Raw genomic sequence first — 57,057 nt, forward strand, 5'->3', positions numbered from 1 at the left:
GTTGCCGCGCGTGCCTAACTCCAGCGGCGCCTTGCCCATCGGGCCGTCCTTGCCCGTAAACGGCCAGACGATCGCCGCCGGCGCGCCCGAGCTCGCCAGCCATTTGCCCTTGGGCGCCCATGACAGGCTTTTGACCTTTGCCGGATAGCCACTCATGCGCATGTGCTTGCCGTCGGCGAGCTTCCAGCCATGCAGCGCGTTCTCCTGCATGGTGGTGACGAGGAAGGCGCCGTCCGGCGAGAAAGTGATGCCGGTATGGGCGCCGGCCCATTCGAGTTCCACCGGCTTGCCCTCGGCGGCCGGGAAATGCAGCGTCGCGCCATTGTAGCGGGCGACGCCGAAGCGCATGCCCTTGGGCGAGAAGGCCAGCCCCTCGACCGAACGCTGATGGGCGAATTCCTTGGTCTTGCCGTCGGCAAAGCGCACGAAAGCCGTCTTGCCGGAAGCAAAGGCGATGGCGCCCTGCGGGCCGGCGGCAACGCTGGTGATCCACTTTTTTCCGGCGCTCGCGAGTTCCGTCGGTTCGGCCCCGGCGGTTACGGCGAACACTTTGCCGTCCTCGCCGCCGGTGATCAGCCGGTCGTTGGCGGTATCGTGGACAGCCGCGAGCAGCCCGTCATTGGCCTGCGCCGTCTTGTGGCCGTGATCCAGCCGGTGGACGGCGCCGTCGGCCATGGCGAAATGCGGGATGTCGCCGAGGAAGACGGCGGCGACGCAATGGCCTTCGAGATCAAGTGGGGCAACAGTGGGCACAGGAGATCATTCCATTCGAGATTGTTAGCCCTGGGCGAGCGGCCAGGTGCGGCCCGGCCTTCTCCCCCTGTGGGAGAAGGTGGATTGGCGCGCAGCGCCAAGACGGATGAGGGGTGGGTGACGGATCGCCGTCATTACCAAGCTGGAGCACCCCTCATCCGACGGAGCTTCGCTCGGCCACCTTCTCCCACAAGGGGAGAAGGAAGAGGAGGCAGCGCTAGCGCCATAGAGTCGGGAAATCAAGCCGCCTGGCAGGCCTCGAAGCTCTTCCGCAGCCGCTCGGCGTCGAGCTCGCGGCCGATGAAGACCAGCCGGCTCTCGTGCTTCTCGCCTTCCTTCCAGGCGCGCTGGTGGTCGCCCTCGATGATCATGTGCACGCCTTGGATGACATAGCGCTCGTCGTCGCCCTTGAGCGCAATGATGCCTTTCAGTCGCAGGATGTTCGGGCCTTCCATCTGGGTGATCTTCTCGATCCACGGGAAGAATTTCTTCGGGTCCATCTCGCCGCCACGCAGCGACACCGACTGCACCGTCACGTCATGGATATCGGAAGGGTGCGCGTGGTCGTGATGATGGTGGTCATGGCCGTCATGATCATGATGGTCATGGTCGTGGTGGTCGTGATCGTGATCATGGTCGTGCGCTTCGAGGAAATGCGGGTCGTTCTCCAGCGCCCGGGCGAGGTCGAAGGCGCCGCGGTCGAGCACCTCGGTCAGTGCCACCCCGGCGCGCTGGGTGCGATGGATCCTGGCGGCCGGGTTGATGGCGCGGATCGTCGCCTCGACCTTGGCGAGTTCATCCGGCGTGACGAGGTCGGTCTTGTTGAGCACGACGACATCGGCGAAGGCGATCTGGTCCTCAGCCTCCTTGGAATCCTTCAGCCTGAGCGGCAGGTGCTTGGCGTCGACCAGCGCCACCACGGCGTCGAGCTTGGTCTTGGAGCGCACGTCGTCGTCCATGAAGAAGGTCTGCGCCACCGGCACCGGGTCGGCCAGGCCTGTGGTCTCGACGACGATGGCGTCGAAGCGGCCGGGCCGGCGCATCAGGCCTTCGACGACGCGGATAAGGTCGCCGCGCACCGTGCAGCAGACGCAGCCATTGTTCATCTCGTAGATTTCCTCGTCGGATTCCACGATCAGGTCGTTGTCGATGCCGATCTCGCCGAATTCGTTGACGATGACGGCGTAGCGCTTGCCGTGGTTCTCCGACAGGATGCGGTTGAGCAGCGTCGTCTTGCCGGCGCCAAGGTAGCCGGTCAGCACGGTTACGGGGATTTGCGTCTGCGCTTGGCTCATATCTTGCCTCGAAAACTGTGGCCCTGGAAAATTCGGCTCGCGAAAAATCCGGGCTTCGAAAAGGGGAGTGTCGGCTCCATATAGGGTGTGTGCCGCGCTTTTGCACGCGGCAAACCGATAGGCCAGGCAGGCAGATCAGAAAGGCGCAAGATGTCCGAAAAGCCAGCTTCCCTGCCGTTCTCCCGGCGCCGGGCGCTCGGCCTGATCGCCGTCACCGCCGGCGGCGGCATCTTCCTGCCCTCCACCGCGCCTGCCGCTGAGGTTTCGCCCTATGCCGGCCTTGCCCTGTTCGATGCCGGCGCCGGCGTCTGCGCCATCACGCCCGAGGTGACCGAAGGGCCATTCTATTTCGATCCGAAGCTCGAGCGCTCCGACATCACCGAGGGGAAGAGCGGCGTCGGCCTCACCGTGCGGATGCAGGTGGTCGATACCGGCTGCCGGCCTCTCGCCGGCGCGCGCGTCGACATCTGGCATTGCGACGCGCAAGGCCACTATTCCGGCTATCCGGGCCAGGGCGACGGCCAGGATGTCGACACGTCCGGCCAGACCTTCCTGCGCGGCTGGCAAAAGACGGACGAAAGCGGCGTCGCGTCCTTCGCCACCATCTATCCCGGGTGGTATCGCGGCCGCACCACCCATATCCACTTCAAGGTCTTCCCGAACGACCGCTCGGTGATGACCGGCCAGATGTTCTTCCCCGATGCGCTCAGCGACCAGATCTTTGCGACCGTTTCGCCCTATACCGAGCGCACCGGCAAGCGCGACACGTCGAATGCGCAGGACGGCATCGCGAAGAAGGCGGGGCCGCTGTCGCAGGCGGCCTTGCGCGAGGCCGCGGATGCCTACCAGGCGCTTCTGGTGGTGGCGGTGAAGGCCGACTGACACCTCGCCGCTTAGCCGCCTGACGTCCGCGGGAAAAGTCTTCCAGTGGGTAAAAGTCGTTTGTCATCTAACTGAAATAAACATCTGGCATCACCCACGGCGGACACCGCAATGCTTGCCGGCAAAGCTGTTTTGCAAGCCGGATTCTTTTTGATCGTCGATTGCCAACCCGCAGGCAGCCTCTATGCTGTCGGCACCGGTTCGGCCGAAGAGGGATGACCATGGCCAAGGCGGACAAGACAGCGACAATGAGCCGGCTGCATTCGGCGGCGCGACTGGCGCGCACGGCGCTCGCCGCGCGGCTTCTGGCGCATGGTTTCTATGCCGGACAGGACCAGATCATGCTGGCGCTCGACCGCGAGGACGGGCAGACTCCCGGCAACCTCGCCGGCCGCCTCGGCGTGCGTCCACCGACCATCACCAAGACCATCAACCGGCTGCAGGCGCAGGGTTTTCTGGAGAAGCGCGCTTCGGTCAACGACGCCCGCCAGGCGCATATCTTCCTCACCGAGAGTGGCCGCGAAACCATCCGCGCCATCGAGAAGTCGGTGAAGAAGACCGAAAAGCAGGCGCTGAAGGGTCTCGACAAGAAGGACCAGAAGGCGCTGTTCAAGCTGCTCGCCCGGGTCGAAGCCAACCTCTCCAACGAAGAGCTGGTGCTGATCGACGACGACGCCGAACTCGATGATTGACGAGCGACGCGTCAGCGTCGTCTCGTAGCGACGCACCGGCGTCGTCGCTCAACGCACCGCCTTAGCATTGTCCGGGAAGCGCGACGCCCAGCGTCGTAGCCCAAAAGGCCAAGTCAGGCCGCCGCCGGGCCACGAACCAAGCTTGACCAGCGTCCAGGTGTCAGCCCGAACGCCTTCTTGAAATGCCGGTTGAAATGGCTCTGGTCGCTGAATCCGGCAGCAACGGCGATTTCGGCCAGCGCCTCACCTGCCTCGATCATCCGCCGTGCCCGTTGCAGCCGGCGCATCACCAAGAAACGATGCGGGCTGGTGGAATAAGTCGCGCGGAAATGGCGCGAGAGCGCATAACGGTCGAGACCCGTGACGGCTTCCAGTTCACCCGACCGCACCGGCCGCCCGGCATTCTCCTCGAGATAGTCGCGGGCAAGTGCGGCGGCGCGCCATGCCGTCTTGCCCATCGGCTTTGCCGGCTGTCCGGCATGACGACCGAGGTTGCGCGCCAGTTGCGCGATGAAATCGGCTACGAACAGCTCGTCCAGTTCCTCCTCCAGCGGCGCCAGTGCCGAAAGCAGCGTGCCGCGCAACGCCGGGTCGCTGACCACGGCTTCGGCGACGAAAGGCAGCGGCGCGCCGTCCAGGCTATCGAGGAGCAGCGACGGTTCCAGATACAGGATGCGATAGCGCAGTCCGTCTTCCGTACCGGCGCCGCCGTCGTGCAATTCGTCGGGATGCAGCACGATCACCTGGCCGGGCAGGCTGTGCCGCACCGCGCCGCGATAGTGGAAGCGCTGGACGCCGTGCAGCGTCACACCGATGGCATAGGTGTCGTGGCGATGCAGATCGAAGGCATTGCCGTGGAAGCGCGCCTCGATGCGCTCAATGCCGGTTCCGCCCGGCGCCGACAAGATACGGTCCCCAGACGTGGCCGACTCCGAGCACGAACGTTCAAGACCATGCAGCGCCGCTTCGCCTAGATTGTGCGCCATCGTTTCATCCAGGCCCGTCATGGGCCGCCTCCCGGAGACTCAATCTTGGTGTTCGATACGAAATTTGCAATCGTGCTCAGGGACGATCTCGCCGTCTGGCAGAAGCTCAACGTCACTGCATTCCTGACCAGCGGCATCGTCGCGCAGTTTCCCGAAATCATCGGCGATCCCTATCGCGACCGCGCCGGCAACATCTACAACCCGCTCTCGATCCAGCCGGTGATCGTGCTTTCGGCGGACGGGTCGATGCTGAATGCGATCCATCGTCGCGCGCTGGAACGCGGCGTGACGACCTCGGCCTATATCGAGGAGATGTTCTCGACCGGGCACGACGCCGCCAACCGCGCCGTCTTCGCCGAATTCGCGCCCGACGATGCCAAGGTCGCCGGGATCGCGGTGCGCGCCGAAAAGAAACTCGTCGACAAGATCACCAAGGGTGCCCGCATGCAGGCTTGATCGAGGGCCGGCAGCGCTGGTCCACGGCAGCCCCTTGGCTGAGCCTGTCCGGGGGCGCTTGTTGGGCCAGTCGCTTTTGGCTTGCTGGCCAGCGGCGATTGCCGCAAAAGGGTGGCGTCTACCTTTCCCTGGCCCGACCTTGAGCGTTCCCAAAAATCAAGACGACAGCGCCACGCCGCCGGCGGCGATGCTGCTGATGCTGTGCGTGTACGTCTGCTTCACCTTTCTCGACACCAGCAGCAAATATCTGGTGCTGGCGGGCGTGTCGGCGCTGATCGTCGCCTGGGTGCGTTTTGCCGTCCATGTCGTGCTTGTCGGCGTCTTCCTGCGCGGCTGGCGCAAGCCGTCGCGTTTTCGCGCCAACAACTTGCCGGCGCACATATTGCGCGGCGCCTTCCTGTTCGGCTCGACCATGTGCAACATCATGGCGTTGCGAACCCTGCAGCTGGCCGAGACGACATCGATCTACTTCTTCGGCCCGATGGTGATCACCGCGCTTGCCGGTCCGCTGCTCGGCGAATGGGCGGGCTGGCGGCGCTGGCTGGCGATCCTTTCCGGTTTCGTCGGCGTGCTGATCATCACCCGGCCCGGCGTCGGCGTGTTCGGCATCGGCCATCTCTTCGCGCTCGGCTCGATGCTGTCGAACAGCTTCTATGTCATCATGACCCGCCGCATGTCGGCGAACGAGACTTCCGAAAGCCTGATCCTGTTTTCGGCGCTGGCGCCAGCAGTGCTGCTCCTGCCCACGCTGCCGTTCTCGCATGCGCTGCCGCAGGACGGCTGGCACTGGCTCATCCTGCTGATGCTCGGCGTGTTCGGCGCCACCGGCCATTGGCTGCTGGTGCAGGCCTATCGCCTGGCCACCACCACCGCGCTCGCCCCCTACCCCTATTCGCAGATGGTGTGGATGATCATCTCCGGCTGGGTCATCTTCAACCAGTTCCCTGACCGCTGGACGCTGCTGGGCGCAGCCATCATCGTCGCCAGCGGCCTCTACATCATCCATCGCGAACATCGGCTTCGCCTGCGCAACAGCGCGACGCTGGATGCAGAGGCGGAAGCCCTGGCAAAAAAACTTTGATTTGCCCCCGATCGATGGCATAAGGGCCGCCTTTAAACAGTTTAAATCGGTTCGGGGAGCGAAGGGCTGGCACAGAAGATCAAGCTTTCGACGATCGCGGATGCGCTCGGTGTGTCCACGGCCACGGTCTCGCTGGCGCTGCGCGACAGCCCGCTGGTGGCGGGCAGCACGCGCGACCGCATCAAGGAACATGCCCGCGCCATCGGCTATATCTACAACCGCCGCGCTGCCAGCCTGCGCACCTCGCGCTCGGGCATCGTCGGCGTCGTCGTGCACGACATCATGAACCCGTTCTTCGCCGAGATCCTGCGCTCGATCGAAAGCGAGCTCGACCGCAGCCGGCAGACCTTCATCCTGTCCAACCACTACGACCAGCTCGAAAAGCAGCGCACCTTCATCGACACGCTGCTGCAGCTCGGCGCCGACGGCGTCATCATGTCGCCGGCCATCGGCACGCCGGCCGAGGACATCATCATGGCCGAGGAAAACGGCCTGCCGGCGGTGCTGATCGCGCGCACCGTCACCGGCGCCGACGTGCCCGTCTTCCGCGGCGACGACGCCTATGGCACGGCGCTTGCCACCAACCACCTGATCTCGCTCGGCCACAAGCGCATCGCCATGATCGGCGGCACCGACCAGACCTCGACCGGCCGCGACCGCTATCAGGGCTATCTCAACGCCATGGAGGCCGCGGGGTTGGAGGTCAGGCCGTCCTGGCGCATCGCCGGCCCGCGCACCAAGCAGGCCGGATTCGAGGCCGCTGGACAGTTTTTGGCGCTGAAAGACAAGCCAACCGCCGCCTGCTGCTGGAACGATCTCGTTGCCATCGGACTGATGAACGGCATCGCCCGCGCCGGCCTGGTGCCGGGCGTCGACATCTCGGTGACCGGCTATGACGACCTCGAGGAGGCGGCAATCGCGACACCGGCATTGACCACGGTCTGGAACGGCCAGCGCGAGGTTGGCCGGCGCGCCGCCAGCGCGCTGCTCGACAAGCTGAACGGACAGACGGTGCGGCCGTCGCAGGAACTGATCAAGCCGGAACTGCATGTGCGCCAGTCGACCGGCAAGCCGGTGGAGCGTGAATGACCAAGGCCGAACAGTTGCAGACCGTCGCCGTTCTGGTGCCGGGGCATTTCAACGACCATGCGGTTGAGCGTATCGACCGGACTTTCAAGCGGGTCAGGATCGAACGCGCCGATGCGGCGCTGGTCACCGACGAAATGCGCCGTACGGTGCGCGCCATTGCTTCCTTCGCCGGCATCGATGCGGCGATGATGGATGCACTGCCCAACCTCGAACTGATCGCCTCTTTCGGCGTCGGCTATGATTCCGTCGATGCCGGCCATGCGGCGACGAAGAACATCATGGTCACAAACACGCCTGACGTGCTGACCGAGGAGGTCGCCGACACCACGATCGGCCTTTTGATCAACACCGTGCGCGAACTGTATGCCGCCGAGAAATGGCTGCGCGACGGCAGCTGGGTGAAGAAGGGCAACTACCCGCTGAGCCGGCTGACCTTGCGCGGCCGCAGCGTCGGCATCTTCGGCATGGGCCGCATCGGGCTGGCTATTGCCCGGCGCCTGGAAGCCTTTGGATTGCCGGTCGCCTATCACAACCGGCGCCGCGTCGAAGGTCTTTCCTACCAGTACCATCCGACGCTGAAGGGCCTTGCAGAAGCGGTCGATACGCTGATTTGCGTGGTGCCGGGCGGCGCCTCGACCGAGAAGGCGATCAATGCCGAGATCCTGTCGGCGCTCGGCCCGAACGGCGTCTTCGTCAACATCGGCCGCGGCAGCACCGTCGATGAGCCGGCTCTTGCGGCGGCGCTCGCCAGCGGGACTATCGCCGCCGCCGGGCTCGATGTCTTTGCCGACGAGCCGAACGTGCCCAAGGCGTTGCTGGAAGCGCCCAACACTTCACTGCTGCCGCATGTCGGCTCGGCCTCGCACCACACGCGCCGCGCCATGGCCGATCTCTGCGTCGACAATCTGGTATCCTGGTTCAGCGAGCGCCGGCCGCTGACGCCGGTGCCGGAGACGGCGCAGGTCCGGCCGCGCGGCTGACCCGGCCCGCCACACTTGTTAACGACCGATTTACCATATGAAAGCATTCTGCATACTTCGTTATGCATAGGCAGAAGCCGGGCCGCGGTTCGGGCCTTGCGCATGAAGGCAAGCTTTGAAGCGCTTCGGCGCGTTCAAATGCATGGAGAGATCGGGTGAAGGTTCTTCCTGCGTTGATGGCGGCGGCAGCGGTGGCCGGTGGCATCCAGCTCTTTCACGGCGGCAGCGGCGAAAGCATCGCCAGCGAAACGGCCCCATCCAGCACCTACCGGCTGACCGCCAATGGCGACGAGGCGGCCTGCGCCATCCGGCGCGGCGCCGATATGTCGGACGGCTTGTCGCTGCTGACCGTCGCGCCGAACTGCCGCAAGCTGCTGCCCGGCATCGAGCGCGCGAAATTCTGGCGGGAAGAGGCCGACGGCACGGTTGCCTTCAGCGCGAACGGCATCGATCCGATCGTCACCTTCAGCGTGGCCGATGGCGACGGCTACGAATCCTACGCGCCGGCCACCCCGCTGCTGTCGCTGAACATCGACTGAGGCTGGTCGGCTGCGGCCTATTCGGCCGCGGCCCGGGCGCCAACCTTCGCCGCCGCATGCAGGCGGACGGCATCGCCGAAGGCGCGGAAAATCTTGGCCGAGTTGTCGTCCGACTTGACCCAATATTCGGGATGCCACTGAACGCCGACCGCGAAGGCGCGGGCGTCGCGGACAGACACCGCTTCGACCGTTCCGTCGGCGGCGAGCGCTTCGACCTGCAGCTTCGACCCGAGCCGGTCGATCCCCTGGCGATGCAGTGAATTGACCTTGATTTCGCCTGCGCCGAAGACGCCGGCGAGACAACTGCCGGGCTTGATCGAAATCGTCTGGTGGATGGCGAAGCGTTCGTCCTGGTTGTCGCTCACCGCCGCGCGGTGGTCGAGCGATCCTTCGCGCTCCTGGATCTCGGTGCCAAGCGTGCCGCCGAGCGCCACGTTCAGTTCCTGGATGCCGCGGCAGATGGCAAGCAGCGGCACGCCGCGCTCGATCGCCTTGCGGATCAGCGGCAACGTGGTGGAATCGCGCGCCGGATCATAGGGGCCGTTCCGCTCGCTGGCGTCGCCGCCGTAGAGCGAAGGATGCACATTGGACTTCGAGCCGGTGACCATGACGCCGTCGACCGACGACAGCAGCTCGTCGAAGTCGAGCCGGTCGCCGAAGGACGGCACCAGGAGCGGGAACACGCCGGCGCCGACGAGCGCAGCTTCGAGATATTGCTGCGGGGCGGCATGCCAGGTGTAGTTGTCGAACTGGCGGACGTCGGTCGAGATTGCGACGAGCGGCTGCTGCATTTTGGATCCGGTTTCCGTTGAGGGCTAAGGAATTATTCTGCCTACAAAATAGGCGATCCCAAGGCGCTTTTCCATGACAAGTTTCGGGGCGTCGTATGGGCCACGCGGCAGGCCGTTAGACTATAGTTGCAGGTCGTGCGCCGAGGCCGCGGATTTCCCGTCAATGCCGCCGTCAAGCGGCGCCGCCGCGCTGGACTCGACCTGTTGCCCGTGTATTGTTTCGCCCAGGCTGAGCCGGGATATCGAGGATTTTCCCGAATGCTGGCCTGTTGATCCAAAAGGGAGGAACTGCATGGATCGTCGTTCATTCATCCGCAAGGCCGGCGTAACCGGCGTTGGCGCCGCGGCGGCGGCCGCGACGCTTGCCGCTCCGGCAATCGCCCAATCCAATCCGAAAGTGACGTGGCGGCTTGCGTCGTCCTTCCCGAAGTCGCTCGACACGATCTATGGCGGCGCCGAGGTGTTCTCCAAGATGCTGTCGGAAGCGACCGACGGCAACTTCCAGGTGCAGGTCTTCGCCGCAGGCGAGCTGGTGCCCGGCCTGCAGGCGGCTGATGCCACCGCCGCCGGCACCGTCGAGGCCTGCCACACGGTGGCATACTACTACTGGGGCAAGGACCCGACCTGGGCGCTGGGCGCTGCGGTGCCGTTCTCGCTCAACGCGCGCGGCATGAATGCCTGGCACTATCATGGCGGCGGCATCGACCTGTTCAACGAGTTCCTGGCCACACAGGGGCTTTTCGGCCTGCCGGGCGGCAATACCGGCGTGCAGATGGGCGGCTGGTTCCGCAAGCAGATCAACACGGTCGCCGACCTCTCGGGCCTCAAGATGCGCATCGGCGGCTTTGCCGGCAAGGTCGTCGCCAAGCTCGGCGTGGTGCCGCAGCAGATCGCCGGCGGCGATATCTATCCGGCGCTGGAAAAAGGCACGATCGACGCCGCCGAATGGGTCGGCCCCTATGACGACGAGAAGCTCGGCTTCTACAAGGTCGCGCCCTATTACTACTATCCCGGCTGGTGGGAAGGCGGCCCGACCGTCCACCTGATGTTCAACAAGGCCAAGTACGAAGAGCTGCCGGCGGCCTACAAGTCGCTGCTGCGGACCGCCGCGCAGGCGACCGACGCCAACATGCTGCAGAAATACGACTATCTCAATCCGGCGGCTGTCAAGCGGCTGGTGGCCGGCGGCGCCAAACTCAGTCCGTTCAGCCAGGAGATCATGGCCGCCTGCTTCGAGAAGGCGAACGAGGTCTATGCCGAGATGGAAGCCTCGAACGCGCCGTTCAAGAAGATCTGGGACTCGATCAAGGGCTTCCGCAAGGAGCACTATCTCTGGGCCCAGGTGGCCGAGTACAACTACGACACCTTCATGATGGTCCAGCAGCGGCAGGGCAAGCTGTAGGCGCTCCATCAAGCGATCTTCAAAAGGCCCCGGGGTTCCTGCCCCGGGGCCTTTTCGTCAAGCGACTGGCTGTCGACATGGTTCGAGGCGCTCAGCCTCGGCCTGGCACCACCAGCACCTTGACCTCGCCGGGCGCCGGCGGATTGGCGATCACCGCGGGGGCCTCTTCCAGCGTCACCTGTCTCGAGATCAGCCTGTCGACCTCGATCGCGCCCGAGGCGATGAGCTCGGCGGCGCGGCCATGGGTGTAGGGATTGAGGAACGAGCCTAGGACCTTCAGCTCCCGAAACAGCAGGTCGAACGGCTCGAACGCCACCTGCATGCCTTGCGGCACCACGCCGACGATGACGACCGTGCCGCCGGCTCTCGCCACCCGCATCGACTGCTCCACCGTGTCGCGCACGCCGGCGCATTCGAACACCACATCGACGCCGCCCGGCACCAACCCTTTTGGCCCGGCAATGGCGTCGATGACATCGCCGGCGCCGGGATCGACCGACGCCGTCGCGCCGAGTTCCTCGGCCAAAGCACGGCGCGAGGCCTGACGTGTCGAGAGCACGATGGTCGTCGCTCCGGCGAGCTTCGCCAATTGCACGGTGAGCAGGCCGATGACGCCGCCGCCCAGAACGAGCACGGAAGCGCCCGGTTTGATCGCGGCGAGATCGACGCCGTGCAGGCAGCAGGCGAGAGGCTCACAGAACGCGCCATGCGTGGGCTTCAGGCTGGCGGGTAGCAGGAAGGCCTGCTTCTGCGGCATCACGACATAGTCGGCGAAGCCGCCGTCGCGATGGATGCCGATGGCATTGAGGTTGCGGCAGAGATTGACCCGCCCGGCATGGCAATACGGGCATCGCCCGCAGGCGATGTTGGGGTCGCCTGTGACGCGGTCGCCGACGGAGAAGCCGGTCACCGACGACCCGATCGCCTCGACGATGCCCGAAAACTCATGCCCGGGCGTCACCGGCGGCTTGCAGGGAAACTCACCATGGAAGAGATGACGATCGGTGCCGCAAACGCCGCAGGCCTCGATCCGTACCAGGAGATCGTCGGGACCGGCGGACGGCTTGTCGACCTCGCGCAGCGCGATGCTGCCGACGGATTCCAGTCGAACCGCTTTCATGGCGCCTCCGGCATCAGTTGAATTTCGGCGGCTGCGAAAGATCGGTAGCGGGTGCGGCCGGCTTGGCGGGCGGCGTGTCGCCGAAGCTCGGCGGTTGCGACAGGTCGGTGGCCGGCGCCGCAGGTGCCGCGCCGCTATTGGCCGGGGCCGCGCCGCCATCCGCCGGCGGCGTGCCGAGCGGCGCCAGGCCCGGCATTTCCGGCACCTGAATGTCGATGGTGCCGGGATCGACCACCGCGCCCTTGTAATGCATCACCATCTGCGGGAAGGCGATGGTGAGCCCGATCATGATCACCTGGATGCAAACGAAGGGCACGGCACCCCAATAGATCTGGCCGGTGGTGACCGGCGCGATCTGCTTGCCGGTGATGCGATCGAGATAGGGCACGCGGGCGGCGACCGAGCGCAGGTAGAACAGCGCGAAGCCGAACGGCGGATGCATGAAGCTGGTCTGCATGTTGACGCCGAGCAGCACGCCGAACCAGATCAGATCGATGCCGAGCTTGTCGGCGGCGGGCGCCAGCAGCGGCACGATGATGAAGGCGAGCTCGAAGAAGTCGAGGAAAAAGGCAAGCACGAAGACCAGCGCGTTGACGCCGATCAGGAAGCCGACCTCGCCACCCGGCAGTGACGTCAGCAGATGCTCGACCCAGATGTGGCCGTTGACGCCGTAGAAAGTGAGCGAGAAGACGCGCGCGCCGATCAGGATGAACAGCACGAAGGAGGACAGCCTGGTCGTCGAGGTCAGCGCCTGCTTGATCACATCCAGCGACAGCCGCCCTTTTGCCGCCGCCATGATCAATGCGCCGACGGAGCCCATGGCGCCGCCCTCGGTCGGGGTGGCGATGCCGAGGAAGATGGTGCCGAGCACCAGGAAGATCAGCGCCAGCGGCGGGATCAGCACGATGATCACCTGCTGCGCCAGCCGGGACATCATGTTGATGTTGAGGCCCTTGTCGGCAATCGCCACGATATAGATCAGGATCACGCCGACGCAGGCGCCGAGGATGTCGGCATTGTCGCCATGCGCAGGCGCGAAATAGCGATACGCCACGTAGGAAACCGCGATCGCGACCAGCAGCGCCACGATGAGCGACAGCACGCCATGGCCGAGCTTACGTGCCTCCAGCGGCAGCGCCGGCACGGACTTAGGCCGGACGATCGACATGATCAGGATGTAAAGGGCATAGATACCCGTAAGCACGAGGCCGGGGATCAGCGCGCCGGCATACATGTCGCCGACGGAGCGGCCGAGCTGGTCGGCGAGCACGATCAGCACCAGCGACGGCGGAATGATCTGGGCGAGCGTGCCTGACGCCGCTATGACACCGGCGGCGAGGCGGCGGTCATAGCCGTAGCGCAGCATGATCGGCAGCGAGATCAGGCCCATGGCGATGACGGACGCGGCCACCACGCCGGTGGTGGCGGCAAGCAGCGCGCCGACGAAGATGACGGCATAGGCGAGGCCGCCGCGGATCGGCCCGAACAGCTGTCCGATCGTGTCGAGCAGGTCCTCGGCCATGCCGGATCGCTCGAGCACTATGCCCATGAAGGTGAAGAACGGAATCGCCAGCAGCGTGTCGTTCGACATCACCCGGCTGCCGTAAAAATTGTCGGGCAGCGCATGCAGCAGCGGCCAGGCGAGATTGATCGATCCGCCCGAATAGGGCGACAGCACGACGCCGATGAAGAAGAACATGAGGCCGTTGGCGGCGAGCGAGAAGGCGACGGGATAGCCGATCAGGAGGAAGATGATGAGCGAGGCGAACATGATCGGCGCCATGTTCTGGGCGATGAACTCGATCATGGGCGCACCTCCTGGGCGAGCGCCTTGGCTTCTTCGGCGAGCGCCTTCGCCTCGAGTTCGGCCTGCTCATGCGCCGATATGAACGGGTTGGGATCGTCCATGTCGCCGCGCATGATGGCGATCTTCTTGATGATCTCGGAGATGCCCTGCAGCGCCAGCAGGAAGAAGCCGACGAGCAGGATCGCCTTCGCCGGCCAGACGATCAGCCCGCCGGCATTGTTCGACATCTCGCCGTTGCGAAACGACAGCGACGCGTAGGGAACGAAATAGATCACCATCAGCGTCACGAACGGCATCAGGAAGAAGACGTGGCCGAGCAGGTCGATCCAGTGCTGCACGCGGCGCGAGAACATGCCGTAGACGATGTCGATGCGGATATGGTCGTTCTGCTTCAGCGTGTAGGCGGCGGCCAGCATGAAAGCGGCGCCGAACAGATACCATTGCAGCTCCAGCCAGGCATTGGAGGAGATATCGAACACCTTGCGGATGACGGCGTTGCCGGCGCTGACCAGGATCGCCAGCAGGATCAGCCACGACACCCATCTGCCGATGAACTCGTTCACACGGTCGATCGTTCTGGATAGAGCGAGCAGCCCTGCCATGCATTCCTCCCTCCTCGCATCGGCCCGAAAATCGGTTTCGATTTACGGAAAGCACGATGCGTAATTCAAAATATCGGAGGCGCGCCGGCTCCCCTTATTTTCCGTCGCGCCGCAGTGGCCCAACGGTATGCCGTGCGTGGCACGGCGGGTCAACACGGCAAAGGCGCGGTCAACACGGTTGTGAGACGGGGACGCCAGCAAACCGCCGGCAAGCGGGGCACAATGCAACCAAAGTCTGATAGGGTCAGGCGATCTTCTGCTGGTCGCGGCCGGCGCCGATCAGCACCAGCATGGCGACGAGGAACAGATACATCCAGGCATCGCGCCATTCGAGCGGGAAGTAGCCGGCCCACAGCGATTCGGCCATGCCGAAGGCGGCGGCGCCGAGGGCGGCGCGCGGCGGCGAGAGGTAGCCGCCGACCGCCGTCACGAACAGGACCTTCAAGCCGTAGACGAGGCCGGTGCCGAAGCTGATGTTGCCGTAGTAGATGCCGGCCAGCACACCGGCGAGCGCTGCGCAGAAGCCGCCGAACAGCACTGCGTGGCGGAACACCGCGCGCACGTCGACGCCGCACATCGCCGCCGCCCTGGGATCGTCGGAGACGGCGCGCCAGCGCCGGCCGAAATTCGAGCGGGCGAAAGCCCAGGCGGCAAGGACGATGGCGGCCAGCACGGCGGCGCAGTCGAGCAATTGGATCAGCGTCAGCGTCGCCTTGAAGCCGTCGTGCTCGGCGAAGATCACCGGCACGGCCAGCATCGGCGGCAGCCAGAGATCATGGGTGTCGGCGGCGATGCGGCTGGCCTCGGACAGGACCAGCAATATGCCGAGCGTCGTCACCACGATAGCGTTGGGCGAGCGGTCGGCCAGCGGCTCGAAGACGCTGCGCGATAGGACATGGCTGAGCAGCGCCGCGTAAAGGAAGGCGGCCAGAACGCCGAGCGCGACAGCGGCATAGAGTGTCAGCCACAGCGCCTGATAGCCGAAGGCGGCGGTCAGGATCATGGTGTGACCGCAAAAGGCGAACACGGCGCCATAGGCCAGGTTGGTGCGATGCAGGATGCCGTTGGTCAGCACGTAGCCGAAGGCGAGAAGCGCGTAGAGCGCACCCGAATGCAGCCCGTTCAGAACCTGCTGGAAGAAATAGAGCATGCACAAACCTCGGAGCATGTCGCCAAAGTGCAAAGCGGTTTGGGGCGGCGGCGTGCTCGAAACAGGGGCTGCGACAACTCGCGACCCTGTGCGGAAGGTTGCATTCGGAATCTAACTTGTCAAACGCGATTTATCGGTTAGATTTCTGGCATGACGGTATCCTGGACCCCGCACCGCTTCACCGGCGGCATTCTCGCGCTCGACACCGCGAACACCGTCGTGCTGCGCAACGATCCGGAAAAGACCTTCGACCGTTTCGACAATCCGGCGGAGATCGCGCGCTTCGCCGAGGCGGCGAGCGGCTTCCGCGCCACCGAGCTTGGCGGCCGTAAGCTGGAGGCGCCGGCACCGGCGGCAATCGCGCCGGTGGTGCTGTCGATCCGCGAGACGACCGACCGCCTGTTCCGCAACGCGGTGGCCAAGGGCGCTATCACCACCAGCGACCTGCCCGGTTTCCTGGCAGCCTGCGCCGACGGCCTGGCAGAGGGCCGTACCGAAATCGGCGGGCCGGGCCGGCCGTTCGGCGATCCGGCGACGCCGATCGCCTTTGAGGCGGCCCTTGCCGTCTCGGCGCTGTCGCTGCTGCGCGGCGATACGGTCGCGCGGCTCAGGATCTGTCCCAACTGCAGCTGGCTGTTCGTCGACCGCAGCCGCAATTCCAGCCGCCTCTGGTGCGACATGGCGGTGTGCGGCAACCGGCAGAAGGCAAACCGTTACTATCGCCGCCGCACGGCGGCCAGGGAGGCTATCGATGTCTAAGAATTCGCGCTCGATCGTTCTCGGCGCCGTACTGCTGGCGGCGGCGGTGCTTGGCGCCTGCCGCGATTCCGGCAAGGAGCAGTTGTTCGCCATTTCCGGCAAGCTGTTCGAGTTCAACTATCGGCTGGGCATCGCCACCTATGTCGTCACCCTCAATCCGCTGCGACCGATGGGAGAGGGCCAGGTCGCGGTTGTCAGCTTCCAGAACCCGGCCGGGGGCGATCCGATCATCGTCAACCAGAAGATCTGGCCAAAGCTGCCGCACATAACGCTGACCAGCCCGCCACTCACCTGTGTGGTCAAGGACAAGCCTTATTCAATCTCGATCCGCATCGAGGACGCCAAAGGCACGCTGCTGCAAAGCTTCGAGACGACGCTGACCTCGTCGATGGACCAGTCGGTGCTGCCGGACCGCCCGCTGGTGGTCGGCCCGGTCTACGAGCTCAACAAGGACATGGTCGGTCATGTCGACGGCAAGCTGCCGGGCGAGCCGAAGCCCGACTGCTCGAAGGCTACCTGACGTTCAAGTCGCTGGAATTTTCGTGCTCGGCTGAACCGCCCTTCGTGCCGTTGCATGCGTCAACGGCCGCCGATTTTCCGGTTTGTTGCGCGTCGTCTGGCACCTGCGATTTCGTTTGACCTCTCCGGCAAGGGAAGAAAGACTGCGGCGTCCCACTCCGACGTAGGCCGTGCGATTCCGTGCGCCTCCGCGAAGGAAATGCCTGATGACGCTGCATGACGTCGCGCTCGACGACAAGTTCGACCTTGGCAAGGAGCGCATCTTCCTTTCCGGCGCGCAGGCCGTCATCCGCATGCTTTTGATGCAGCGCGAGCGTGACCGCCGCGCGGGCCTGAACACCGCCGGCTTCGTCTCCGGTTATCGCGGATCGCCGCTCGGCGGCCTCGACATGCAGCTGTGGAGAGCCAAGAAGCAGCTGGCGCAGTCCGACATCGTCTTCCAACCCGGCCTCAACGAAGAGCTCGCCGCCACCGCCTGCTGGGGCACGCAGCAGGCCGAATTGCTGGGCGAAGGCACGCATGACGGCGTCTTTTCGGTCTGGTACGGCAAGGGGCCGGGCGTCGACCGCTCCGGCGACGTGTTCCGCCATGCCAACCTCGCCGGCTCGTCGAAGCATGGCGGCGTGCTTGCCCTGATGGGCGACGACCACATGGCCGAATCCTCGACCAACGCGCATGCCACCGAATTCCTGTTCGTCGACACGATGGTGCCGATCCTCAACCCGGCCGGCGTGCAGGAGATCATCGACTACGGTCTCTACGGCTTTGCCATGTCGCGTTTCGCCGGCACATGGGCGGCGATCAAATGCGTCAAGGACAACATCGAATCGACGGCGTCGGTCGATGCCTCGATCGAACGGCTGAACATCGTCCTCCCGGAACTCGACATGCCGCCCGGCGGCCTCAACATCCGCCACGAGATCGACATGCTCGGCCAGGAAGAACGGCTGCATGAGTACAAGCGCGCCGCGGCTTCAGCCTTCATCCATGCCAACGGGCTGAACCGCATCGTCTACTCCGGCGGCCGCAGCCCGAAGCTCGGCGTCATCACCATCGGCAAGAGCTATCTCGACGTGCGCCAGGCGCTGGAGGATATCGGCATCGACGAGGCGGCCGCCAATCGCATCGGCATCCGCCTGTTCAAGGTCGGCTGCCCGTGGCCGCTCGACCTGCAGCATGTCGCCGAATTCGCCCGCGGCCTGGACACCATCGTCGTCGTCGAGGAGAAGCGCTCGCTTATCGAGCTGCAGCTGCGCGAAAACCTCTACGGCACCGCCAGCCAGCCGGTCATCGTCGGCAAGAAGGACGAGCGCGGCGACTGGCTGTTCCCGGCCAAGGGCGCGCTCGACCCGAACGAGATCGCGATCGCGCTCGGCGATCGGATCCTGCGCACCATCGGCCCATCGGAGGAGATCGCGGCGCGGGTGGCGAAATTGCGCCAGTTCCAGGCCATGCTCGCCGACACCGTCGATATCGGCTCGCGCACGCCCTTCTTCTGCTCCGGCTGCCCGCACAATTCCTCGACCAAGGTGCCGGACGGATCGCTCGCCGCGGCCGGCATCGGCTGCCATTTCATGGCGCTGTGGATGGACCGCAACACGGTCGGCTTCACCGCGATGGGCGGCGAGGGTGCGCAATGGGTCGGCCAGGCGCCGTTCTCGAAACGCGACCACATCTTCCAGAACCTCGGCGACGGCACCTACAATCACTCCGGCGCGCTGGCTATCCGCTTCGCGCTGTCGAGCGACGCCAACATCACCTACAAGATCCTCTACAACGACGCCGTGGCAATGACCGGCGGCCAGCCGCATGAAGGCGGATTGACCGTCGACATGATCGCCAGGCAGGTGCGGGCCGAAGGCGTCGCGCGCATCGCCATCGTCACCGACGAGCCGGACAAATACGCCGGCAAGGCCGAGTTCCCGGCCGGCGCCACCATCCATCATCGCGACGACCTCGACCTCGTCCAGCGCGAATTGCGCGGGGTCAAGGGCATCTCCGTGCTCCTCTACGACCAGACCTGCGCCGCCGAGAAGCGCCGCCGCCGCAAGCGCGGCACGTTCCCCGATCCGGACAAGCGCGTCTTCATCAACGAGTTGGTCTGCGAGGGATGCGGCGATTGCGGCGTGCAGTCCAACTGCGTCTCGATCCAGCCGGTCGAGACCGAATTCGGCCGCAAGCGTCGGATCGACCAGTCGAGCTGCAACAAGGATTTCTCCTGCGTCAACGGCTTCTGTCCGTCTTTCGTCACCGTGCACGGCGCGAGGATCAGGAAGGCCGAAGGCATCGCCGGCAGGACCGACCCGCTCGACGGCGTGCCCGCGCCGGCCGAATTTTCGCTCGGCGCGCAAGGCTGGGCCGGGGTCATCGACGGCGTCGGCGGCACCGGTGTGGTCACCATCGGCGCGGTGCTCGGCATGGCGGCGCATCTCGAAGGCAAGGGCTGCGGCATGATCGACATGGCGGGCCTTGCCCAGAAGGGCGGCTCGGTGTTCACCCATGTGCGCATCGCGCGCACGCCGGACGATATCCACGCCATCCGCGTTTCGGCCGGCAAGGCAGACCTTGTGCTCGGCTGCGACCTCGTCGTATCCGGCGCGCAGAAGGTGCTGGCGGCGGTGCGCGAGGGCCATACGATCTTCCTCGCCAACACCGCCGAGATCATGCCCGGCGAATTCACCCGGTCCGCCGATTTCTCGCTGCCGGTCGAGCGGCTGAAAAAGGCGATCCGTAGTGCTGCCGGCGACGGCAAGGCGCATTTCTTCGACGCCACCCGCACCGCCAGCCAATTGTTCGGCAATTCGCTCGGCGCCAACATGTTCATGCTCGGTTTCGCCTTCCAGCATGGCGGGCTGCCGCTGTCGGCCGAGGCGGTCGAGAAGGCGATCGAACTGAATGGCGAGGCTGTGGCGATGAACGTCGCCGCGTTCCGCTGGGGCCGTCGCGCGGCGCATCAGCCGGATTTCGTGCGCGGCCTCGTCGGCCAGCCGGGCAAGGCGGCCAGCGCGCCCGCCGAGACTCTGGACGAGATCGTCGCCCGGCGCGTCGCCTTCCTCAGCGCCTATCAGAACGCGGCCTATGGCAGGCGCTATGCCGAGCGGGTGGCCGTGCTGCGCGAGGCCGAGGCGAAGGCGGTGCCGGGCTCGACCGTGGTGACCGAGGCCGCCGCCCGGAACCTGTTCAAGCTGATGGCGATCAAGGACGAATATGAGGTGGCGCGCCTCTATACCGACGGTTCCTTCGCGGCCGAGCTGTCAAAGCAGTTCCAGAGCTACGAGAAATTGGAATTCCATCTGGCGCCGCCGATGCTGGGCCGGCGCGGCAATGACGGCCGCCCGAGGAAATCCAACTTCGGCCCGTGGATGATGACGGGGTTTCGCCTGCTCTCGGCGCTGAAAGGCCTGCGCGGCACGGTTTTCGACCTCTTCGGCTATACGGCGGAGAGGCGCATGGAGCGGCAGTTGCTTGCGCAATACGAGGCCGACCTGGAACTGATCACGGCGGCACTCGCGCCTGGCAGGATCGAGGCGGCCACCGCCCTTGCCTCGGTGCCGGCACTGATCCGCGGCTACGGCCATGTCCGGAAGGCCAGCGCCGAAAAGGCCGCCGGCGAGCGTTCGAGACTGGTGGAGCGCCTGGCGAAAGCCTCGGCAAGGCCTGAACTCCAGGCCGCCGAATGACCCGGAAAGCGCCCGAAAAACGGGCGTTTCAGCCCAGGCTAAAGGTTTTTTAATGGGACTATGCCAAGGCTGGGGCTCAATGGGCGCCAGTAATGGGCAGAACAAAAACCGATAACATCCCTGTGGATGTTTATATCCAGTTTGTGCGCTCGTTGTTCGACAACGCGCACATGCTGGTCATCGGCGCGAGCTGCCACGCCGTCGTCAGCCTGATGGTCTACTGGCGCAACGGCCAGCCGGTTTTCCTAGTTCTCGCCGGCGCGTTGCTCGGCATCGGCGTTTGGCGCTACTTCAGCCTGCGGCGCTTCCATCGCTCGGGCGGCGAGATTCGCGACGCCGCCGATGCAACGAAATGGGAGCGCGAGTACATCCTGAAGGGTAGCCTGCAAGGGCTACTGCTGGGGATTTTTTGCTTCATATCCATCTATGTCTACTCGGATTCCTATGCCGAGATCGGCGCGTTGTCGGTAACGCTGGCCTCCCTGGTGACCGTCGTTGGCCGAAATTACGGCTCGCCGCGCATGGTCATGATCTTCGCAGTGACCTTCGTCGGACCTATCGCTGCCGCCCTCATTCTCAGGTTCGACATCCCCTATGTCGTGCTCGGCCTGCTGATCATCCCGTTCATGTTCATCATCAAGGGCAGTGCCGACCACGTCCGCAATGTGCTGTTCTCGGCCGTCGTCGGGCACAAGCAGGCAAGGCAGCTGGCGCAGCGCTTCAATCGCGCCCTCAACACCATGTCGCATGGCCTGGTCATGCTTGGCCCCGACGGCAAGGTGGTGGTCGGCAACGCCGAAGCCGCCCATCTGATGTCGCTCAAATCGCCGGACCAGCTGCTCGGGCGTTCGATCCATTCGCTGCTGATGCGCGGCGTTGCCGGCGGCATGCTGGCGCCGAAGGACTGCCGCTATGTCGAGGCGCAGCTGACGCGCGCGCTGCGCGAGGGACGTGACCGCAAGGTTCTGGTGTCCTTCTCGAACGGCCAGCACTTCGAATTCTCGGCGCGCGAAGGCAGCCAGGACCTCGGCGTCATCACCTTCGAGGATGTCACGGCGCGCGTCGAGGCGGAGGAAAAGATCCGCTTCATGGCGCGCTACGACAACCTCACCGGCCTGCCCAACCGCGCCTATTTCCACGAGCTGGTCGGGGAATTGATGGCCTCGGGCGACCGGGATCGCCTATGCGGCCTGGCCGTCGTCGACCTCGACGACTTCAAGAGTGTCAACGACACGCTCGGCCATCCTGTCGGTGACGGACTGATCTATGCGGTTGCCGAGCGGCTGGCGGCCGTTGCCGGGCAAGGCATCACGGTCAGCCGCTTCGGCGGCGACGAATTCATGATCTTCTTCGACCGCATCGAGGACGAAAGCCATTTGAGCGGCCTGCTCGACCAGATCTTCGCCGACCTGCAGGGCGAGGTCGACGTCGCCGGCCACGGGCTGCGCATCCAGGCCAGCGCCGGTGCCGTGCTGTCCAAGGTCGAGGACACCGACGTCGACGCCATGATCGTCAAGGCCGACCTCGCGCTCTACAAGGCCAAGGAGCTCGGCAAGAACAACTGGCGGCTGTTCGAGGCATCGATGGACGCCGCCTTCCGCAACCGCCAGCTGATGAAGGCGGACCTGCGCAGCGCCGTGGAAAGCAAGGGGCTGCGCGTCGTCTATCAGCCGATCGTGTCGATGACCACGATGCGCATCGCCAGTTGCGAGGCCCTGTGCCGCTGGGACCATCCCGATCTCGGGCCGATTTCGCCCAGTATCTTCATCCCGCTGGCCGAGGAGATGGGCATCATCTCCGAGATCAGCACCTTCGTGCTGCAGGCGGCCTGCGCCGAATGCGCCAAATGGCCGGACCAGACCAGCGTCTCGGTCAACCTTTCCGCCAAGGACTTCCGCAACCACGACGTCATCCAGAAGGTCCGCGATGCGCTGGCCACTTCAGGGCTCGCCGCCGGTCGCCTGGAGATAGAGGTCACCGAGACCGCGCTGCTCGACGACAAGTCGCTGACGCGCCAGTACATCGAGGAGCTGAAGCAGCTCGGCGTGCGTATCGCGCTCGACGATTTCGGCACCGGATATTCCAGCCTGAGCTATCTGCACAAGCTGCCGCTCGACAAGATCAAGATCGACCGATCGTTCCTGATGGACGTCACCCAGAACCCGCGCTCGCTCGACCTCCTGAAGGGCGTCGTCGACCTGACCCGGATCCTCGGCCTCACCGTCACCGTGGAAGGCGTGGAGACGTTCGAGCAGCTCAAGATCCTGCTGCACTCGGTGAAGCCGGACCTGGTCCAGGGCTTCCTCTTCGGCGCCGCGCTGAGCGCGTCGGGCATAGAGACCATGTCCAACGTGACCTGGCCTTTCGCCGCCGAATTGCGGCCGGCCGCGAAGCTCGCCGCCACCTGAACATCCGTCAAAAGCCCAGCGTTTGCGGTTTAACCATTTGTTAACGTTAATTTAGAGTAAACGAAAAAGCTCGCAATTTCGCTTCTGGTTCCCCCACCTGTTCGCTATTGTCCTTTTGCGGTGGCACGAGGGCAAAAAAGTGGAAGCTCAGTTGGTGGGTACGCCTCTGGCGGCGTCTAAGGCCAGGGGTCAGCATCGTCCCTCGGTGTTTTCAGATCACATCATGGAAGTTCTGGATCACATCGAGTATCGCCTTTGCGACGGTGCGGAAGACCTGGAGGCGATCTATCGGCTTCGCTACAATTCCTACCTTCATGCAGGCATGGTGAAGTCCGATGCTTCCCGCATGGTGAAGGACAGGTTCGACGATCTTCCCAATTCCTATCGCTTTGGCGTGTTCTTCGACGGCGCACTCGTCAGCACCATCAGAATTCACCACGCCAATGCGAAGTATCCTGTCTCACCCAGCACCGATGTCTTCGGCGACGTGCTGGCGCGGCGCCTGGCGGGCGGCGAGACCTTCGTCGATCCGAGCCGGTTCGCCGCCGATCTCGAGTGGTCGAGCAGCCTGCGCGTGCTGCCCTATGTGACGCTGAGGCTTGCGGTCGTTGCCTGCAGCCACTTCAAGCCGACCTATTGCCTGACGGCCATCAAGGAAGAGCATTCCGCCTTCTATCATCGCATCTTCCGATCCGAGCAGGCGGTGCCGCCGCGGAATTATCCGGGGCTTACCGTCCCCGTGCATCTGTTCCAGTCGAAGTGCTCCGACAACATGCAGGCGACGCTGGATCGTTTTCCGTTCTTCAATTCCACGACGTTCGAACAGCGCATGCTTTACCAGCGCCCGAAGAGGGGCGAATTGGCGCCGCTGACCATCCTCCCCACCGCCAAGTATTTCGAAGCGGCCTGAGCCTTCCGGGCGTCGTCGCGCTGAAGCAGCTGCATGGCGACATGCATCAGCTGGAGCTTTCAGGGCTTTTCGACGTTGTAGAAGGCGACGGGCACCACCTGTGGATTGCATTGCCCCAAGCTGGCTGCCATCGCTTATGGAAAGGATACCGACATGACCATTTCCGCGCTCACCGTCACTCCGCTGATCTCGCTGATCGCCGGCGTGCTGATCCTGGTGATGCCCAGGCTCTTGAACTACATCGTGGCGCTCTATCTGATCATCGCCGGCCTGCTCGGACTCTTCCCGCATCTCGCCGGCTGACGGTCCGAAAACCGCAATAGCCCACCTTGCGGCCGACGGCCTGCCAGGCCGCCGCCTTCAATTTTCATTTGAGGCTGTTGTGCCGGGCGATGCGGCAATAGCGCCATTGCTCTGCGTCCAGCTTTTCGCTATGTGCCTCCAAGATGTCTTCGAAGGGGTATTCCTATGGCTGATCACACGCCGACCGGTCCTGTCGAACTGGGCGCGAAGATGGACTATGCCGAGCACGACCGCACCTATGCGGGCTTCTTGGCGCTGGCCAAATACGGTTCGCTCTTTTGCCTGGCCGTGATTATCTCGATGGCTTTCGGCTTCTTCGTGGGCGGCTTCTTCTCGGCGGTCATCCTCTGGGCCGTGATCCTGGCCGCCGGCGCCTTCGTTCTGCGGTAGACTCTTCCAAAACCCCTTGCCGATGACGCTACCGGAGGTCCGGCCGGCGCCTTGCGCAGACAGGTTCCAGCCGAAAGGATCATGCGGTGGGACAGACGGTTTTCATCCCTCGTGAGCTCGACGCGAACGAGCAGCGCGTCGCTGCCTCGCCGGACACGGTGAAGCGGCTGGCGGGCCTCGGTTTCGACGTCGTCGTCGAAAAAGGCGCGGGCACCGGCTCGCGCATTCCCGACGAGGAATTCGCCAAGGCGGGCGCCGCGATCGGCAAGGCCTCCGACGCCTCGAAGGCCGATGTGGTGCTGAAGGTGCGCCGTCCGACCGATGCCGAGCTGAAAGGCTACAAGTCGGGTGCGGCCGTCATCGCCATCATGGACCCTTACGGCAACGATGCCGCCGTCGCCGCACTGGCCAAGGCCGGCGTCACCGCCTTCTCGATGGAATTCATGCCGCGCATCACCCGCGCGCAGTCGATGGACGTCCTGTCCTCGCAGGCCAATCTCGCCGGCTACCAGGCAGTCATCGACGCCGCTGCCGAATATGACCGCGCGCTGCCGATGATGATGACGGCGGCCGGCACCGTGCCGGCGGCCAAGGCCTTCATCATGGGCGTCGGCGTCGCCGGCCTGCAGGCCATCGCCACCGCGCGACGGCTCGGCGCCGTGGTCACGGCGACCGACGTGCGTCCGGCGGTGAAGGAGCAGGTGCAGTCGCTCGGCGCGAAATTCCTGGCGGTCGAGGACGAGGAGTTCAAGGCGGCCGAGACGGCGGGCGGCTACGCCAAGGAAATGTCCAAGGAATACCAGGCCAAGCAGGCGGCGCTAACGGCAGAGCACATCGCCAAGCAGGATATCGTCATCACCACGGCGCTGATCCCCGGCCGTCCGGCGCCGAAGCTGGTCTCGGCCGCGATGGTCGCCTCGATGAAGCCGGGCTCGGTGATCGTCGACCTCGCGGTCGAGCGCGGCGGCAATGTCGAGGGAGCGGTGCCCGGCAAGGTCGTGACCACGGAGAACGGCGTCAAGATCGTCGGCCATCTCAACGTGCCCGGCCGCGTCGCGGCTTCGGCCTCGCTGCTCTACGCCAAGAACCTTTTTGCTTTCCTCGAGACGCTGGTCGACAAGGAGAGCAAGACGCTTGCCATCAAGCGCGACGACGAGCTGGTCAAGGCGACCATGCTGACCGATGGCGGCAAGGTCGTGCATCCCGCCTTCGCCAAGGCGGTCGAAGAGCCCCGCGTCGAACCGGCCGCAGTCCCGGCGACGACGATGGTCGCCGATGCCTCGGCCAAACCTGCTGTGAAGAAGGCCGCGGCGAAGAAACCTACCGCTGCCAAGCCGAAGGGGATCGCGTGATGGACGCCTTGCAGAAAGCCCTTGACCAGCTCGACCAGGCGACCGCCGCCGTCAGGCTCGCGGTGCAGGACCTGGCCACCGCTCCCGGCGCCGAGGCGGCGGGTGACGCCGCCCATGCGCTCTCCGGCGGCGCCATCGACCCGTTCGTCTTCCGCTTCGCCATTTTCGTGCTGGCGATCTTCGTCGGCTACTATGTCGTCTGGTCGGTGACGCCGGCGCTGCACACGCCGCTGATGGCCGTCACCAACGCCATCTCCTCGGTGATCGTGGTCGGCGCGTTGCTCGCCGTCGGCATCTCGGCCTCCGGCCTTGCCACGGGCTTCGGCTTCGTTGCGCTGATGCTCGTCTCCGTCAACATCTTCGGCGGCTTCCTCGTCACCCAGCGCATGCTGGCGATGTACAAGAAGAAGGACAAGTGACGTGAACGCCAACTTCGCTTCGTTCCTCTACCTGGTCTCCGGCATCCTGTTCATCCTGGCGCTGCGCGGCCTGTCGCACCCGACCACCAGCCGGCAGGGCAATCTCTACGGCATGATCGGCATGGGCATCGCCATCGCCACCACGTTGGCGCTGGCTATTCCTTCGGCCGGCGGCTTCGGCCTGATCGTGCTCGGACTGCTGATCGGCGGTTCGGTCGGCGCGGTCACCGCCCGGCGCATCGCCATGACCTCGATGCCGCAGCTGGTCGCCGCCTTCCACAGCCTCGTCGGCTTCGCCGCCGTCATGGTGGCGGCTGCCGCCATCTATGCGCCGGAAAGCTTCGGCATCGGCGCCGTCTCCGACATCCATGCCCAGGCGCTGATCGAGATGAGCTTGGGTGTGGCCATCGGCGCCATCACCTTCACCGGCTCGGTCATCGCCTTCCTCAAGCTCGACGGCCGCATGTCCGGCAAGCCGATCATGATCGGCGGCCGCCACTTGATCAACATCGCGCTCGGCATCGCGCTGGTGGTGCTGATCGTGCTGCTCGTCACCACCGAATCGAAGCTCGTCTTCTGGCTGATCGTCGCGGCGTCGCTGGTGCTCGGCGTGCTCTTGATCATCCCGATCGGCGGCGCCGATATGCCGGTGGTCGTGTCGATGCTGAATTCCTACTCAGGCTGGGCGGCTGCCGCGCTTGGCTTCACGCTCGGCAACCTGGCGCTGATCATCACCGGCGCGCTGGTCGGCTCGTCGGGCGCGATCCTGTCCTACATCATGTGCAAGGGCATGAACCGCTCCTTCATCTCCGTCATCCTCGGCGGCTTCGGCGGCGAGACGGCAGCGGCTGCCGACGACGGCATCGAGCGTACGGTCAAGCAGGGCTCGGCCGACGATGCCGCCTATCTGATGATGAACGCGCAGAAGGTCATCATCGTGCCCGGCTACGGCATGGCGGTCGCGCAGGCGCAGCACGCGCTGCGCGAAATGGCCGACAAGCTCAAGGCCAATGGCGTCGAGGTCAAATACGCCATCCACCCCGTCGCCGGCCGCATGCCCGGCCACATGAACGTGCTCTTGGCCGAAGCCAACGTGCCCTATGACGAGGTGTTCGAGCTCGAGGACATCAACTCCGAGTTCGCGCAGGCCGACGTCGCCTATGTCATCGGCGCCAACGACGTCACCAACCCGTCGGCGCGCGACGACAAGTCGTCGCCCATCTACGGCATGCCGATCCTCGACGTCGACAAGGCCCGCACCTGCCTGTTCGTGAAGCGCTCGCTCGGCTCCGGCTATGCCGGCATCGACAACACGCTGTTCTACAAGGACGGCACTATGATGCTGCTTGGCGACGCCAAGAAGATGACCGAGGAAATCGTCAAGGCCATGGATCACTGATCCGGCCAGCACCCTCAGATGCATGAGAAAAAGCCCGGCTCCGCGCCGGGCTTTTTGTATCCCGCCGTCCGCGCCTTACGCCAGCTTCGCCAGAAGGCGCATGAAGGTGGCGGCCTCCTTGGCCGACAGCGGCGCCAGAGTTTCCTCCGTGATGGCGCGAGCAAGCGGGATCAGACGCTCGATCGCCTCACGGCCCTGCGCCGTCAGGTTGACCAGCAGGCGGCGCTTGTCGACTTCGTGCTTTGAGACCTCCACAAGGCCGCGCGCCTTCAGCCGGTCGATGACGCCTTTCACCGTCGCGGCGTCCATGGCGATGAAGGTGCCGAGCTGATTCTGCGAGCTCTCGCCGATGTCGTGGAGCTTGGCGAGCGCAGCGAACTGCGGCGGCGTCAGATCGGCGATTTGCGCGGCGAAGATCGCGACGTGGCGCTGATGCGCCTTGCGCAGGATGAAGCCGACCTGATCCTGCAAATGATAGCCGTTTTCGTCCGGCTCCTCGGCCTCGACGAGACGCAGCAGATTGTCCTCGCCGCTCATCTCAACCCGTCCCACGCCTTGATGTCCTCGGCCACGAGGCCGCCCATGCGATCATGCACGCGCGGGCCGCAGGTCATGGCGAGGCAGAACAGGATCTCGTCGGGACGCGGCCCGTCGCTGACGCCGACCTCCATGGCGTCGAAATGGCTGCGCACATAGGCGGCGTTGATGTGGCCGAGCGGCACGTCGAGCCGCGAACCGAAGGCGCCGACCTTCTTGGCCGACGGCACGATCGCCTTGGCGCCGCCCAGGCGCTCGCGCATGGCGTAGCCACCGGGCACGTGCCAGAGCGCGCCGTGCTCCAGCTCGCCGGCGGAGCCGACGATGGCGCCCTTGCCGTAGCCATCGATCTCCTTCACGTCGCCACCGAGCGCCGCGATCAGCCGATCTGCCAGCATCAGGCCGAGCGGCTTCAAGTCGTCCATGGCGCCCTGCAGCTCTTCGACGTAGCGGCCGGCGAAGGGGTTCTTCACCACGGCAAGGGCGGCGGCGCGGCGGCGTGGCTGCTTCGCCATCGGACCGCCGTCGTGAAATATCTCTTCAGTCAGGACCGCGATCTTGCGGATCGGAAATTCAGGCATGGGCAGTTTCCTTCGCTTTGTGCTTGTTGGGCGCGACGAGCGCCACGGAACCACTGATGCGTGTCTCACCGGCAAGGAAAAGCGCCGAGGCGGCGACCAGGCCGCGCCGGCGAAACTCTTCGGCGACGGCAAGCCCGTTGTCCAGCGCCCGCGCCACCTCGCCCTGCGAAAGCGCCCCGACGCCCTGTGTCACCAGCAGGTCGCCGAGATCGCTGTCGGGCGCAAGATCGCGTGCCGGCACGCGCGTGATGGCAGCGTGTCCGGGCAGATCGACGGCGTTGGCGATGAGCGTTGCCGCGGCGTCGGCCTCGGCGCCGGTCCGCGCCAGCACGGTGACGGCGTCGGCGATGCCGAGCGAAAACGAGCGGCCGCGCCAGCCGCTGGTCGCGACGCCGCGTACGCCATCTTCGGCATGAACGGTGATGCGGTCGGCAAGGCCATGCCCGGTGCCGGCTATGGCCAAGGTCATCAATTGTCCGGCGCCAAGATGGAAGGCGCTGTCGCCGCCATTGTTGACATAGGCGCGGTCGAGCTTTCGTCCGGCAAGCAGCGCCGCAAGAATTTCGTCGGCTACCGATCCGGCGACGGCCGCCATCGGCGTGATGAATGTTTCCGCCAGCGGCGCGACAGCGGCCTCCATGCGGCGCGCGGTCGGCCCGGCAAAGGCGCGAAGGCGCAAGGCGGCCGGGCGGCGCAGCTCGGGAAGCTCCACGACCAGTTCCGGCAGAATCGTCTGGAAGCGCGCGAGGGCCTGACCGTAGGCGGCGCGGCATTCGCCCGCCTCGCCAAAGACCTCGACGACCAGGTCGATCGGCCCATGGTTGAGGTGAAGCCGCCTGCCGTCGGCGAGCCAGTGCGCCTGCGGGCCGGTCATCATCCGGCCCCGTTCGCCGCGGCACGCCGCAGCTGCGCCAGCGGCGGCCAGGGGTTGTTGACCGCGGCGCCGGCGCCACGGCGGGGATTGAGATACTCGCCGCCCCTGGCGAGGATATCCTCGACGCTGCGTATCTCCGCCTCGTAGCCGCCCAACCTGACATAGTCGTCGCGGCGCAAGGTGAACTCGATCGGCGCCACCAGCGCCGGTGTCGGCACATAGCCGAAGGCGCCTTCCGGCACGCGGGTGACGTCGACCATCAGCGTGATGCCGCCGCCCGGCCAGACATAGACCGGCGCGCCGCCTACCGTCACGTAAGTCCTCAGGCCCTGCACCGAGCGGGTGAGGTTGACCGGGTTCTCGGTGACGCCGGCGCGCAGCGAGCCGCCGGCGCCGCCTATGAACAGCACGGTGCACAGCGCCGGCTCGCAATTGTCCTCGATCAGCCCGACCGATTTCTGCAGCCGCTCGGGGAACGGTTTTTGGACGGGCTTTAGCTCATCGTCGAGCTCGTAATAGGCGAACTGCTCGCCGGTGGTGGAAACCATCAGCAGCGACAGGCCAGGCCGCGCGCCCTTCTTGGCGTTCCATTCGCCGAGGATCGACAGCGGATCGGAAATCGTGGTGCCGCCCCAGCCGAGGCCGGGCTCCGAGACCTTGAAATAGCGGCCGGGCGTCGAGCGGCGGCCGATGATTTTTATCCCCGTATCCTGCCAGCCCAGCACCTTGCCGGCCTGATGCTCGGAGACGACGCCGGTGATGTGGTCGTCGACCACCACCACCTCGTCGACCAGACCGCGCCATTGCGTGGCGAACATGCCGATGGTGGCCGAGCCGCAGCCGACGCGCATGCGGTGCTCGACCTTGCCGTCGATGACCGGCGGTTTGCCGGCCTCGACGATTACCGTTGCGCCGCCGTCGATGGTGAGCTCCACCGGCTTGCGGTTGCAGAGGTTGAGCAGCGCGTCGCAGGTCGCGCGGCCCTCCGCCTTGGAGCCGCCGGTCAGGTGATGCACGCCGCCGAGCGACAGCATCTGCGAGCCGTATTCGCCTGTCGTGACATGGCCGATCGCCTCGCCTTCGGAGCGCACGGTTGCCGTCTCGTCACCGATGTGACGGTCGGTGTCGATCTTCACCTTGACGCCGCAGTAGGAGAAGATGCCCTCGGTGACGACGGTGACGAGATCGACGCCCTCGACCTCCTGGCTGACGATGAATGGCGCGGGTTTGTAGTCGGGATAGGTGGTGCCGGCGCCGATGGCGCTGACGAAGCGCCGGCCGGTGTTGACCAGTTCGCCGTTCCAGGCCTCGCCCTCGGCGACGAACGGTACGACCGCGCCGCCGGTCTCGGCCGCGTGGTCGAGGATGGTCAGCGGATCCATGCGCACGATGCGGCCGCCGACATTGCCGTAGCGGTCGCAGGCGCCGGTGCGGCCGTCGGCGATGTAGCACATGACCGGGCAGGCATCGCAGCGGATCTTCTCCGCCACCTGCTTCTCGCCCGGGTCGTGCGTCTCAAAACGTTCGGCGAGCTCGCTCATCGGCGTGCCTCCTTGTCGCGGATCGCCGCGCGGATGCGGCTCGGTGTCGCCGGCACCTTGGTGACCAGCACGCCGGTGGCGTGGCGGATGGCGTTGAGGATCGCCGGCGCGGTCGGGATCAGCACGTGCTCGCCCAGGCCCTTGGCGCCGAAGGGCCCTTCCGGGTCCGGAACCTCGACCAGTATGTGCTCGACCGGCGGCACGTCGCCGATGGTCGGGATGAGGTAGTCGTGCAGGTTCTCGGTGCGGCCGGGGATGTATTCCTCCATCAGCGCCATGCCGATGCCTTGCGCGATGCCGCCCTCGATCTGACCTTCGACCAGCAGCGGATTGATCGCCTTGCCGACATCGTGCGCGGCGGTGATCTTGATCAGCTTTACGGTGCCCAGCTTGAGATCGACCTCCAGCTCGGCGATCTGCGCGCCATAGCCATAGACGGCGTAAGGCTTGCCCTGGCCCTTGGCGTCCAACGGCAGCGTCGGCGGGTCGTAGGTTTCTTCCGCAACGAACACCAGCCCGTCGGCATCGGCCTTCAGCTCAGACAGGTCGATCCGCCGTGTCGCGTCGCCTTCGCGAATGAAGACGCCGAAGCCGTCGAGCGCGATGGTCGCCCGGTCAGAGACATTGGCGAAGCGCAGGATTTTTTCACGCAGCGCGCGGCCTGCCTTCTCGGCTGCCTTGCCGGTCACAAAAGTCTGGCGCGAGGCGGACGTCTTGCCGGCGTCGGGCGTGATCGCTGTATCGGCGCCCTTCAGGCGGAATTTTTCCAGCGGCAGGCCGAGCGCGTCGGCGCAGATCTGGCTGATGACGGTATTCGATCCCTGGCCGATATCGACGGCGCCCTGGTGCAGCACGACCTCGCCCGCGGCCGAGATGCCGACCTTGATGGTCGAGGGGTTGGGCAGCGAGGTGTTGCCGCAGCCATACCAGCAGGAAGCCACGCCGACGCCTCGCTTTCTGTCCTCGTTGCTGGCATTGAACGCCGCGACCTCGGCGAGCGAGCGGGCCCAATGCGGGCGCAGCGACTCCAGGCATTCGCCGATGCCGACGCCAGACTCCAGGCGCTGGCCGGTCACCGTTTCGGTGCCGTTACGAAGGCAGTTTCTAAGGCGGAAATCGAGGCGATCCATGCCGAGCTTGCCGGCGAGCTCATCGTAGAGCGTCTCCTGCATGATCGTCGCCTGCGGCACGCCGAAGCCGCGGAAGGCGCCGGAGATCGGGCCGTTGGTGTGGATGGCGCGGCCCTCGGCGCGGTAGTTCGGCGTCAAATAGGGGCCGGAGGCATGCACCGGCACGCGATTGGCGACGGTCGGGCCCCAACTGGCATAGGCGCCGGTGTTGAAATCGCCGGAAAAGACCATGCCGGTGACGCGGCCGCCGACATCGGCGCCGATCGTCGCCTGCATTTCGGCGGGATGACGCTTGGTGGTCGAGACCATCGATTCGTTGCGGGTGTAGGCAAGGGCCGCCGGGCGGCCCGTCTTCATCGCCACCAGGCCGATGAGAGGCTGCAGCGAGACGTCGAGCTTGGAGCCGAAGCCGCCGCCGGTGGCGGTCGGCACGATGCGCACCTTGTCTGCGGGAAGACCGAGCACCTTTGCCGTGTCGTCGCGGTCCATATAGGGCGCCTGCGTGCAGGCGACGACGACGAGCGTGTCGCCGTCCATGTAAGCATAGCCGGCTTCCGGCTCGATATAGGCGTGCTCGACATAGGAGGTTTCGATGGCGCCGGACACGGTGACCGCGGCACCGGCCAGGGCGGCGTCAGGATCGCCGCGTTCGACAAAGCCGGAGGTGAGCAGGTTCGCGAGGCGGTGTGGATGAAGTAGCGCCGCGCCATCGGCTTTCGCATCGCAGGGCTGCAGGGCGTGCGGCAGTTCGGTCCAGGAGACCGGAAAGTCCGTCAGGTCGAGATCGAGGATCGCCTCACGCTCGCCAGCAACCAGCGCCACCGCCTCGCCGCGAAAGCGCGCGAAGCCTTCCGCGAGGGCCGGCTGGTCGGCGAAGGGACCGATGACGCCGAAGCAGTTGTGGCCGGGAATGTCGGCGGCCGTGAAGACGCCGGCGATGCCGTGGCGGGCGTCCGCCCAGGCTTCAAGATCGCCGAAGGCGAAGCGGGCATGGTAGTGCGGCGAGCGGACCACAAGTACGGCCAAAGCATCGGCCGGGAAGGAGTCGCCGCCAAACTTCTCGTCGCCGGTGACCTTCGGCACGCCATCGAGGCGGATCGGCGAGGCGCCGACGGCGCGGCCAGCTTCTGGCATGCGAGGATCGAGGCTGTCGACACGACGCGATGCGTCCATGACGGCGGCGATGATCTTGCGGTAGCCGGTGCAGCGGCACAGCACGCCGCCCAACGCGTCCTGCGTCTCGGCCTCGCTCGGCTGGGGATTGCGTTCGAGAAGTGCGGTCGCCGCCACCAGCAGGCCCGGCGTGCAGATGCCGCATTGCGCCGCGCCATGCTCCAGGAACGAGGCCTGCAGCGCCGACAGCCTGCCATTCGCAAGACCCTCGACGGTGGTGACGGCCGCGCCCGACACGGAAGCCGCCGGCACCAGGCAGGCGCAGACCGGGTTGCCGTCGACCAGCACGGTGCAGGCACCGCAGTCGCCGGCATCGCAGCCGACCTTGGTGCCGGTCAGCCGCAATTCGTCGCGCAACACCTGGGAAAGGCGACGTACCGGCGGCACGGCGACGCTGACGGCAGCGCCGTTGACCTTGAAGGCGATGTCGGTGTGTTCCACGCTCATGCCGGGATGGACTTCGTTCATCTGAGGCTGAACTTTGCTCATGCGGCCACCTTGTCGCCAGCAGCGTGGCCGATGGCGCCGAGCACGGCGCGGGCGACGATCTCGCGCGCCGCATCCAGCCGGTATTCGGCGCTGCCGCGCACGTCGGCGATCGGCGACAGTTCGTCGATCGGCGCGGCGAGCACGGCATGGGAAATGGCGTCGTTGGCCGGCAGGCCGAGCAAGGCCGCCTCGACGCCCGCAAGGCGCTTGGCGACCGCCGAGCAGGCGCCGACGGCGACGGCCGCCTCGGCGACCACGCCGTCCTCGACGACGAGGCGCGCCGCCGCCATGGCGATGGAGATGACCAGATAGCGCCGCGCGCCGAGCTTGACGAAAGTCGATGTGCCGCCGGCCGCCCGCTTCGGGACCCGGATGGCGGTGACCATCTCGCCCGACGCCAGGGCGGTGCGGCGATTGCCGAGGATGAATTCGCCGAGCGGCAGACGGCGCGCTGCCTTGGCCGAGCGCAGTTCGACCTCGGCGTCGAGCACCAGCAGTGGCGGCACGCCATCGGCGGCGGGCGAGGCGTTGCAGAGATTGCCGGCGATCGAGGCGACATTCTGTATCTGAACCGAGCCGACTTCGCGCGCGGCCGCCTTCAGCGCATCGAAGGCGCCCGGCAGCGGATGGCGGACCAGATCGGTCCAGGTGGTTCGCGCGCCGATCAGCCAGTGCGTCTCGCTTTCAGCGATGCCGCGCAGGGCCGTCAGGCCGTTGATGTCGAGGATGTTTTCGCGAAACGGCTTGTTGCCTTGCGCCGGATAGAAATCGGTGCCGCCCGCCAGGATGCGCCAGCGATCCTCGCCAAGCAAGGCGAGCGCCTCGTCGACCGTGGTGGGTTTCGCGTAACGGATCACGCTTTGCCTTCCCAGAAAAAGGGGCCTTTGCGAGGGAACCTGCCGGCGCTCCACCGGTCAAAATTCATTCGTATGCAAATGATATCAAGTCGGCGGCAATTGTCAAAGCCGGAGTTTCCGGCCTCCGCATCGGCGAGTGGTTCCACGCGAATGTTATGCCGTTGGAGGTTGACGTCGCCGGTCATCTGGTCAAGTTTCTGCCTCCGGTCGCGACAGCGGCATTTACTTGAGCCCACGCTGAGGAGGAGGCCCATGGCCGACGAAGCGCTTGTTGTCATCGACCTGCAAAACGACTTCTGCCCTGGCGGCGCGCTGGCGGTGGCCGGCGGCGACGAGATCGTGCCGCTGGTCAACGACCTGATCCGGCACACCGAGCATGTGGTGCTGACGCAGGACTGGCACCCTGCCGGCCATTCGAGCTTCGCTTCGAGCCATCCGGGCAAGCAGCCGTTCGAGACTATCGACATGGCTTACGGAGCGCAGACTCTGTGGCCCGACCATTGCATCCAGGGCAGCATCGGCTCCGATTTCCACTCGGGGCTTGCCTGGACCAAGGCGGAGCTGGTGATCCGCAAGGGTTTCCGCCCGGCGATCGACAGCTATTCTGCCTTCTTCGAGAACGACCACGCGACGCAAACCGGTCTTGCCGGCTATCTGCGCGAACGCGGCATCGACACGGTGACGCTGGTCGGGCTGGCCACCGACTTCTGCGTCGCCTTCTCGGCGCTGGACGCCGTCAAGCAAGGTTTCAAGACGACGGTGCGGCTCGACGCCTGCCGGGGCATCGACCTCAACGGCTCGGTCAATGCGATGCTGACGCGGATGCGCGAGGCCGGCGTGGTGCTCGAAGACCATTTGTCGGACTGACCGGACTGTGGAGCGTCGAGGGGGCTTCATACAATTGGCGAAGGCTCTGGCTGCAGGCGTTCCTACCCTGGCTGCACTTCTGTTTCCGCAATTCGCCTTCGCAGCGGAGAACCACGAACTGCCGGGCGAGGCGATGTCGCTGTGGTGGGCGCTGCCATTTGCCGGGCTGCTGTTGTCGATCGCCACCGGACCCCTGGTGTTCCACCACGTCTGGGAGCATCACTACGGCAAGATCACAGCAGGCTGGGCAGCGCTGGTGGTGGTGCCGCTGGCGATCGTGTTCGGCATGCCTTCGGCCACAGAAGCGGTGCTGCACACGCTGCTCACCGAATACATGTCCTTCATCATCCTGCTGTTCGCGCTCTACACGATCTCTGGCGGTGTCCTGCTCGCCGGCAACATCCATGGCACGCCGCTGGTCAATGCCGGGCTTCTGCTTGCCGGGGCGCTGCTTGCCTCGGTGATCGGCACGACCGGCGCCTCGATGATCCTGATCCGGCCGATCCTGCGCGCCAACGACAACCGGCCGTTCAATGCCCATGTCGTCATCTTCTTCATCTTCCTGGTCTCCAACATCGGCGGCTCGCTGACGCCGCTCGGCGACCCGCCACTGTTCGTCGGCTTCCTGCGCGGCGTCGACTTCTTCTGGACGACCGCCAATCTCTGGCGCGAGACGCTGTTTACCGGTGGGCTGGTGCTCATCGTCTTCCTGGGCATCGACATCATGCTGCACCGGCGCGAAGGCGGTACGCCCAAGATCAAGGACCCGACGCCAGATAAAGAGGTCCGCCTGCGCGGTCTGCCCAACATTCCGCTACTGGCCGGGGTGATCGGCGCGATCCTGCTGTCGGCGACCTGGAAACCGGGCTTCAGCATCTCCATCCTCGGCATCGGCCTCGAGCTGCAGAACCTGGTGCGCGACGCCATCATCCTGGCGCTGGCGGGCGCTTCGCTCGCCGTCTCGCGCAAGAGCCATCGCGAGGCGAACGGCTTCAGCTGGGGACCAATCGCCGAGGTGGCAAAATTGTTTGCCGGCATCTTCATCGCAATAGTGCCGGTCATCGCCATCCTGAGAGCCGGCCCCGGCGGCGCGCTGGCACCGCTGGTCGCGCTGGTCACCTCGCCTTCCGGCCAGCCCAACGACCTCGCCTATTTCTGGCTGACCGGCGCGCTGTCGTCCTTCCTCGACAATGCGCCGACCTATCTGGTGTTCTTCGAGCTCGCCGGCGGCGACGCAAAGCACCTGATGACGGAGGCCGCCTCGACGCTCGCCGCGATCTCCACCGGCGCCGTGTTCATGGGCGCCAACACCTATATCGGCAATGCACCGAACTTCATGGTCTTTGCGATTGCCAGGCATCGCGGCGTGAAGATGCCGGGCTTCTTCGGCTATATGGCGTGGTCGGGCCTGGTGCTGATCCCGACGTTTTTGATTGCCGGCTTCCTGTTTTTCGGTTGAGCCGAAAAGCCAACCGGCGCTTGCGTATGCCGGGCCGGCAATTTCTGCTATTGTCAAGGGGATGCGGGGTTAGGTCGGGGGCGACATTGACCATCGAAAAGCTGCCCTATCTGTCAGCCGAATTCCTGGATGGCTTGGCGATTTCGACGTCCGATGTGGTCGACGAAATCGAGCGGCAGATCATCGGTCAGAGGCGGGGCGAAGTATGGTGTGCGCCCAAGGCGGTGGTGCTGCCGGGCGACGACCGCTACATCATGGCGACACTTGCCGTCGCGACCGAGCCCCGGGTGCTGGCCACCAAATCGCTGGTGGTTAATCCCCGTAACCTCGAGCGGGGACTTGCAACCCTGAACTCGCTGGTCACCCTTCTCGACGCCGAGACGGGACTGCCGCTTGCCGTGGTCGACGGCAATTGGGTGACTTCGAAGCGCACGGCCGGCCTAAGCTGCGTGGCGGCCAAGCGTCTGGCCCGGGCTGGCTCGGCATGTTTCGCATTCGTCGGGTGCGGCGTTCAGGCGCGCGCTCACCTCGAGGCTCTGGCCGATCTTTTTCCGGTGCGAGAGATTCGAGCCTTTAGTCGGGGCAAAGGCAGTCGCGACGCGCTGTGCCAGATAGCCGAGACGCGCGGTCTGACTGCAGTAGCGAGCGATACCGCCAAAGCGGCGGTCGAATCCGCCGACATCGTGGTGACGACAGTCACTTTGGTGCCTGAGCCGGTTCCATTTCTGGATGCGCGCTGGCTGAAGGCGGGAGTCTTCGCGACCATGACCGATCTGGCCCTGCCTTGGCTGCCCGAATCCATAGCCATTTTTGACCGCATCGTCATAGACGATCTGGTGCAAGAGGCGCAGATGAGCAAGCCGATGGTGAGGCCCGAACTCGTCGCCGGCGACCTGACGGGTCTGGTCAACGGCGACGTGCCAGGTCGTCAAGGCGCGAGTGAGCGAACAGCGTTCGCGTTCCGCGGCATGGCGGTCGGCGATCTCGCAATAGCCGGCCTGGCATTTGTACGCGCGAAAGCGAGCGGTGCGCTGGACGCCTAGCGCTTGACCGTTACCTGCCTCACCCGACGCCGACATACCGCCGCACCGCCGACGGATCGGCGCGCAATTGCTCGACATCGACGGTCTCGCGGTTGCGGCCGTTCTCGATGAAGGCGACACGGTCGGCGACCGACAGCACGGCATCGACGCGCTGCTCGACCAGAATGGTTGAGACGCCGCGCTCGCGCAGCTTGGCCACCGTCTCGCGGATCTTGGCGATCATCGACGGCATCAGCCCTTCGGTCGGCTCGTCGAGCAGCAACACTTGCGGTTCGAGGCAGAGGGCGCGGGCCATGGCCAGCATCTGCTGCTCGCCGCCGGATAGCGTGCCGGAGCGCTGCCTGAGACGCTGACGCAGCAACGGGAAGAGATCGAGCACGCTCTCCCGGGTCGCCTTGCCCTTGCCGCGTGTCATCAGGCCGATCTCGATGTTTTCCGCCACCGTCATCTCGGCGAACAATCGCCTGCCCTGCGGCACATAGGCGACGCCGGCCTTCGGCACGTCATGCGCCGCCAGGGCGGTGAGTTCCGTGCCGTCCAGGCTGATCGAGCCGGCCGCCGCCGGAACCAGGCCCATGATCGCCTTCAGCGTCGTCGTCTTGCCGGCGCCGTTGCGGCCGAACAGGCAAAGCACCTCGCCCTTGTTGAGGACAAGATCGAGCCCGTAGAGCACCTGGACCTCGCCGTAGAAGCAGTCGAGCCCGGAGATTGCCAGCGCTTTGGAGCCTGCCTCAGTCATCGCCGCCACCCAGATAGGCGTCCTGCACTTGGCGGTTCTCGCGAACCTGTTCCGGCGTGCCTTCGGCCAGGATGCGGCCGGCGTTGAAGACGGTGATGCGGTCGGCGAGCTGCATGACGACGGGCATGTTGTGCTCGATCAGAAGCACGGTGGCGCCCTTGGCGATCTCGCGCACCAGTTCGATGAAATTGTCGATCTCGCTGTCGGCCAGGCCTTGCGTCGGTTCGTCGAGGATCAGGAGGCGCGGCTTCAGCGCCAGGCCCATCGCCACTTCGAGCAGCCGCTGATGGCCGTAGGAGAGCTGGCCTGCCGGCATATGGGCGCGATCAGCAAGGCCGGTGCGCTCGAGCGCGGCCATGACGCCGGTGCGCACCGCGCCCTTCGAGCGGCCGTCGGTCAGCGTGCGCTGCACTGGCAGCGCGACATTGTCGTAGGCGGAGAGATTGGCGAAGACGCTGGTGATCTGGAAGGTATAGGCGACGCCGAGGCGAACCCTTCGGTAAGCCGGCAGGTTGGTGATGTCGGCGCCGTCGAAGACGATCATGCCCGACGATGGCTGAATGCGGCCGCTGACCAGGCTTACGAAGGTGGTCTTGCCGGCGCCATTGGGGCCGATGACGGCGCGGATCTCGCCCGGCATCAGCGCGAAGTCGACGCCGTCGACAGCACGCAGGCCGCCGAAATTGCGGGACAGGCCCTTGGTGGTCAGAAGCGGCATCATGGCAGCCACCCGAGCCAGCGCTGGCGGATACTGCCCATGATCCCCTTCGGGAAGAACAGCACCAGCAGGATGAGCGCGACGCCGACGATCAGCAGATAGGCGGAGGTGAAGCCGCTGGTGATGTCGGTGACATAGTACATGAACAGCGTGCCGATGAGGGGCCCGAGCGCGGTGGCGGCGCCGCCGAGCAGCACCCAGAGCAATGGCAGGATGGAATACTGCACCGAGGCGAAGCTGGAGCCGACATAGCCGAACAGCAGTGCATAGGCGGCGCCCGAGGCCGCGCAGATGGTGCCGGAGACGACGACGGCAGCGAGCTTGTTGGAGAAGGTGTCGTAGCCCAGCATCTTCGTCCGCTCCTCATTCTCGCGGACGGCGACCAGCACGCGGCCATAGCGGGAGCGGACGACGGCAAGCGTTGCCAGCAGGACAATGGAGAACAGCGCCAGCGCGCTCATGTAGCGCACGGTCGGGTTGGTGAGGTCGAGGGTCGTACCGCCGAGGGTCAGCACCCGCGCCGCTTGCTGAACGACCAGGCCCTGGTCGCCGCCGGTCCAGACGGCGAAATAGAGGATCAGGAGCAGGAACACCTGCGCGAACATCATGGTGACGATCATGAACGCGACACCGGAGGTGCGCAGTGCCAGCACACCGATCACCAGGGCCAGCAGCGCGCCGCAGGCGATGCCGGCCAGGAAGGCGACCGGCACGCTCCAGCCGAGGTGATAGACGCTCAAGCCCGCGCCGTAGAGGCCGGCGGCAAAGAACATGGCATGGCCAAGGCTGAGCAGGCCGACATAGCCGAACAGGAGATTGTAGCCCATGGCGAACACCGCCAGCACCATGATGCGGGCGATGAGGCCGTGATGGTAGTCCGGCAGGACGAAGCTCAGCGCGAAGAGAAGGGCGATGACGCCAAGATGCAGCGCGTAGGCCTTTGCCGGCGAAGCTTCCGTCATCGCGACGCCGTCCCGAACAGGCCCTGCGGCCGGAACACCAGCACCATGGCAACGACAAGCGTGGCGATGATCTTGGCCAGCGTCGGCGAGAAGAACATCGAGATGATGCCGTCAGACAGGCCGATCAGCACGGCGGCGACGATGGTGCCGCGCAACGAGCCGAGGCCGCCGATGATGACGACGATGAAGGAGAGCAGCAGTGGATCCTGCCCCATCAGATAGTGCGCCTGGCTGATCGGCACGATCAGCACCGCGGCGATGGCCGCCAGCATGGCGCCGAGCGCGAAGACGCCGGCATAGACACGGTCAACCGGAATGCCGAAAGCCTGCGCGGTTTCGCTGTCATATTGGGTGGCGCGCATGACGAGGCCGATTCTGGTGCGCGTCAGCACCAGCCATGTGGCGACGAGCAGCAGCACCGAGGCGGCGACGACCGACAGCTTGTAGCCGGAATAGCCGAACCAGGGCAGAAGGATGCGGTAGCTGAAGGGCGGCTCGACCGGGCGCGCCTCGGGGCCGTAGAAGGTCAGCGCCAGCTGCTGGATGATGTAGAGCATGCCGATGGTGGCGACGATGGTGGCTTCCGGATTGTAATTGAGCCGGCGCAGCACCAGCCGCTCCGCAAGCAACGCAACCGCGCCGACGATCAGCGGTGCGATCACCAGCGCGGCGACGAAGCCAATGGCCGGATGACCCGAAATCGCGGTCGAGATCGCCCAGGCCAGCACCGCGCCGAGCATGAAGAATTCGCCATGAGCGACGTTGACGACGCGCATGACGCCGAACACCAGCGACAGGCCAAGCGCCGTCAGCGCCAGCACCGCCGAGGTGACGAGGCCTTCGAGGGCGGCAAGGAGAAGGTGGGGTCCGAAGTGCATGGATTACACGCAGGTTGGCGCCAAGTGCACCCCCCTCTGCCCTGTCGGGCATCTCCCCCTCAAGGGGGGAGATTGGATTTCGCGACGGGTTTCGGCAACTACCGACGCTGGCAAATAGGCGCCATCGCACGAACTGCCGATCTCCCCCCTTGAGGGGGAGATGTCCGGCAGGACAGAGGGGGGTGCCTTGGCGCGCACGCTTGCTAGATAGCTAAACCTATAGCGCCTGCGTCGTGTAATCCCCTTCCGGCTCGTAGAGGCCATCCTCGATCTTGGTCTTGTGGACGACCTTGAGCTTGCCGCCTTCGACCTTGGAGATGTTCTGGATGCCGAAGCACTGGTGGATCTTGCCGTTGAAGGTCTTGGGGCCCTGCGGATGCTCCGGCCCCTCGGCGAACTCCTTCAGCGCCTCGGTCGCCTCGACCAGCTTGGCGCGGTCTTCCGGTCCCTTGTAGCCGGCGTCTTCCATCGCCTTCTTGACGACATAGAGCGTCTCCCAGCAGCCGAACATGTGCGAGGCCGTGGAGACGTCCTTGGGATCGCCGACGGCGGCGCCATTGTCGTCGATGCCGACAGCGGCACGGTAGGCCTTCTGGGCGGCGGAATCGTCCGCCTGCGCATAGCGCGGCGAACCTTCCCAGAAATGGCTGCCGTCGAGGAATTCGAGGCCGGGGCTGTTGATGTCGGTGGCCTCGAGCGAATCCATGAAGCCGAACAGTTGCGGCCGCGACGAGCCGTAGAATTCGCCGAGCTCCTTGACGAAGGTGAGCACGGCCGGGCCGACCATGACGTGGTAGATCACCTCGGTCTCGGCCGGGATCTGCGGGAAGTATTTGGTGAAGGACGATTCCGTCGGCGGAATGGCGATCTGTGCAATGACGTCGGCGCCTTGCGCCTTGAGCGCCGGCGGCAGGTAGTCGCGATGGTCGTAGCCGAAGGCGAAGTCGGGGAAGATCTGCGTCACCTTCTTGCCGGCGTTGGCGGCGATCCACGGCGCCATCGACTGGATCTGGCTCTTCACGTCGGTGATGCCGGGCTGGAAGACATAGCGGTTGAGCTTGGTCGAGGCGACGTGATGGCCTTCGCTGACGACGAAATAGGGGATCTTGTTTTCGCCGGCGGCCGGCGCGGAGCCGATCACGACATGCGAGAACAAGGTGCCGAAGACGATGTCGGTCTTGTGCTGGGTGGCGAACTTGCCGACCACCTCGGCGCCACGGGCCGGATCGGTGCCGTCATCCTCGATGACCAGTTCGACCTGGCGGCCATTGATGCCGCCGGCATCGTTGATCGCCTTGACCGCTGCGGCGCTCGTCTTCTCGTACCAGCGGCCATAGGCGGCGCCGATGCCGGTGCGGTGCGACTGGAAGCCGATCTTGATCGGCGCCGAGCTCTGCGCCTGGCTGTAGCGGACAAAGCCCGGCGCGACGGCGAGGCCGGCTCCGGCGGCCAGGCCTTTCAGCGCGGTGCGGCGCGAAAGCGTGGTCTTGGAAAGATCGAAAAACCCATTCTTGTCAGACACGGCAGTTCCCCTGTTTTTTGAGTTTTGACCAATGGCTGTGACGAGGCAAAAATTGCATGTGTACAAACTAAATCACCAAAGCCTCGACCTGGCAAGCGAACTTCCCAAAGGCGCAGAAGGTGCCCTCTTTCACCCGGCGGTCGGCGTGGCAAGCAGCCAAAGGCCAAAGACCGTATAGGCGATCATCAGCACGGTGAGCGGCAATTGGCTGAGCGCCGCGCGCGCCGGGGCCGGATGCAGCCGCCAGGCCAGACCATGGGCGACGAGGACGGCCAGCATATGGCCATGGATGATGACGCCGGCCTGGAGATTCCACAGCCACCAGGCCGAGTCGGCGCCGGCGACCACGCCGGCTTCGATCTCCATATCGGCGGTGCCGAACAGGTTCCAGCCGAGCCCGAACGGATCGGACAGGGCGGCCAGCGCATACTGGCCGTCGACCAGCAGCGCCGTCAGGTAATGGGCGAAATGGTAGGCGAGCGCGATCGGCACGATCGACCAGACCAGCAACCCAGCGGCTTGGCTGAGCGAATGGCCACTGCCGGCAAGGCGCCGGCCTAGGACAACGGCGAGCATGAAGGCCGCCGTTAGCAGCATGAACATTAGTACGAGGCCGAAGGTGCCGATGCCGATCAGCGCCGTGCGGCCGGGGAACTCCAGCGGATTGACGTCGAACAGGCCGAGACAGAAGAAGGTCTTGGACAGGCCGTCGAAGGAGACCGACGACAGCGCCAGCAAAAGGAAGGCGATGCCGCTTGCCGACAGCGGCTCGGCGGAGAGCAGTTTCGCGCCCGGCCAGCAGAGATTGAGGCGACGCTTGGCGTCGCGCTCGACAACGGCAAAGCGCGCGACCATGGCGAAGAACACGCTCAGGAACTCGCCGCGCCGGCTCCACTCGCGATGGCCGAAGACGAGCATCAGGACGAAGCTCAGCAGCCAGTAGAGGCCGGCGGCGTATGCGAGCCGGGCCGGGTCGTCGGGCGCCGGGTCGATCAGCTCGAACCAGGCGAAGGCGAGAAACAGGATGACAGCCGGCCAGATGCCGAGCCAGGCGGGCAGGCGCCCGTCCCGTTCTTCGCCGTCGCGCCCAATCAGGCGGCCGACGAGACGACACGGCCCATACCAGGGATTGAGCCACCACCAGAGGTCGCCGAGCAGGCCCTGCAGGAGGGCAAGGCCAACCCAGAGCAGTGTCCATATGACGAGCGGCAGCGGGTTGGACAGCGGATCGCGGCTGCCGAACAGGCCTGCGGCGACGAGAATTGCAAAGCCGGCAAAGGATATCAGGCTGACGATCGCGCGCGGGCCATCGCCAAAGGCAAAGAGCGGCAACCGCTGGCGCCAGAAGCGGTCGAGCGCATCGGGCGGCAGCAGCGCCAGGACGAGAAAGCTGACGGCAACCGCAAGCGCGCCGCCGGCGACGTAGTAGCCGGTGGGGAGGAGCAGGACATGGCCACGGTCGGAGGCGTGGGCGAAGGCGGGGGTGGGGAGGGATGCGATGCCGCAGATGAGAACTGCTTTCGGAAAGGGGTAACCTTCGCCGCCGTGATCCTTCACACCCCCCTCTGTCCTGCCGGACATCTCCCCCGCAAGGGGGGAGATCGGATGTCGCCGGGGCTTTCGCCAATTTTCAAAGCGGGAGAAGGAGGCGGGGTGGCCGAAGCTGCCAATCTCCCCCCTTGCGGGGGAGATGTCCGGCAGGACAGAGGGGGGTGGGCGGGAACTCATGCTTTCCAAGAATAGGTCTGGTCAGCCGCTCACACCTTGACCAGCTGCCTCACGCGATCCTTCTCGCCGAAAATCCTCAGATACCGCTTGATCTCCTTCTCATCGCCGGTCGCCTTGGCCGGATTGTCGGAGAGCTTCACCGCCGGGCGGCCATTGGCTTCGCTAACCTTGCAGACCAGCGAGATGGCATCCAGCCGGTTGGTTTCGGTCGGCGCGCAGCCCTCGAAATCATTGGTGAGGTTGGTGCCCCAGCCGAAGGACATGCGCACCTTGCCGCGGAAGTGGCGGTAGGTTTCCTCGATGGTCTCGACCTCGAGCCCGTCTGAGAAGATCAGCAGCTTCTGCCTGGGGTCCTTGCCCCTCTCGCGCCACCAGGAAATGATCTTCTCGCCGCCCTCGATCGGCGGCGCGCTGTCGGGGCGGAAGCCGGTCCAGTCGGCGATCCAATCCGGCGCGTCGCGCAGGAACGCAGCCGTGCCGAAGGTGTCGGGCAGCACGATCAAAAGATTGCCGCCGTAGTATCGCTGCCAATCCTGCAGCACGTTGTAGGGCGACAGCTTCAGTTCCTGTTCCGAATTGGCAAGGGCGGCAAACACCATCGGCAGCTCATGCGCGTTGGTGCCGAGCGCTTCGAGGTCGTTGTCCATGGCAAGCAGCACGTTTGAGGTACCGGTGAAGGCCTCGCCGATGCCTTCCTTGAGCGCCTCGACGCACCAGCGCTGCCACAGGAAGGAGTGGCGGCGGCGGGTGCCGAAGTCGGAAATGCGGATACCCGGCAGCGCCTTCAGCCGCTCGGTCTTGGCCCACATCTTGGCCTTGGCGCGGGCATAGAGCACGTCGAGCGCGAAGGGACCGAAGGCGCGCATTGCCGCGCGGGAACGGAGCTCATTGATGATCGCCAGCGCCGGGATTTCCCAGAGCGTCGTGTACATCCAGGGGCCGCTGAAGGAGAGCTCGTACTGGCCGTCGCGCTTGGACAGCTCGTATTCGGGCAACTGGAAATCCTCCAGCCAGGCGAGGAATTCCGGCTCGAATATCTGCTTGCGGCCATAGAAGGTGTTGCCGCCCAGCCAGATCATCTCCTTTTTGGAGAAGCGCAAGGTGCGGGCATGGTCGAGCTGGTCGCGCAATTCCTGCTCGTCGATCTCGTCGGCGAGGCGAACCGAGGTGGTGCGGTTGATCAGCGAGAAGGTGGCGTCGACCTTGGGATACATGCCCCAGATCATCTGCAGCATCAGAAGCTTGTAGAAATCGGTGTCGAGCAGGCTGCGGACGATCGGGTCCAGCTTCCAGGTGTGGTTGTAGACGCGCCGCGCAATATCGGTCTTTGCCATGTCGTCTTACCGCCTTCGCTGCTCACTCTAGCGTTTGTTTGCGCAATTCCGGACGGAAAACCACTGTGCAGTTTTCCGGAATTGCCTTGGCCAAAGCCTCTTAGCACTGAATTTTCGGGAACGCCTCCCGCTTTGCGGGCTGGCCCGACAAAAAGAAGCCGCCACGATCCAGCCGTCAGGACGCCGTCCTGGCACCGATCACCCTCAGCGCCGGGCGTTTCCTGCGGCTGCCGATGCGCCCCGCGACCGGCGCGTCGGCGCGGCTGTCGGCCTGTTCCTTCTCGGCAAACAGCCAGTCGATGAAGAGCTGGACGATCGGCGCCGACTTCATCTCGTTGCGGCAGACAACGTAGAAATCGTCGACCGCCGGCACCGACAGGCTGAACGGCGCGACCAGCAGGCCCCTGGCCAGCAGGCCGCTTGCGGTCACCGTATCGCCGAGCGCCACGCCATGGCCGTGAACGGCGGCCTCGATCGCCACGCGCGCGTCACCGAGATGGTGGCGGCGGCCGCGCTCCAGATCGAGCGCATCCGCGGCGGCCAGCCAGGTGTGCCACTCGCGGCCGTCGTCGCCATGCAGGAAGACATGATCGGCGAGATCGCGCACGGTGCGGATCGGGCGGTTGTTTATCAGCGTCGGGCTGACCACCGGGAACAGTTCGAGGCCGGACCATTTGCGCATCCAGCAATCGCTCCAGCTGCCGTCGCCATAGTGCACGCAGATATCGATGTGCGGTGCGCGGATGTCCCTGGCGTCGTTGGAGGGAAGCAAGGTGAGCTGGATGTCCGGATATTGCGCGGTGAACGAGCCCAGCCGCGGCGCCATCCACAACAGCAGCAGCGCCGGCACGCAAGATATGGAGAGCTTACCAGCGCTGGCTGGCCTCGTCATGCGCTGGGTGGCGGCGGCAATGCCGTCGAAGGCGGTCGATACCGCCGGCAAAAGCTCGGCGCCGTGCGGCGTCAGCCTCACCCGCTGACCGGCGCGCTCCAGCAGCTTGACGCCGAGCGACTGCTCGAGCGCCTTGATCTGGTGGCTGACGGCACCGTGCGTGACATTCAGCTCCGCCGCCGCCTTGGTCAGCGAGGCGTGGCGCGCCGTCGCCTCGAAGGCGCGCAGCGGATTCAAGGGGGGCAGACGCTTGGCCATGATGCACCCGAGCATTGTGAGATTTTCTCACAGCAAACACCCTAACAATATCAATTGATTTTTCAATGGAGCTGCCGGACACTTTGTGCCGGAACATCATCAAGACGTGAGATCTGCAGGCAGCCAGGGCGGGACCGAGGTCCGGCCGGATGGCGGCCAGCATCATAGGCGTCGCCGAAGCTTTCACTGCCAGCCTGACGGAGGAGACGGACATGGGTTACGATCGCGGCAAGCTCGAGGCGTTGCGTCGCAAATATGGCGAGGGCCATGGCGGCGAGATGTTCGACCCGAAGTTCCGCAAGGTCGCCGACAAGATCTTTTCCAAGTCAGGCACCAGGCTCGCGCCCTATTCCGGCATCCCAACCTTCCTTGCCGCGCCCTACCGTGAAATTGCCGCCGACAATCCGGATTTCGGCGACCTGCAGGTGGCGATGATCGGCGTGCCGATGGACCTCGGCGTCACCAACCGGCCGGGCTCGCGCTTCGGGCCGCGGGCGCTGCGCGCCATCGAGCGCATCGGCCCCTACAACCATGTGCTGGAATGCGCGCCGACGCATGAGCTTCGCGTCGCCGACATCGGCGACGTGCCGTTCCAGAGCCGCTACCGGCTGGAGACCAGCCATGAGGATATCGAGCGCCGCACCAACCAGATCGTCGACGCCGGCGTGATCCCTCTCTCGGTCGGCGGCGATCACTCGATCAGCCATCCGATCCTGAAGGCGGTCGGCAAGAAGGCGCCGGTCGGCATGATCCATATCGACGCCCATTGCGACACCAGCGGCCTGTTCGACCTGACCAAATTCCACCACGGCGGACCGTTCCGCAACGCGGTGCTGGACGGCGTGCTCGACCCGTCGCGCACCATCCAGATCGGCATTCGCGGCTCGGCCGAGTATCTGTGGGAATTCACCTACGAGTCCGGCATGACCGTCGTGCACGCCGAGGAGGTGACCGGCCTCGGCATTCCCGCCATCATCGAGAAGGCACGTAAGATCGTCGGCGACGGCCCGACCTACATCTCCTTCGACGTCGACAGCGTCGATCCGGCCTTCGCGCCGGGCACCGGCACGCCGGAAGTCGGCGGGCTGACGACGCGCGAGGTGCTCGAACTGCTGCGCGGCCTCAAAGGTCTCAACATCGTCGGCGGCGACGTCGTCGAGGTGGCGCCGCAATACGACGCGACCACCAACACCGCCCATGTCGGCGCCCAGGTCCTGTTCGAGATCCTGAGCCTGATGGTGTTCAGCCCGGCCATCAAGAAAGGCTGAGGCAGCGCCAAACCAATACGGCCGCCGCGCTGGAGCCGGCGGCCGGTCACAACAACAAGCTTCCAGAAGGGAACCACAATGACACTTCGCAACACGCTGAAATCCACCATCACGGCAATGCTGATGCTCGGCGCCGCGGGCCTCACCTCCCAGGCCGCCAGGGCCGATGCCATCGACGACATCACCAAGGCCGGCGCGATCAATGTCGGCATCTTCTCCGACTTTCCGCCCTTCTCCTCTGCCAGCGCCGACATGAGCATCAAGGGCTATGACATCGACGTGGCGCAAGCCATCGCTGACTCGCTGAAGGTGAAGCTGAACCTCGTCAGCGTCACCGGCCAGAACCGCATTCCCTATCTCACCGACAAGCGCGTCGATTTCCTGATGAGCGTCGGCTACTCGAAGGAGCGCGCCGAGGTGATCGACTTCGCCGCCGCCTACGCGCCCTACTATATCGCCGTCATTGGCCCGGCTGCCCTTTCGGTCAAAGGCAAGGAAGACCTTGCCGACAAGTCGATCGCCGTCAATCGCGGCACGCTGGAGGACACGTCGCTGACCGAGGCAGCGCCGGCATCCGCCGACATCCGCCGCTTCGACAACTACAATTCCGTCATCCAGGCCTTCATCTCCGGCCAGACCCAACTGATGGTGGTGGGCAACGATGTCGGCGCCCAGGTGCTGGCCAAGCAGGATGCGCTGCAGCCCGAGCAGAAGTTCCAGCTGCTGACCTCGCCTTCGCATATCGGCCTCAACAAGAACGAGGACCGGCTGAAGAAGGCGATCAACGACGCGGTCGCCAAGATGCTGGCCGACGGCAAGCTGGACGAGAGCTCGAAGGCCTGGCTGAAGACGCCGCTCAATCCCGACAACCTCAAGGACTGATCCCGAGCCTACATCCCGATCGTATCGGGATGGGCTCTATCTTTTGGTTGAGCATGATCTTTCCGAACCGCGGGTTGGGATCATGCTTTGGAGCAACAGGGGCCTTTGCCATGGGCTACAGCCTCGACTTCGGCTGGCTTGCGGGTGCGGCGGGCGCGATCGCGCGCGGCGCGGCGACGACGATCGTGCTGATCGCCGTCACCACGCTGGCGGGAACGTTCCTCAGCATCCTGGGTGCCGCCGGCAAAAGAAACGGCCCCAAGCCACTCCGGCTGGCGATCGCGATCTATGTCGAGGTGATGCGCAACACGCCGTTCCTGGTGCAGCTGTTCTTCATCTTCTTCGGCCTGCCCAGCCTTGGCATCAGGCTCGATCCGATCCTGGCCGCCATGCTGGCGATGACGCTCAACATGGCGGCCTATACGATCGAAATCGTCGGCGCCGGGCTGGACGCGGTGCCGCGCGGACAGACGGAAGCCGCACTCGCGCTTGGGCTGAGACCACGGCTGGTGTTCGTCAAGATCGTGCTGCCGCAGGCGCTGAAGGTGATCTACCCGGCGCTGACCAGCCAGATCGTCATCATGATGCTGGAGTCGGCCGTCGTGTCGCAGATCGCCGTGCGGGAACTGACCTACGAGGCCGACATGCTGCAGGCACGCACCTTCCGCGCTTTCGAGACCTATTTCGTGGTGACGCTGGTCTATCTCGGGCTGTCGATGGGGCTGCGCCGGTTGCTGGTCGGCGGCGGACGCCGCGTTCTGGGAGCCGGCGTGTCATGATCGAGTTCACCTTCTGGGACATTGTCCGCAACCTGCTGCTCGCCGCGCGCTGGACGGTGCTGTTGTCGCTGGCCGCCTTCATCGGCGGCGCGCTGGTCGGGCTGGCCGTGCTGTTCTTGCGCATCGCCAAGAACAAATGGAGCCGGCGCATTGCCTCGGGTTACATCGCGCTGTTCCAGGGAACGCCGCTCTTGATGCAGCTGTTCCTGATGTTCTTCGGCCTGCCGATGCTGGGCCTGCGCATCGAGCCGTGGACGGCGGCGGCGCTAGGACTGACCGTCTTCGCCAGCGCCTATCTGGCCGAGATCTGGCGCAGCGGCGTCGACGCGCTGCCGGGTGGCCAATGGGACGCCGGCGCCAGCCTCGGGCTGCACTACCTGCAGGAGCTGCGGCTGATCATCCTGCCGCAGGCGTTCTCGATCACCCGCGCGCCGACCGTCGGCTTCCTGGTGCAGCTCATCAAATCGACGGCGCTGACCTCGATCATCGGCTTCGAGGAGCTGGTCAGGACCTCCAACGCGATCAACAACGCGACCTTCGAGCCCTTCACCGTCTACGGGCTGGTGGCGCTGATCTTCTTCGTCATGTGCTTTCCGCTGACGCAATACGCCCGCACGCTCGAGCAACGAGCGGCGGCCCACTGACCCGCCTGGCGGCGGAGGAACGCAACCCAGGGAACCCGCCGGGCAACCGGCATAAACAGAGGAGAATTGAAATGAACAAACTGATCGGAACACAAGTCACCCGACGCGGCGTGCTTGGCGCAGGCCTCGCCGCCGCCGGCGTGCTCGCCATGCCCGCGGTGCTGCGGGCGCAGGACAAGTCGCTGAAGGTCGGCGTCTATGGCGGCTACTTCAAGAAATCGTTCGACGAGCACGTCTTCCCGGAATTCACCAAGGCAACCGGCATCGCGGTGGAATCGGTCGCCGAGCCGACCGGCGAGGCCTGGCTGGTGCAGCTCGAACAGGCGGCCAAGGCCGGGCAGGCGCCGGCCGACCTTTCGATGATGTCGCAGACCTCGACGTTGAAAGGCCAGTCGACCGAACTGTGGACGCCGCTCGACACCTCGAAGTTCAAGCACTACGACCAGTTGCTGCCCCGCTTCATCAACAAATATCCGGACGGCCGCGTCGCCGGCATCGGCGCGGTGGCCTGGTGGATCACACTGGTCACCAATACCGACGTCTACAAGGACGCGCCGACGTCGTGGGCAGCCCTCTGGGACAAGGCCAACGAGGACAAGCTCGGCCTCTTGGCGCTCGCCTCCAACTCGTTCCTGCTCGAAGTGACGGCCAAGACCTTCATGGGCGGCACCAACGCGCTGGACACAGAGGACGGGCTGAACAAGGCGTTCGAGAAACTGGCCGAGGTCAAGCCGAACGTGCGCCTCTGGTATCGCGACGAGGCGCAGTTCGAGCAGGCTCTGAAGTCGGGCGAGATCCCGATGGGCCAATACTACCACGACGTCACCGGGCTGGCGGTCGCCGACGGCTTCCATGTCCGTTCGACCTTCCCGAAGGAAGGCGGCATCCAGGATTCCGGCAACTGGGTGCTGTCGCGCGCCTCGACCAAGGTCGAGGAGGCGCACGCCTTCATCGACTTCATGAGCCAGCCTTCGATGCAGGGCGTCATGTCGCGCAAGGTCGGCACCACGCCGACGCTGAAGAAGGAGGTGCTCGACCTCAAGCCGGAGGAGTTCGCCGCGGTGTCGTCGGACATCGAGCCGATCATCCCGCGCTACGACCTCTATACGTCGAAGGCCGACTGGATCAACCAGAAGTGGACCGAGCTGATCGTCGGCTGAGCACTCGCTGAAACCGGCCGCCGGACATCTGCCCGGCGGCCCTTACGGTGCAATGTCCTGAGAGAGGGGTGAGCATGTCCGGATTGAACATCAACGCCATCACCAAGAAATTCGGCAATTTCGCCGCCGTCGACAATGTCCAGCTGAACGTGCCGCACGGTACCTTCGTGTGCCTGCTCGGCCCGTCGGGCTGCGGCAAGACCACGCTGCTGCGCATGATCGCCGGACTGGAAGAGCCGAGCAGCGGCGCCATCGTGCTCGACGGCGAGGACATCACGCCGCAGCCGACGCACAAGCGCAATCTGGGCATGGTCTTCCAGTCGCTGGCGCTGTTTCCGCACCTGTCGGTCGGCGACAACATCGCCTATGCGCTGCGCATCCGCGGCGCCTCCAGGGAGGAGCAGAAGAAGCGGGTCGACGAGCTGCTGACTTTGATCCACCTGCCCGGCTTCGCCGACCGACCCGTTGCCAAGCTGTCGGGCGGCCAGCGCCAGCGCGTGGCGATTGCCCGCGCGCTCGCGCTGTCGCCGAAACTGTTCCTGCTCGACGAGCCGCTGTCGGCGCTCGACGCCAAATTGCGCGAGGCCATGCAGGTGGAACTGCGCCAGCTGCAGCAGCGGCTCGGCATCACCACCATCGTCGTCACCCACGACCAGCGCGAGGCGATGACCATGGCCGATCTGGTCGTCGTCATGGGCCACGGCAGGATATTGCAGGCGGCGCCGCCGATCGAAATCTACCGCAAGCCGGCCGACGCCTTCGTCGCCGACTTCATCGGCATCACCAATCTGCTGCCGGCGGAAGTCGACAGCGCCGGCCGCACCACCATCCTCGGCACCGCCATTCCGGGCCTCGCCATGCCGGCCGGCATGACCAAGGCGTCGGTTTCGATCCGGCCGGAGGATGTCCATCTTGGCGACCCCGCCGGCGGCGCCATCACCGGCGAGGTCAGCTTCGTGCGCGATCTTGGCGGCACCATCGAGACCTTCATCGAGGTCGGCAGCACCAGCATCGTTGCGGTGACGACCCCGCGCGAGCGGCACGACGTCCCGGTCGGCGCCAAGGTCGGCGTCGTGCTGCCGCCGGAGAGCTGCGTGGTGCTCGGCTCATGAGACGCGAAGCCCCCAGGTCGGTAGCCGACTACACGCCGCTCTTCTTCCCGGCCCTGATGCTCGTCGTCTTCTTCGTCGTGCCCTTCTCGACGATGATCGCGGTGAGCTTCTTCAAGCGCAATCCGTCCGGCTTCTACACGCCGGATTTCGTCATCGACAATTATGCGCGCTTCCTGTCGGTCTTCTTCGGTGGCGTGCTCGGCTTCTCGCTGATGCTGGCGGTGCTGGTCGCGGTCTGCTGCGTGGCGATCGGCTTCCCTTTCACCTATCTCCTGACCCGGCGGCCGCGCCGCGTGCAGACACTGTGGCTGGTGGGCCTGCTGTCGGTGCTGTCGCTGTCGGAGGTCATCATCGGCTTTGCCTGGTCGACGCTGTTCTCGCGCACGGCGGGCATCACCAACCTGTTCGTGGCGATCGGGCTGATGGACAAGCCGGTGGCGCTGCTGCCGACTTTCGGCGCGGTGCTGACCGGCATGGTCTACCAGGCGCTGCCCTACACGATCCTCGTGCTCTATCCCGCCCTGGTGCGGCTTGACCCAACCCTGCTGGAGGCGGCGCGCACGCTCGGCGCCTCGCCGGTCAAGGCCTTCTTCAACGTCGTCGCGCCGGCGCTCCGCAACACCATCGTGGCGACGCTGATCATGGTCTTCGTCTTCGCGCTCGGTTCCTACCTGTTGCCGCAGATCCTCGGCCGGCCGCAGCATTGGACGCTGTCGGTGCTGATCACCGACCAGGCGATCTACCAGTCCAACATGCCTTTCGCTGCGGCGATGGCGGTGTTCCTGGTGCTGATCTCGCTGGCGCTTGTCGGCATGACGCTGCTCGTTGGACGCAGGGAGAACGCGCTATGACCGCGACCTGGCTTCGTCGTCTCTACTTCACCGTCGTGGCGCTGTTCCTGGCGGCGCCGCTCATCGTCGTCGCCGGCGTGTCGGTCAACTCGCGGCAGGAACTGACCTTCCCGCCGGTCGGCTTCTCGCTCGCCTGGTACGCGCAGATCTTCACCGATCCGGAATGGCGGCTGGCGCTGATCCACTCGGTGACGCTCGCCGTCTGCTCGGCGGCGATCGCGGTGGCCGTCGCGCTGCCGCTCGCCTGGTTCCTGTGGCGGCGCATCGCGCCATGGGCGAACATCTTCCAGGTGCTGGGGCTGGCGCCCTTCATCCTGCCGCCGGTCATCACGGCGCTCGGCTTCCTGAGCTTCTGGGCGACGGTCGGGCTGTTCGGCCAGTTCTTCACCGCCATCATCAGCCATGCGATCTTCTTCGTGACGCTGCCGCTGGTGACGCTGTCGCTGGGCTTCGCCTCGATCGACCGCTCGCTGGTCGAGGCGGCGGCGACGATGGGTGCCGACGACCGCACCGTGCTGAAGACGGTGGTGCTGCCGCTGATCCTACCCTATCTCGTCTCGGGCTACGCCTTCGCCTTCGTGCTGTCGCTCAACGAATACATCGTCGCCTACATGACGATCGGCTTCACCACCGAGACGCTGCCGATCAAGATCTTCAACGCGCTGCGCTACGGCTACACGCCGACCATGGCCGCGGTGTCGATCTTCTTCGTCGCGGTCGCAGCACTGGTCTTCGGCTCGATCGCTCGTTTCGGCGACATCCGCAGGCTGCTCGGCGCGATGTCGTCCGACGGCAGCTGAGCTCGAAACAGGACGGCCACCGATCCCCGGTGGCCGTTCTTCAATGCCCGAAGGACAGCGCCGGCACGATGCGGTCGCGCCGCAGCCACCGCGCCAGCAAAAGTGCCGCCACCACGGCCAGTCCCGACGACAGGCCCATCCAGATGCCGACGCCGTTGAAGCCGAAATGGAAGGCAAGCAGCACGCCGAGCGGCAGGCCGATGCCCCAATAGCCGATCGCGGCATAGATCATCGGCACCTTGGTGTCGTGCAAGCCGCGCAGCATGCCGGCGGCCACGGCCTGCGCGCCATCGAAGATCTGGAATAGCGCCGCGAACACCAGGAAGGAGACCGCAAGCGCGATCACCCTGGTATTGGCCGGGTCGGTCAGATCGATAAAGGCGCTGATCAGGAGATGCGGCCAGAGGATCATCACCAGCCCCATCAGTGCCATGAAGGAAACGCCGAGGACAAAGGCGGTCCAGCCGGCGCGGGAAACGCCTTCCGGATTGCCGGCGCCATGGGCGAGCCCGACACGCACCGTCACCGCCTGGTTGAGACCGAGCGGCACCATGAAGCTGATCGAGGCGATCTGGATGGCGATGGCGTGCGCGGCAAGCGAATCCGCGTCGATCAGGCCCATCAGCAGGGCCGCCGCGTTGAAGATCGTCACCTCGAAGGCGAGGATGCCGGCGATCGGCAGGCCGAGTTTCAGCAGGCCCTTGAAACGCGGCCAGTCGGACCGCCAGAAGCGGCCGAACAAATGGTAGCGGCGGAACTTCTTCTCCAGCATCACCACCGCCGCCAGGCCGACGAACATCAGCGTGCTGGACAGCGAGGTGGCCAGGCCGGAGCCGGAGATGCCCATCGCCGGGACGCCGAGATTGCCGAACATGAACACCCAGTTGAAGAAGGCGTTGCAGGCGACAGCGACGAAAACGATGACCAGCGCCCAGCCCGGCCGCTCCAGCGCCGAGATGAAGGAGCGCAGCACGATATAGCCATAGAAGGGCAGCACCGCCCATTCCAGCCAGCGCAGGTAGATACCGGCCTGGTGCGCCAGCTTCGGCTCCTGGCCCATGGCCAGCAGCACGCTCTCGCCATGCCAGAGGAAGATCCAGATCGGGATCGAGATCAGGATCGCCAGCCACAGGCCCTGGCGCACCGTGCGACGCAGGTCGCGCACCGAATGGCGGCGGCGGCCGAGCTCGGTCGCCATCATCGGCGAGGTCGCCAGCATCAGGCCAAGGCCGAAGATCAGCGGCATGAAATAGAGGTTGGCGCCGAGCGCGCCGCTGGCCAGCGTGTCAGGTCCCAGCCGGCCCATCATCATGACATCGGTCGCGGTCATGGCGGTCTGGCCAAGATTGGTCAGCACCATCGGCCAGGCAAGCGAAAGCGTTGCCCGGATTTCCTGACGCCAAAGATTTTCCGGCGCGCGAGCGCCGGCTTCGATCGCAGACATTTTTTCGCTCTTTCCGATCGCGGCGCGTCGGGACAGAGCCCGGAAGCCGCACGAACAAACGGCAAAACCCTAGGGTTTCGCAACGTTTGCGCCGTCTATTGGACGAAATGCGACATGAAGGCAAGGGAGGACGGACGGCGAACCATTGAGCCAGCGGCGTCCTCGCGTCGTTCACTTGCCGTCCGGAGCCTGCTACGGATTCCCCGGGATATGAAGAACCGGCAAAGCGTGCCGGGAGGTGAGGATGACGTTCAGGCGCAGAAAGAACCCGGCCGCGATCCCGCGAACGGTGCCTTCGTTCGAGCATATCGTCACCGAGGCAAGCGACAGCTTTCTGTGGCGGCTGGACGACTATCCATGGGAGCGCAATGTCTGGAATTTCCATCCGGAATATGAAATCCACCTGCTCAGGAAATCCTCGGGCGTGGCGCTGGTCGGCGACCATATCGGCGAGTTCGGGCCGGGCTATCTTGCGATCGTCGGCGGCGGCCTGCCGCATGACTGGGTGACGGCGGTGCGGCCCGGCGAGCTGATCGAGGGCCGCGATATCGTTCTGCAGTTCGACCCGCAGCGGCTGCGCGGATCGGCAGGGCTGCTGCCGGAGCTGCGCGAGCTGGAGCCATTCCTGGAACGGTCGCTGCGCGGGATCCTCTTCCACGGCCGGACGGCGGTTGAGGGCGCAGCGCTGATGGAGCGGATGGGCACGGTGCATGGGCTGCCCCGGCTCTGCCTGTTCCTCGAGCTGGTGGACCTGCTGGCCAGGACCGATGA

General features: G+C 65.3%; 53 protein-coding genes (2 of these 53 running past the window's edge). 30 read left to right on the forward strand and 23 right to left on the reverse strand.

Annotation, left to right across the window (positions count from 1 at the left end; all coding sequences use genetic code 11):
* Together JG743_RS02090 and JG743_RS02095 are read right to left on the reverse strand one after the other, a co-directional pair.
* Positions 1-753, reverse strand: the 5' portion of a protein-coding gene (locus JG743_RS02090; protein WP_202297718.1) for a WD40 repeat domain-containing protein. 222 nt of this gene lie to the left of the window's left edge; 753 of the gene's 975 nt are visible here — the first part of the coding sequence; it begins with the start codon at positions 751-753; its stop codon lies off the left edge, out of view.
* Positions 754-992: 239 nt separating this feature from the next.
* Positions 993-2,048 (reverse strand): CobW family GTP-binding protein, encoded by a 1,056-nt coding sequence (locus tag JG743_RS02095; RefSeq protein ID WP_202297720.1) that lies wholly within the window; start codon positions 2,046-2,048, stop codon positions 993-995.
* A 150-nt stretch (positions 2,049-2,198) separates the two neighbouring features.
* Here JG743_RS02095 and JG743_RS02100 point away from each other — a divergent pair, with 150 nt between their 5' ends.
* Positions 2,199-2,930 (forward strand): intradiol ring-cleavage dioxygenase, encoded by a 732-nt coding sequence (locus JG743_RS02100; protein ID WP_202297722.1) that lies wholly within the window; start codon positions 2,199-2,201, stop codon positions 2,928-2,930.
* Between the two features lie 221 nt (positions 2,931-3,151).
* A complete protein-coding gene (locus JG743_RS02105) occupies positions 3,152-3,622 on the forward strand; it encodes a MarR family winged helix-turn-helix transcriptional regulator (protein WP_202297724.1) in 471 nt (156 codons plus the stop codon).
* Positions 3,623-3,735: 113 nt separating this feature from the next.
* Here the strand turns inward: JG743_RS02105 and JG743_RS02110 are convergent, their stop codons facing one another.
* Positions 3,736-4,608 (reverse strand): AraC family transcriptional regulator, encoded by an 873-nt coding sequence (locus JG743_RS02110; RefSeq protein WP_202302383.1) that lies wholly within the window; start codon positions 4,606-4,608, stop codon positions 3,736-3,738.
* Between the two features lie 48 nt (positions 4,609-4,656).
* Here JG743_RS02110 and JG743_RS02115 point away from each other — a divergent pair, with 48 nt between their 5' ends.
* The 5 genes from JG743_RS02115 (at position 4,657) to JG743_RS02135 (ending at position 8,753) form a co-directional block, all read left to right on the forward strand.
* On the forward strand, positions 4,657-5,064 hold the full coding sequence (locus tag JG743_RS02115) for a DUF2000 family protein (RefSeq protein ID WP_202297726.1): 408 nt from the start codon (positions 4,657-4,659) through the stop codon (positions 5,062-5,064).
* A gap of 196 nt (positions 5,065-5,260) precedes the next feature.
* The gene (locus tag JG743_RS02120) at positions 5,261-6,145 is read left to right on the forward strand and encodes a DMT family transporter (RefSeq protein WP_202302385.1); all 885 of its coding nucleotides are present in this window, start codon (positions 5,261-5,263) and stop codon (positions 6,143-6,145) included.
* A gap of 66 nt (positions 6,146-6,211) precedes the next feature.
* On the forward strand, positions 6,212-7,234 hold the full coding sequence (locus JG743_RS02125; protein WP_202302387.1) for a LacI family DNA-binding transcriptional regulator: 1,023 nt from the start codon (positions 6,212-6,214) through the stop codon (positions 7,232-7,234).
* Positions 7,231-8,214, forward strand: coding sequence for a 2-hydroxyacid dehydrogenase (locus JG743_RS02130; protein WP_202297728.1), 984 nt, complete (start codon positions 7,231-7,233; stop codon positions 8,212-8,214). The genes JG743_RS02125 and JG743_RS02130 overlap by 4 nt, the downstream gene beginning before the upstream one ends.
* Positions 8,215-8,369: 155 nt before the next feature.
* Positions 8,370-8,753 carry a hypothetical protein gene (locus JG743_RS02135; protein ID WP_202297730.1) on the forward strand — a complete coding sequence of 128 codons (384 nt, stop codon included), beginning with the start codon at positions 8,370-8,372 and terminating at the stop codon, positions 8,751-8,753.
* Positions 8,754-8,770: 17 nt separating this feature from the next.
* Here JG743_RS02135 and JG743_RS02140 read toward each other — a convergent pair whose 3' ends face one another.
* Positions 8,771-9,544 (reverse strand): gamma-glutamyl-gamma-aminobutyrate hydrolase family protein, encoded by a 774-nt coding sequence (locus JG743_RS02140; protein ID WP_202297732.1) that lies wholly within the window; start codon positions 9,542-9,544, stop codon positions 8,771-8,773.
* Between the two features lie 292 nt (positions 9,545-9,836).
* Between JG743_RS02140 and JG743_RS02145 the strand changes: the two genes are divergently transcribed.
* Positions 9,837-10,946: a TRAP transporter substrate-binding protein gene (locus tag JG743_RS02145; RefSeq protein WP_202297734.1), complete on the forward strand. Its 1,110-nt coding sequence runs from the start codon at positions 9,837-9,839 to the stop codon at positions 10,944-10,946.
* 91 nt (positions 10,947-11,037) lie between these two features.
* Here the strand turns inward: JG743_RS02145 and JG743_RS02150 are convergent, their stop codons facing one another.
* From JG743_RS02150 to JG743_RS02165, 4 genes are all read right to left on the reverse strand, one after another.
* On the reverse strand, positions 11,038-12,066 hold the full coding sequence (locus JG743_RS02150) for a zinc-dependent alcohol dehydrogenase family protein (protein ID WP_202297736.1): 1,029 nt from the start codon (positions 12,064-12,066) through the stop codon (positions 11,038-11,040).
* A gap of 13 nt (positions 12,067-12,079) precedes the next feature.
* Entirely contained in the window at positions 12,080-13,873 is a 1,794-nt protein-coding gene (locus tag JG743_RS02155; protein ID WP_202297738.1) for a TRAP transporter large permease, read from the reverse strand.
* Positions 13,870-14,475 carry a TRAP transporter small permease subunit gene (locus JG743_RS02160; protein ID WP_202297740.1) on the reverse strand — a complete coding sequence of 202 codons (606 nt, stop codon included), beginning with the start codon at positions 14,473-14,475 and terminating at the stop codon, positions 13,870-13,872. Before JG743_RS02160 ends, JG743_RS02155 begins: the two co-directional genes overlap by 4 nt.
* Positions 14,476-14,719: 244 nt before the next feature.
* Positions 14,720-15,625, reverse strand: a complete 906-nt coding sequence (locus JG743_RS02165) for a branched-chain amino acid ABC transporter permease (protein WP_202297742.1) — start codon at positions 15,623-15,625, stop codon at positions 14,720-14,722.
* Positions 15,626-15,775: 150 nt separating this feature from the next.
* Between JG743_RS02165 and JG743_RS02170 the strand changes: the two genes are divergently transcribed.
* The 10 genes from JG743_RS02170 to JG743_RS02215 all read left to right on the forward strand — a co-directional run bounded on the left by JG743_RS02170 (position 15,776) and on the right by JG743_RS02215 (position 27,764).
* Positions 15,776-16,384: a CGNR zinc finger domain-containing protein gene (locus tag JG743_RS02170; RefSeq protein ID WP_202297744.1), complete on the forward strand. Its 609-nt coding sequence runs from the start codon at positions 15,776-15,778 to the stop codon at positions 16,382-16,384.
* Positions 16,377-16,904, forward strand: coding sequence for a hypothetical protein (locus JG743_RS02175; protein ID WP_202297746.1), 528 nt, complete (start codon positions 16,377-16,379; stop codon positions 16,902-16,904). The genes JG743_RS02170 and JG743_RS02175 overlap by 8 nt, the downstream gene beginning before the upstream one ends.
* 169 nt (positions 16,905-17,073) lie before the next feature.
* Positions 17,074-20,583, forward strand: coding sequence for an indolepyruvate ferredoxin oxidoreductase family protein (locus JG743_RS02180; RefSeq protein ID WP_342215690.1), 3,510 nt, complete (start codon positions 17,074-17,076; stop codon positions 20,581-20,583).
* 92 nt (positions 20,584-20,675) lie between these two features.
* On the forward strand, positions 20,676-22,991 hold the full coding sequence (locus JG743_RS02185; RefSeq protein WP_202297750.1) for a putative bifunctional diguanylate cyclase/phosphodiesterase: 2,316 nt from the start codon (positions 20,676-20,678) through the stop codon (positions 22,989-22,991).
* A gap of 223 nt (positions 22,992-23,214) precedes the next feature.
* Positions 23,215-23,901 (forward strand): N-acyl amino acid synthase FeeM domain-containing protein, encoded by a 687-nt coding sequence (locus JG743_RS02190; RefSeq protein WP_244673045.1) that lies wholly within the window; start codon positions 23,215-23,217, stop codon positions 23,899-23,901.
* Between the two features lie 153 nt (positions 23,902-24,054).
* Positions 24,055-24,204 carry a DUF3096 domain-containing protein gene (locus tag JG743_RS02195; protein WP_202297760.1) on the forward strand — a complete coding sequence of 50 codons (150 nt, stop codon included), beginning with the start codon at positions 24,055-24,057 and terminating at the stop codon, positions 24,202-24,204.
* Positions 24,205-24,369: 165 nt separating this feature from the next.
* A complete protein-coding gene (locus JG743_RS02200; RefSeq protein WP_202297762.1) occupies positions 24,370-24,594 on the forward strand; it encodes an aa3-type cytochrome c oxidase subunit IV in 225 nt (74 codons plus the stop codon).
* 86 nt (positions 24,595-24,680) lie between these two features.
* Positions 24,681-25,946, forward strand: coding sequence for a Re/Si-specific NAD(P)(+) transhydrogenase subunit alpha (locus JG743_RS02205; RefSeq protein ID WP_202297772.1), 1,266 nt, complete (start codon positions 24,681-24,683; stop codon positions 25,944-25,946).
* A complete protein-coding gene (locus tag JG743_RS02210) occupies positions 25,946-26,365 on the forward strand; it encodes a proton-translocating transhydrogenase family protein (protein ID WP_127282905.1) in 420 nt (139 codons plus the stop codon). The genes JG743_RS02205 and JG743_RS02210 overlap by 1 nt, the downstream gene beginning before the upstream one ends.
* A gap of 1 nt (position 26,366) precedes the next feature.
* Positions 26,367-27,764, forward strand: a complete 1,398-nt coding sequence (locus tag JG743_RS02215; RefSeq protein ID WP_202297774.1) for an NAD(P)(+) transhydrogenase (Re/Si-specific) subunit beta — start codon at positions 26,367-26,369, stop codon at positions 27,762-27,764.
* Between the two features lie 75 nt (positions 27,765-27,839).
* Here the strand turns inward: JG743_RS02215 and JG743_RS02220 are convergent, their stop codons facing one another.
* The 6 genes from JG743_RS02220 to JG743_RS02245 are packed head-to-tail and all read right to left on the reverse strand — an operon-like array spanning position 27,840 to position 34,946.
* Entirely contained in the window at positions 27,840-28,301 is a 462-nt protein-coding gene (locus tag JG743_RS02220; RefSeq protein ID WP_202302389.1) for a MarR family winged helix-turn-helix transcriptional regulator, read from the reverse strand.
* Complete coding sequence (locus tag JG743_RS02225) at positions 28,298-28,882, reverse strand: amino acid synthesis family protein (protein WP_202297776.1); 585 nt, start codon at positions 28,880-28,882, stop codon at positions 28,298-28,300. Before JG743_RS02225 ends, JG743_RS02220 begins: the two co-directional genes overlap by 4 nt.
* The gene (locus JG743_RS02230) at positions 28,875-29,756 is read right to left on the reverse strand and encodes a UPF0280 family protein (protein ID WP_202297778.1); all 882 of its coding nucleotides are present in this window, start codon (positions 29,754-29,756) and stop codon (positions 28,875-28,877) included. Before JG743_RS02230 ends, JG743_RS02225 begins: the two co-directional genes overlap by 8 nt.
* The gene (locus tag JG743_RS02235; RefSeq protein ID WP_202297780.1) at positions 29,756-31,297 is read right to left on the reverse strand and encodes a 6-hydroxynicotinate reductase; all 1,542 of its coding nucleotides are present in this window, start codon (positions 31,295-31,297) and stop codon (positions 29,756-29,758) included. The genes JG743_RS02230 and JG743_RS02235 overlap by 1 nt, the downstream gene beginning before the upstream one ends.
* Positions 31,294-34,089 (reverse strand): molybdopterin-dependent oxidoreductase, encoded by a 2,796-nt coding sequence (locus JG743_RS02240; protein WP_202297782.1) that lies wholly within the window; start codon positions 34,087-34,089, stop codon positions 31,294-31,296. The genes JG743_RS02235 and JG743_RS02240 overlap by 4 nt, the downstream gene beginning before the upstream one ends.
* Complete coding sequence (locus JG743_RS02245) at positions 34,086-34,946, reverse strand: FAD binding domain-containing protein (protein WP_202297784.1); 861 nt, start codon at positions 34,944-34,946, stop codon at positions 34,086-34,088. The genes JG743_RS02240 and JG743_RS02245 overlap by 4 nt, the downstream gene beginning before the upstream one ends.
* Positions 34,947-35,198: 252 nt before the next feature.
* Between JG743_RS02245 and pncA the strand changes: the two genes are divergently transcribed.
* The 3 genes from pncA to JG743_RS02260 all read left to right on the forward strand — a co-directional run bounded on the left by pncA (position 35,199) and on the right by JG743_RS02260 (position 38,315).
* Positions 35,199-35,813, forward strand: a complete 615-nt coding sequence (gene pncA / locus JG743_RS02250; RefSeq protein WP_202297794.1) for a bifunctional nicotinamidase/pyrazinamidase — start codon at positions 35,199-35,201, stop codon at positions 35,811-35,813.
* A gap of 133 nt (positions 35,814-35,946) precedes the next feature.
* Complete coding sequence (locus tag JG743_RS02255; RefSeq protein ID WP_446720898.1) at positions 35,947-37,272, forward strand: sodium:proton antiporter; 1,326 nt, start codon at positions 35,947-35,949, stop codon at positions 37,270-37,272.
* Between the two features lie 86 nt (positions 37,273-37,358).
* Positions 37,359-38,315 carry an ornithine cyclodeaminase family protein gene (locus JG743_RS02260; protein WP_244673047.1) on the forward strand — a complete coding sequence of 319 codons (957 nt, stop codon included), beginning with the start codon at positions 37,359-37,361 and terminating at the stop codon, positions 38,313-38,315.
* Positions 38,316-38,334: 19 nt separating this feature from the next.
* On the opposite strand, the gene JG743_RS02265 is transcribed toward JG743_RS02260, so the two are convergent.
* From JG743_RS02265 to gcvA, 8 genes are all read right to left on the reverse strand, one after another.
* Positions 38,335-39,054, reverse strand: a complete 720-nt coding sequence (locus tag JG743_RS02265; RefSeq protein ID WP_202297799.1) for an ABC transporter ATP-binding protein — start codon at positions 39,052-39,054, stop codon at positions 38,335-38,337.
* Complete coding sequence (locus tag JG743_RS02270; RefSeq protein ID WP_202297808.1) at positions 39,047-39,775, reverse strand: ABC transporter ATP-binding protein; 729 nt, start codon at positions 39,773-39,775, stop codon at positions 39,047-39,049. Before JG743_RS02270 ends, JG743_RS02265 begins: the two co-directional genes overlap by 8 nt.
* Positions 39,772-40,734 (reverse strand): branched-chain amino acid ABC transporter permease, encoded by a 963-nt coding sequence (locus tag JG743_RS02275; protein ID WP_202297810.1) that lies wholly within the window; start codon positions 40,732-40,734, stop codon positions 39,772-39,774. Before JG743_RS02275 ends, JG743_RS02270 begins: the two co-directional genes overlap by 4 nt.
* Positions 40,731-41,612 carry a branched-chain amino acid ABC transporter permease gene (locus JG743_RS02280; RefSeq protein ID WP_202297812.1) on the reverse strand — a complete coding sequence of 294 codons (882 nt, stop codon included), beginning with the start codon at positions 41,610-41,612 and terminating at the stop codon, positions 40,731-40,733. The genes JG743_RS02275 and JG743_RS02280 overlap by 4 nt, the downstream gene beginning before the upstream one ends.
* A gap of 217 nt (positions 41,613-41,829) precedes the next feature.
* A complete protein-coding gene (locus JG743_RS02285) occupies positions 41,830-43,134 on the reverse strand; it encodes an ABC transporter substrate-binding protein (RefSeq protein WP_202297815.1) in 1,305 nt (434 codons plus the stop codon).
* A 129-nt stretch (positions 43,135-43,263) separates the two neighbouring features.
* Positions 43,264-44,715 carry a hypothetical protein gene (locus JG743_RS02290; protein WP_202297817.1) on the reverse strand — a complete coding sequence of 484 codons (1,452 nt, stop codon included), beginning with the start codon at positions 44,713-44,715 and terminating at the stop codon, positions 43,264-43,266.
* 176 nt (positions 44,716-44,891) lie between these two features.
* The gene (gene pncB / locus JG743_RS02295) at positions 44,892-46,196 is read right to left on the reverse strand and encodes a nicotinate phosphoribosyltransferase (protein ID WP_202297819.1); all 1,305 of its coding nucleotides are present in this window, start codon (positions 46,194-46,196) and stop codon (positions 44,892-44,894) included.
* A 175-nt stretch (positions 46,197-46,371) separates the two neighbouring features.
* Positions 46,372-47,346, reverse strand: coding sequence for a transcriptional regulator GcvA (gene gcvA / locus JG743_RS02300; RefSeq protein WP_202302393.1), 975 nt, complete (start codon positions 47,344-47,346; stop codon positions 46,372-46,374).
* A 212-nt stretch (positions 47,347-47,558) separates the two neighbouring features.
* On the opposite strand from gcvA, the gene speB reads away from it, so the two are divergent.
* From speB to JG743_RS02340, 8 genes are all read left to right on the forward strand, one after another.
* A complete protein-coding gene (gene speB / locus JG743_RS02305) occupies positions 47,559-48,614 on the forward strand; it encodes an agmatinase (protein ID WP_202302395.1) in 1,056 nt (351 codons plus the stop codon).
* Positions 48,615-48,692: 78 nt separating this feature from the next.
* A complete protein-coding gene (locus JG743_RS02310) occupies positions 48,693-49,496 on the forward strand; it encodes a transporter substrate-binding domain-containing protein (RefSeq protein ID WP_202297821.1) in 804 nt (267 codons plus the stop codon).
* 110 nt (positions 49,497-49,606) lie between these two features.
* Positions 49,607-50,275, forward strand: a complete 669-nt coding sequence (locus JG743_RS02315; protein ID WP_202297823.1) for an amino acid ABC transporter permease — start codon at positions 49,607-49,609, stop codon at positions 50,273-50,275.
* On the forward strand, positions 50,272-50,919 hold the full coding sequence (locus JG743_RS02320) for an amino acid ABC transporter permease (protein WP_202297825.1): 648 nt from the start codon (positions 50,272-50,274) through the stop codon (positions 50,917-50,919). The genes JG743_RS02315 and JG743_RS02320 overlap by 4 nt, the downstream gene beginning before the upstream one ends.
* 71 nt (positions 50,920-50,990) lie before the next feature.
* Complete coding sequence (locus JG743_RS02325) at positions 50,991-52,079, forward strand: ABC transporter substrate-binding protein (RefSeq protein WP_202297827.1); 1,089 nt, start codon at positions 50,991-50,993, stop codon at positions 52,077-52,079.
* 74 nt (positions 52,080-52,153) lie between these two features.
* Positions 52,154-53,191, forward strand: coding sequence for an ABC transporter ATP-binding protein (locus JG743_RS02330; RefSeq protein ID WP_202297829.1), 1,038 nt, complete (start codon positions 52,154-52,156; stop codon positions 53,189-53,191).
* Positions 53,188-54,042 (forward strand): ABC transporter permease, encoded by an 855-nt coding sequence (locus tag JG743_RS02335; RefSeq protein ID WP_202297831.1) that lies wholly within the window; start codon positions 53,188-53,190, stop codon positions 54,040-54,042. The genes JG743_RS02330 and JG743_RS02335 overlap by 4 nt, the downstream gene beginning before the upstream one ends.
* On the forward strand, positions 54,039-54,842 hold the full coding sequence (locus JG743_RS02340) for an ABC transporter permease (protein ID WP_202297833.1): 804 nt from the start codon (positions 54,039-54,041) through the stop codon (positions 54,840-54,842). Before JG743_RS02335 ends, JG743_RS02340 begins: the two co-directional genes overlap by 4 nt.
* A 40-nt stretch (positions 54,843-54,882) precedes the next feature.
* Here the strand turns inward: JG743_RS02340 and JG743_RS02345 are convergent, their stop codons facing one another.
* The gene (locus JG743_RS02345; protein WP_202297835.1) at positions 54,883-56,286 is read right to left on the reverse strand and encodes an MATE family efflux transporter; all 1,404 of its coding nucleotides are present in this window, start codon (positions 56,284-56,286) and stop codon (positions 54,883-54,885) included.
* 244 nt (positions 56,287-56,530) lie between these two features.
* On the opposite strand from JG743_RS02345, the gene JG743_RS02350 reads away from it, so the two are divergent.
* On the forward strand, positions 56,531-57,057 hold the 5' portion of the coding sequence (locus tag JG743_RS02350; protein ID WP_202297837.1) for an AraC family transcriptional regulator. It continues 391 nt past the right edge of the window; 527 of the gene's 918 nt are visible here — the first part of the coding sequence; its start codon is at positions 56,531-56,533; its stop codon lies off the right edge, out of view.

The organism is Mesorhizobium sp. 131-2-1 (genome assembly GCF_016756535.1).
GTDB lineage: Bacteria > Pseudomonadota > Alphaproteobacteria > Rhizobiales > Rhizobiaceae > Mesorhizobium.

Coding starts and splice junctions, on each gene's coding strand:
- JG743_RS02265 (WP_202297799.1), bottom strand. CDS start 39,054: ATGACTGAGGCAGGCTCCAAAGCGCTGGCAATCTCCGGGCTCGACTGC.
- JG743_RS02330 (WP_202297829.1), top strand. CDS start 52,154: ATGTCCGGATTGAACATCAACGCCATCACCAAGAAATTCGGCAATTTC.
- JG743_RS02275 (WP_202297810.1), bottom strand. CDS start 40,734: ATGACGGAAGCTTCGCCGGCAAAGGCCTACGCGCTGCATCTTGGCGTC.
- JG743_RS02335 (WP_202297831.1), top strand. CDS start 53,188: ATGAGACGCGAAGCCCCCAGGTCGGTAGCCGACTACACGCCGCTCTTC.
- JG743_RS02325 (WP_202297827.1), top strand. CDS start 50,991: ATGAACAAACTGATCGGAACACAAGTCACCCGACGCGGCGTGCTTGGC.
- JG743_RS02175 (WP_202297746.1), top strand. CDS start 16,377: ATGTCTAAGAATTCGCGCTCGATCGTTCTCGGCGCCGTACTGCTGGCG.
- JG743_RS02255 (WP_446720898.1), top strand. CDS start 35,947: ATGTCGCTGTGGTGGGCGCTGCCATTTGCCGGGCTGCTGTTGTCGATC.
- JG743_RS02200 (WP_202297762.1), top strand. CDS start 24,370: ATGGCTGATCACACGCCGACCGGTCCTGTCGAACTGGGCGCGAAGATG.
- JG743_RS02210 (WP_127282905.1), top strand. CDS start 25,946: ATGGACGCCTTGCAGAAAGCCCTTGACCAGCTCGACCAGGCGACCGCC.
- JG743_RS02145 (WP_202297734.1), top strand. CDS start 9,837: ATGGATCGTCGTTCATTCATCCGCAAGGCCGGCGTAACCGGCGTTGGC.
- JG743_RS02195 (WP_202297760.1), top strand. CDS start 24,055: ATGACCATTTCCGCGCTCACCGTCACTCCGCTGATCTCGCTGATCGCC.
- JG743_RS02270 (WP_202297808.1), bottom strand. CDS start 39,775: ATGATGCCGCTTCTGACCACCAAGGGCCTGTCCCGCAATTTCGGCGGC.
- JG743_RS02320 (WP_202297825.1), top strand. CDS start 50,272: ATGATCGAGTTCACCTTCTGGGACATTGTCCGCAACCTGCTGCTCGCC.
- JG743_RS02345 (WP_202297835.1), bottom strand. CDS start 56,286: ATGTCTGCGATCGAAGCCGGCGCTCGCGCGCCGGAAAATCTTTGGCGT.
- JG743_RS02240 (WP_202297782.1), bottom strand. CDS start 34,089: ATGAGCAAAGTTCAGCCTCAGATGAACGAAGTCCATCCCGGCATGAGC.
- JG743_RS02110 (WP_202302383.1), bottom strand. CDS start 4,608: ATGGCGCACAATCTAGGCGAAGCGGCGCTGCATGGTCTTGAACGTTCG.
- JG743_RS02160 (WP_202297740.1), bottom strand. CDS start 14,475: ATGGCAGGGCTGCTCGCTCTATCCAGAACGATCGACCGTGTGAACGAG.
- JG743_RS02225 (WP_202297776.1), bottom strand. CDS start 28,882: ATGCCTGAATTTCCGATCCGCAAGATCGCGGTCCTGACTGAAGAGATA.
- JG743_RS02155 (WP_202297738.1), bottom strand. CDS start 13,873: ATGATCGAGTTCATCGCCCAGAACATGGCGCCGATCATGTTCGCCTCG.
- JG743_RS02190 (WP_244673045.1), top strand. CDS start 23,215: ATGGAAGTTCTGGATCACATCGAGTATCGCCTTTGCGACGGTGCGGAA.
- JG743_RS02095 (WP_202297720.1), bottom strand. CDS start 2,048: ATGAGCCAAGCGCAGACGCAAATCCCCGTAACCGTGCTGACCGGCTAC.
- JG743_RS02280 (WP_202297812.1), bottom strand. CDS start 41,612: ATGCACTTCGGACCCCACCTTCTCCTTGCCGCCCTCGAAGGCCTCGTC.
- JG743_RS02290 (WP_202297817.1), bottom strand. CDS start 44,715: ATGTCCGGCAGGACAGAGGGGGGTGTGAAGGATCACGGCGGCGAAGGT.
- JG743_RS02340 (WP_202297833.1), top strand. CDS start 54,039: ATGACCGCGACCTGGCTTCGTCGTCTCTACTTCACCGTCGTGGCGCTG.
- pncA (WP_202297794.1), top strand. CDS start 35,199: ATGGCCGACGAAGCGCTTGTTGTCATCGACCTGCAAAACGACTTCTGC.
- speB (WP_202302395.1), top strand. CDS start 47,559: ATGGGTTACGATCGCGGCAAGCTCGAGGCGTTGCGTCGCAAATATGGC.
- JG743_RS02105 (WP_202297724.1), top strand. CDS start 3,152: ATGGCCAAGGCGGACAAGACAGCGACAATGAGCCGGCTGCATTCGGCG.
- JG743_RS02150 (WP_202297736.1), bottom strand. CDS start 12,066: ATGAAAGCGGTTCGACTGGAATCCGTCGGCAGCATCGCGCTGCGCGAG.
- JG743_RS02120 (WP_202302385.1), top strand. CDS start 5,261: ATGCTGTGCGTGTACGTCTGCTTCACCTTTCTCGACACCAGCAGCAAA.
- JG743_RS02230 (WP_202297778.1), bottom strand. CDS start 29,756: ATGACCGGCCCGCAGGCGCACTGGCTCGCCGACGGCAGGCGGCTTCAC.
- pncB (WP_202297819.1), bottom strand. CDS start 46,196: ATGGCAAAGACCGATATTGCGCGGCGCGTCTACAACCACACCTGGAAG.
- JG743_RS02165 (WP_202297742.1), bottom strand. CDS start 15,625: ATGCTCTATTTCTTCCAGCAGGTTCTGAACGGGCTGCATTCGGGTGCG.
- JG743_RS02220 (WP_202302389.1), bottom strand. CDS start 28,301: ATGAGCGGCGAGGACAATCTGCTGCGTCTCGTCGAGGCCGAGGAGCCG.
- JG743_RS02130 (WP_202297728.1), top strand. CDS start 7,231: ATGACCAAGGCCGAACAGTTGCAGACCGTCGCCGTTCTGGTGCCGGGG.
- JG743_RS02140 (WP_202297732.1), bottom strand. CDS start 9,544: ATGCAGCAGCCGCTCGTCGCAATCTCGACCGACGTCCGCCAGTTCGAC.
- JG743_RS02235 (WP_202297780.1), bottom strand. CDS start 31,297: ATGAGCGAGCTCGCCGAACGTTTTGAGACGCACGACCCGGGCGAGAAG.
- JG743_RS02100 (WP_202297722.1), top strand. CDS start 2,199: ATGTCCGAAAAGCCAGCTTCCCTGCCGTTCTCCCGGCGCCGGGCGCTC.
- JG743_RS02185 (WP_202297750.1), top strand. CDS start 20,676: ATGGGCAGAACAAAAACCGATAACATCCCTGTGGATGTTTATATCCAG.
- JG743_RS02315 (WP_202297823.1), top strand. CDS start 49,607: ATGGGCTACAGCCTCGACTTCGGCTGGCTTGCGGGTGCGGCGGGCGCG.
- JG743_RS02170 (WP_202297744.1), top strand. CDS start 15,776: ATGACGGTATCCTGGACCCCGCACCGCTTCACCGGCGGCATTCTCGCG.
- JG743_RS02310 (WP_202297821.1), top strand. CDS start 48,693: ATGACACTTCGCAACACGCTGAAATCCACCATCACGGCAATGCTGATG.
- gcvA (WP_202302393.1), bottom strand. CDS start 47,346: ATGGCCAAGCGTCTGCCCCCCTTGAATCCGCTGCGCGCCTTCGAGGCG.